General features: G+C 68.1%; 59 protein-coding genes and 4 pseudogenes (1 of these 63 cut by a window edge). 40 read left to right on the forward strand and 23 right to left on the reverse strand.

Annotation, left to right across the window (positions count from 1 at the left end; translation table 11 throughout):
• Positions 1 to 89: 89 nt before the first annotated feature.
• The 7 genes from ATM97_RS17365 to ATM97_RS17390 all read left to right on the forward strand — a co-directional run bounded on the left by ATM97_RS17365 (position 90) and on the right by ATM97_RS17390 (position 4,323).
• Positions 90 to 356 carry a hypothetical protein gene (locus tag ATM97_RS17365; RefSeq protein ID WP_218719077.1) on the forward strand — a complete coding sequence of 89 codons (267 nt, stop codon included), beginning with the start codon at positions 90 to 92 and terminating at the stop codon, positions 354 to 356.
• A gap of 40 nt (positions 357 to 396) precedes the next feature.
• The gene (locus tag ATM97_RS34440) at positions 397 to 690 is read left to right on the forward strand and encodes a hypothetical protein (RefSeq protein WP_255587947.1); all 294 of its coding nucleotides are present in this window, start codon (positions 397 to 399) and stop codon (positions 688 to 690) included.
• Positions 656 to 1,057: a cold shock domain-containing protein gene (locus tag ATM97_RS34790; protein WP_308248525.1), complete on the forward strand. Its 402-nt coding sequence runs from the start codon at positions 656 to 658 to the stop codon at positions 1,055 to 1,057. Before ATM97_RS34440 ends, ATM97_RS34790 begins: the two co-directional genes overlap by 35 nt.
• A gap of 513 nt (positions 1,058 to 1,570) precedes the next feature.
• Positions 1,571 to 1,939 carry a hypothetical protein gene (locus ATM97_RS17375; protein ID WP_218719079.1) on the forward strand — a complete coding sequence of 123 codons (369 nt, stop codon included), beginning with the start codon at positions 1,571 to 1,573 and terminating at the stop codon, positions 1,937 to 1,939.
• The gene (locus ATM97_RS17380) at positions 1,885 to 2,364 is read left to right on the forward strand and encodes a hypothetical protein (RefSeq protein WP_218719080.1); all 480 of its coding nucleotides are present in this window, start codon (positions 1,885 to 1,887) and stop codon (positions 2,362 to 2,364) included. Before ATM97_RS17375 ends, ATM97_RS17380 begins: the two co-directional genes overlap by 55 nt.
• A 264-nt stretch (positions 2,365 to 2,628) precedes the next feature.
• Positions 2,629 to 3,384 (forward strand): helix-turn-helix transcriptional regulator, encoded by a 756-nt coding sequence (locus ATM97_RS17385; protein ID WP_218719081.1) that lies wholly within the window; start codon positions 2,629 to 2,631, stop codon positions 3,382 to 3,384.
• Between the two features lie 66 nt (positions 3,385 to 3,450).
• Positions 3,451 to 4,323 carry an alpha/beta hydrolase gene (locus ATM97_RS17390; protein ID WP_218719082.1) on the forward strand — a complete coding sequence of 291 codons (873 nt, stop codon included), beginning with the start codon at positions 3,451 to 3,453 and terminating at the stop codon, positions 4,321 to 4,323.
• Positions 4,324 to 4,335: 12 nt separating this feature from the next.
• On the opposite strand, the gene ATM97_RS17395 is transcribed toward ATM97_RS17390, so the two are convergent.
• Positions 4,336 to 4,815, reverse strand: a complete 480-nt coding sequence (locus tag ATM97_RS17395; protein WP_218719083.1) for a DUF6326 family protein — start codon at positions 4,813 to 4,815, stop codon at positions 4,336 to 4,338.
• A gap of 159 nt (positions 4,816 to 4,974) precedes the next feature.
• Between ATM97_RS17395 and ATM97_RS17400 the strand changes: the two genes are divergently transcribed.
• The 3 genes and pseudogenes from ATM97_RS17400 to ATM97_RS35025 form a co-directional block, all read left to right on the forward strand.
• On the forward strand, positions 4,975 to 6,114 hold the full coding sequence (locus ATM97_RS17400; RefSeq protein ID WP_218719084.1) for a sensor histidine kinase: 1,140 nt from the start codon (positions 4,975 to 4,977) through the stop codon (positions 6,112 to 6,114).
• On the forward strand, positions 6,111 to 6,767 hold the full coding sequence (locus tag ATM97_RS17405; protein ID WP_218719085.1) for a response regulator transcription factor: 657 nt from the start codon (positions 6,111 to 6,113) through the stop codon (positions 6,765 to 6,767). Before ATM97_RS17400 ends, ATM97_RS17405 begins: the two co-directional genes overlap by 4 nt.
• 312 nt (positions 6,768 to 7,079) lie before the next feature.
• Positions 7,080 to 7,586 (forward strand): annotated as a pseudogene (locus ATM97_RS35025) (type II CAAX prenyl endopeptidase Rce1 family protein); the annotation flags it as partial.
• 109 nt (positions 7,587 to 7,695) lie between these two features.
• On the opposite strand, the pseudogene ATM97_RS17415 reads toward ATM97_RS35025, so the two are convergent.
• Positions 7,696 to 8,805, reverse strand: a pseudogene (locus tag ATM97_RS17415) (epoxide hydrolase family protein); the annotation flags it as partial.
• Between ATM97_RS17415 and ATM97_RS17420 the strand changes: the two are divergent.
• Positions 8,796 to 8,948: pseudogene (locus ATM97_RS17420) on the forward strand (CGNR zinc finger domain-containing protein); the annotation flags it as partial. The pseudogenes ATM97_RS17415 and ATM97_RS17420 overlap by 10 nt on opposite strands.
• 52 nt (positions 8,949 to 9,000) lie before the next feature.
• Here the strand turns inward: ATM97_RS17420 and ATM97_RS17425 are convergent.
• The 5 genes and pseudogenes from ATM97_RS17425 to ATM97_RS17440 all read right to left on the reverse strand — a co-directional run bounded on the left by ATM97_RS17425 (position 9,001) and on the right by ATM97_RS17440 (position 14,425).
• Positions 9,001 to 9,822, reverse strand: coding sequence for a YceI family protein (locus ATM97_RS17425; protein WP_218719086.1), 822 nt, complete (start codon positions 9,820 to 9,822; stop codon positions 9,001 to 9,003).
• Complete coding sequence (locus ATM97_RS34450) at positions 9,819 to 10,724, reverse strand: carboxypeptidase-like regulatory domain-containing protein (RefSeq protein ID WP_308248534.1); 906 nt, start codon at positions 10,722 to 10,724, stop codon at positions 9,819 to 9,821. Before ATM97_RS34450 ends, ATM97_RS17425 begins: the two co-directional genes overlap by 4 nt.
• A gap of 131 nt (positions 10,725 to 10,855) precedes the next feature.
• A pseudogene (locus ATM97_RS34455) lies at positions 10,856 to 12,350 on the reverse strand (MDR family MFS transporter); the annotation flags it as partial.
• A gap of 37 nt (positions 12,351 to 12,387) precedes the next feature.
• Complete coding sequence (locus ATM97_RS17435) at positions 12,388 to 12,885, reverse strand: MarR family winged helix-turn-helix transcriptional regulator (protein WP_218719088.1); 498 nt, start codon at positions 12,883 to 12,885, stop codon at positions 12,388 to 12,390.
• 67 nt (positions 12,886 to 12,952) lie between these two features.
• Positions 12,953 to 14,425, reverse strand: coding sequence for an FAD/NAD(P)-binding protein (locus tag ATM97_RS17440; protein WP_218719089.1), 1,473 nt, complete (start codon positions 14,423 to 14,425; stop codon positions 12,953 to 12,955).
• 167 nt (positions 14,426 to 14,592) lie between these two features.
• Between ATM97_RS17440 and ATM97_RS34795 the strand changes: the two genes are divergently transcribed.
• The gene (locus tag ATM97_RS34795) at positions 14,593 to 15,711 is read left to right on the forward strand and encodes a helix-turn-helix transcriptional regulator (protein WP_218719090.1); all 1,119 of its coding nucleotides are present in this window, start codon (positions 14,593 to 14,595) and stop codon (positions 15,709 to 15,711) included.
• Between the two features lie 55 nt (positions 15,712 to 15,766).
• On the opposite strand, the gene ATM97_RS17450 is transcribed toward ATM97_RS34795, so the two are convergent.
• Together ATM97_RS17450 and ATM97_RS17455 are read right to left on the reverse strand one after the other, a co-directional pair.
• A complete protein-coding gene (locus tag ATM97_RS17450; protein ID WP_218719091.1) occupies positions 15,767 to 16,282 on the reverse strand; it encodes an OsmC family protein in 516 nt (171 codons plus the stop codon).
• A gap of 175 nt (positions 16,283 to 16,457) precedes the next feature.
• A complete protein-coding gene (locus tag ATM97_RS17455; RefSeq protein ID WP_218719092.1) occupies positions 16,458 to 16,706 on the reverse strand; it encodes a phage tail protein in 249 nt (82 codons plus the stop codon).
• Positions 16,707 to 16,905: 199 nt separating this feature from the next.
• Here ATM97_RS17455 and ATM97_RS17460 point away from each other — a divergent pair, with 199 nt between their 5' ends.
• From ATM97_RS17460 to ATM97_RS17485, 6 genes are all read left to right on the forward strand, one after another.
• A complete protein-coding gene (locus tag ATM97_RS17460; RefSeq protein ID WP_218719093.1) occupies positions 16,906 to 17,589 on the forward strand; it encodes a TetR/AcrR family transcriptional regulator in 684 nt (227 codons plus the stop codon).
• The gene (locus tag ATM97_RS17465; protein WP_218719094.1) at positions 17,586 to 17,942 is read left to right on the forward strand and encodes a DoxX family protein; all 357 of its coding nucleotides are present in this window, start codon (positions 17,586 to 17,588) and stop codon (positions 17,940 to 17,942) included. Before ATM97_RS17460 ends, ATM97_RS17465 begins: the two co-directional genes overlap by 4 nt.
• 245 nt (positions 17,943 to 18,187) lie before the next feature.
• Positions 18,188 to 18,445 (forward strand): helix-turn-helix domain-containing protein, encoded by a 258-nt coding sequence (locus ATM97_RS35030; RefSeq protein WP_218719174.1) that lies wholly within the window; start codon positions 18,188 to 18,190, stop codon positions 18,443 to 18,445.
• A 324-nt stretch (positions 18,446 to 18,769) separates the two neighbouring features.
• Entirely contained in the window at positions 18,770 to 20,932 is a 2,163-nt protein-coding gene (locus ATM97_RS17475) for an elongation factor G-like protein EF-G2 (protein WP_218719095.1), read from the forward strand.
• A gap of 137 nt (positions 20,933 to 21,069) precedes the next feature.
• The gene (locus tag ATM97_RS17480) at positions 21,070 to 22,308 is read left to right on the forward strand and encodes a CdaR family transcriptional regulator (protein ID WP_218719096.1); all 1,239 of its coding nucleotides are present in this window, start codon (positions 21,070 to 21,072) and stop codon (positions 22,306 to 22,308) included.
• A 477-nt stretch (positions 22,309 to 22,785) separates the two neighbouring features.
• Positions 22,786 to 25,152: an arylsulfatase gene (locus ATM97_RS17485; RefSeq protein ID WP_308248526.1), complete on the forward strand. Its 2,367-nt coding sequence runs from the start codon at positions 22,786 to 22,788 to the stop codon at positions 25,150 to 25,152.
• Positions 25,153 to 25,248: 96 nt separating this feature from the next.
• On the opposite strand, the gene ATM97_RS17490 is transcribed toward ATM97_RS17485, so the two are convergent.
• The 4 genes from ATM97_RS17490 to ATM97_RS17505 all read right to left on the reverse strand — a co-directional run bounded on the left by ATM97_RS17490 (position 25,249) and on the right by ATM97_RS17505 (position 27,403).
• A complete protein-coding gene (locus ATM97_RS17490) occupies positions 25,249 to 25,965 on the reverse strand; it encodes a histidine phosphatase family protein (protein ID WP_218719097.1) in 717 nt (238 codons plus the stop codon).
• Positions 25,966 to 26,186: 221 nt separating this feature from the next.
• Positions 26,187 to 26,429: a hypothetical protein gene (locus tag ATM97_RS17495; RefSeq protein ID WP_218719098.1), complete on the reverse strand. Its 243-nt coding sequence runs from the start codon at positions 26,427 to 26,429 to the stop codon at positions 26,187 to 26,189.
• 101 nt (positions 26,430 to 26,530) lie between these two features.
• Positions 26,531 to 26,881 (reverse strand): hypothetical protein, encoded by a 351-nt coding sequence (locus tag ATM97_RS17500; RefSeq protein ID WP_218719099.1) that lies wholly within the window; start codon positions 26,879 to 26,881, stop codon positions 26,531 to 26,533.
• A 144-nt stretch (positions 26,882 to 27,025) separates the two neighbouring features.
• Positions 27,026 to 27,403, reverse strand: coding sequence for a helix-turn-helix domain-containing protein (locus ATM97_RS17505; protein ID WP_218719100.1), 378 nt, complete (start codon positions 27,401 to 27,403; stop codon positions 27,026 to 27,028).
• Between the two features lie 78 nt (positions 27,404 to 27,481).
• On the opposite strand from ATM97_RS17505, the gene ATM97_RS17510 reads away from it, so the two are divergent.
• Both ATM97_RS17510 and ATM97_RS17515 read left to right on the forward strand, forming a co-directional pair.
• Positions 27,482 to 27,892: a RidA family protein gene (locus ATM97_RS17510; RefSeq protein ID WP_218719101.1), complete on the forward strand. Its 411-nt coding sequence runs from the start codon at positions 27,482 to 27,484 to the stop codon at positions 27,890 to 27,892.
• A 303-nt stretch (positions 27,893 to 28,195) separates the two neighbouring features.
• Positions 28,196 to 28,798, forward strand: coding sequence for a chloramphenicol phosphotransferase CPT family protein (locus ATM97_RS17515; protein ID WP_218719102.1), 603 nt, complete (start codon positions 28,196 to 28,198; stop codon positions 28,796 to 28,798).
• Between the two features lie 88 nt (positions 28,799 to 28,886).
• Here the strand turns inward: ATM97_RS17515 and ATM97_RS17520 are convergent, their stop codons facing one another.
• On the reverse strand, positions 28,887 to 29,348 hold the full coding sequence (locus ATM97_RS17520; RefSeq protein ID WP_218719103.1) for a DUF4383 domain-containing protein: 462 nt from the start codon (positions 29,346 to 29,348) through the stop codon (positions 28,887 to 28,889).
• 434 nt (positions 29,349 to 29,782) lie between these two features.
• On the opposite strand from ATM97_RS17520, the gene ATM97_RS17525 reads away from it, so the two are divergent.
• The 3 genes from ATM97_RS17525 (at position 29,783) to ATM97_RS17535 (ending at position 32,439) form a co-directional block, all read left to right on the forward strand.
• Complete coding sequence (locus tag ATM97_RS17525) at positions 29,783 to 31,024, forward strand: oxygenase MpaB family protein (protein ID WP_218719104.1); 1,242 nt, start codon at positions 29,783 to 29,785, stop codon at positions 31,022 to 31,024.
• Between the two features lie 48 nt (positions 31,025 to 31,072).
• On the forward strand, positions 31,073 to 31,369 hold the full coding sequence (locus tag ATM97_RS17530; RefSeq protein ID WP_218719105.1) for a hypothetical protein: 297 nt from the start codon (positions 31,073 to 31,075) through the stop codon (positions 31,367 to 31,369).
• Between the two features lie 194 nt (positions 31,370 to 31,563).
• Positions 31,564 to 32,439: a hypothetical protein gene (locus ATM97_RS17535; RefSeq protein ID WP_218719106.1), complete on the forward strand. Its 876-nt coding sequence runs from the start codon at positions 31,564 to 31,566 to the stop codon at positions 32,437 to 32,439.
• Here the strand turns inward: ATM97_RS17535 and ATM97_RS17540 are convergent.
• On the reverse strand, positions 32,424 to 32,933 hold the full coding sequence (locus tag ATM97_RS17540; RefSeq protein ID WP_255587949.1) for a MarR family winged helix-turn-helix transcriptional regulator: 510 nt from the start codon (positions 32,931 to 32,933) through the stop codon (positions 32,424 to 32,426). The genes ATM97_RS17535 and ATM97_RS17540 overlap by 16 nt on opposite strands.
• A gap of 407 nt (positions 32,934 to 33,340) precedes the next feature.
• Positions 33,341 to 33,517 carry a hypothetical protein gene (locus ATM97_RS17545; RefSeq protein ID WP_255587950.1) on the reverse strand — a complete coding sequence of 59 codons (177 nt, stop codon included), beginning with the start codon at positions 33,515 to 33,517 and terminating at the stop codon, positions 33,341 to 33,343.
• Between ATM97_RS17545 and ATM97_RS17550 the strand changes: the two genes are divergently transcribed.
• Complete coding sequence (locus tag ATM97_RS17550) at positions 33,510 to 34,115, forward strand: hypothetical protein (RefSeq protein WP_218719190.1); 606 nt, start codon at positions 33,510 to 33,512, stop codon at positions 34,113 to 34,115. The genes ATM97_RS17545 and ATM97_RS17550 overlap by 8 nt on opposite strands.
• Positions 34,116 to 34,183: 68 nt before the next feature.
• Here ATM97_RS17550 and ATM97_RS17555 read toward each other — a convergent pair whose 3' ends face one another.
• Positions 34,184 to 34,621 (reverse strand): hypothetical protein, encoded by a 438-nt coding sequence (locus ATM97_RS17555; RefSeq protein ID WP_218719107.1) that lies wholly within the window; start codon positions 34,619 to 34,621, stop codon positions 34,184 to 34,186.
• A gap of 90 nt (positions 34,622 to 34,711) precedes the next feature.
• Between ATM97_RS17555 and ATM97_RS17560 the strand changes: the two genes are divergently transcribed.
• Entirely contained in the window at positions 34,712 to 35,335 is a 624-nt protein-coding gene (locus ATM97_RS17560) for a hypothetical protein (RefSeq protein WP_218719108.1), read from the forward strand.
• Between the two features lie 33 nt (positions 35,336 to 35,368).
• On the opposite strand, the gene ATM97_RS17565 is transcribed toward ATM97_RS17560, so the two are convergent.
• Positions 35,369 to 35,926 carry a type 1 glutamine amidotransferase domain-containing protein gene (locus tag ATM97_RS17565; protein ID WP_374104874.1) on the reverse strand — a complete coding sequence of 186 codons (558 nt, stop codon included), beginning with the start codon at positions 35,924 to 35,926 and terminating at the stop codon, positions 35,369 to 35,371.
• 86 nt (positions 35,927 to 36,012) lie between these two features.
• Positions 36,013 to 36,393: a hypothetical protein gene (locus tag ATM97_RS17570; protein ID WP_255587951.1), complete on the reverse strand. Its 381-nt coding sequence runs from the start codon at positions 36,391 to 36,393 to the stop codon at positions 36,013 to 36,015.
• A 253-nt stretch (positions 36,394 to 36,646) separates the two neighbouring features.
• Between ATM97_RS17570 and ATM97_RS17575 the strand changes: the two genes are divergently transcribed.
• The 3 genes from ATM97_RS17575 to ATM97_RS17585 all read left to right on the forward strand — a co-directional run bounded on the left by ATM97_RS17575 (position 36,647) and on the right by ATM97_RS17585 (position 39,140).
• The gene (locus ATM97_RS17575) at positions 36,647 to 37,228 is read left to right on the forward strand and encodes a hypothetical protein (protein WP_218719110.1); all 582 of its coding nucleotides are present in this window, start codon (positions 36,647 to 36,649) and stop codon (positions 37,226 to 37,228) included.
• Positions 37,229 to 37,555: 327 nt separating this feature from the next.
• Complete coding sequence (locus tag ATM97_RS17580; RefSeq protein WP_218719111.1) at positions 37,556 to 38,098, forward strand: STAS domain-containing protein; 543 nt, start codon at positions 37,556 to 37,558, stop codon at positions 38,096 to 38,098.
• Positions 38,099 to 38,486: 388 nt separating this feature from the next.
• On the forward strand, positions 38,487 to 39,140 hold the full coding sequence (locus ATM97_RS17585) for an MBL fold metallo-hydrolase (protein ID WP_218719112.1): 654 nt from the start codon (positions 38,487 to 38,489) through the stop codon (positions 39,138 to 39,140).
• A 109-nt stretch (positions 39,141 to 39,249) separates the two neighbouring features.
• Here ATM97_RS17585 and ATM97_RS17590 read toward each other — a convergent pair whose 3' ends face one another.
• On the reverse strand, positions 39,250 to 39,477 hold the full coding sequence (locus ATM97_RS17590) for a DUF6480 family protein (protein ID WP_218719113.1): 228 nt from the start codon (positions 39,475 to 39,477) through the stop codon (positions 39,250 to 39,252).
• A gap of 422 nt (positions 39,478 to 39,899) precedes the next feature.
• Here ATM97_RS17590 and ATM97_RS17595 point away from each other — a divergent pair, with 422 nt between their 5' ends.
• Complete coding sequence (locus ATM97_RS17595; protein ID WP_308248527.1) at positions 39,900 to 40,814, forward strand: histidine kinase; 915 nt, start codon at positions 39,900 to 39,902, stop codon at positions 40,812 to 40,814.
• The gene (locus tag ATM97_RS17600; protein ID WP_218719114.1) at positions 40,811 to 41,464 is read left to right on the forward strand and encodes a response regulator transcription factor; all 654 of its coding nucleotides are present in this window, start codon (positions 40,811 to 40,813) and stop codon (positions 41,462 to 41,464) included. The genes ATM97_RS17595 and ATM97_RS17600 overlap by 4 nt, the downstream gene beginning before the upstream one ends.
• Positions 41,465 to 41,476: 12 nt before the next feature.
• On the opposite strand, the gene ATM97_RS17605 is transcribed toward ATM97_RS17600, so the two are convergent.
• A complete protein-coding gene (locus ATM97_RS17605) occupies positions 41,477 to 43,033 on the reverse strand; it encodes an alpha/beta hydrolase (RefSeq protein WP_218719115.1) in 1,557 nt (518 codons plus the stop codon).
• Positions 43,034 to 43,242: 209 nt separating this feature from the next.
• On the opposite strand from ATM97_RS17605, the gene ATM97_RS17610 reads away from it, so the two are divergent.
• The 6 genes from ATM97_RS17610 (at position 43,243) to ATM97_RS17635 (ending at position 49,642) form a co-directional block, all read left to right on the forward strand.
• Positions 43,243 to 43,659, forward strand: a complete 417-nt coding sequence (locus ATM97_RS17610; protein WP_218719116.1) for a hypothetical protein — start codon at positions 43,243 to 43,245, stop codon at positions 43,657 to 43,659.
• Between the two features lie 164 nt (positions 43,660 to 43,823).
• The gene (locus ATM97_RS17615) at positions 43,824 to 45,161 is read left to right on the forward strand and encodes an ammonium transporter (protein WP_374104876.1); all 1,338 of its coding nucleotides are present in this window, start codon (positions 43,824 to 43,826) and stop codon (positions 45,159 to 45,161) included.
• A gap of 1,118 nt (positions 45,162 to 46,279) precedes the next feature.
• The gene (locus tag ATM97_RS17620) at positions 46,280 to 47,458 is read left to right on the forward strand and encodes a ThiF family adenylyltransferase (protein ID WP_218719117.1); all 1,179 of its coding nucleotides are present in this window, start codon (positions 46,280 to 46,282) and stop codon (positions 47,456 to 47,458) included.
• Between the two features lie 2 nt (positions 47,459 to 47,460).
• Complete coding sequence (locus ATM97_RS17625; protein WP_308248535.1) at positions 47,461 to 48,087, forward strand: GNAT family protein; 627 nt, start codon at positions 47,461 to 47,463, stop codon at positions 48,085 to 48,087.
• A 173-nt stretch (positions 48,088 to 48,260) separates the two neighbouring features.
• Positions 48,261 to 49,235 carry a helix-turn-helix domain-containing protein gene (locus ATM97_RS17630; protein WP_218719119.1) on the forward strand — a complete coding sequence of 325 codons (975 nt, stop codon included), beginning with the start codon at positions 48,261 to 48,263 and terminating at the stop codon, positions 49,233 to 49,235.
• 194 nt (positions 49,236 to 49,429) lie between these two features.
• A complete protein-coding gene (locus tag ATM97_RS17635) occupies positions 49,430 to 49,642 on the forward strand; it encodes a helix-turn-helix domain-containing protein (RefSeq protein ID WP_218719120.1) in 213 nt (70 codons plus the stop codon).
• Positions 49,643 to 49,867: 225 nt separating this feature from the next.
• On the opposite strand, the gene ATM97_RS17640 is transcribed toward ATM97_RS17635, so the two are convergent.
• Positions 49,868 to 50,497: a TetR/AcrR family transcriptional regulator gene (locus ATM97_RS17640; protein ID WP_218719121.1), complete on the reverse strand. Its 630-nt coding sequence runs from the start codon at positions 50,495 to 50,497 to the stop codon at positions 49,868 to 49,870.
• Between the two features lie 49 nt (positions 50,498 to 50,546).
• Here ATM97_RS17640 and ATM97_RS17645 point away from each other — a divergent pair, with 49 nt between their 5' ends.
• A complete protein-coding gene (locus ATM97_RS17645) occupies positions 50,547 to 51,365 on the forward strand; it encodes an alpha/beta fold hydrolase (RefSeq protein WP_218719122.1) in 819 nt (272 codons plus the stop codon).
• Positions 51,366 to 51,555: 190 nt separating this feature from the next.
• Positions 51,556 to 51,882, forward strand: a complete 327-nt coding sequence (locus tag ATM97_RS17650; RefSeq protein WP_218719123.1) for a hypothetical protein — start codon at positions 51,556 to 51,558, stop codon at positions 51,880 to 51,882.
• Positions 51,883 to 51,888: 6 nt separating this feature from the next.
• On the opposite strand, the gene ATM97_RS17655 is transcribed toward ATM97_RS17650, so the two are convergent.
• Entirely contained in the window at positions 51,889 to 52,452 is a 564-nt protein-coding gene (locus tag ATM97_RS17655) for a hemerythrin domain-containing protein (RefSeq protein WP_374104877.1), read from the reverse strand.
• A gap of 217 nt (positions 52,453 to 52,669) precedes the next feature.
• Here ATM97_RS17655 and ATM97_RS17660 point away from each other — a divergent pair, with 217 nt between their 5' ends.
• Both ATM97_RS17660 and ATM97_RS17665 read left to right on the forward strand, forming a co-directional pair.
• Positions 52,670 to 53,368, forward strand: a complete 699-nt coding sequence (locus tag ATM97_RS17660; RefSeq protein ID WP_218719125.1) for a glycosyltransferase family 2 protein — start codon at positions 52,670 to 52,672, stop codon at positions 53,366 to 53,368.
• Positions 53,365 to 54,253, forward strand: partial view of an acyl-CoA dehydrogenase gene (locus tag ATM97_RS17665; RefSeq protein ID WP_255587954.1) — the 5' portion only. The gene runs 152 nt beyond the window's last position; 889 of the gene's 1,041 nt are visible here — the first part of the coding sequence; its start codon is at positions 53,365 to 53,367; its stop codon lies beyond the right edge, outside the window. The genes ATM97_RS17660 and ATM97_RS17665 overlap by 4 nt, the downstream gene beginning before the upstream one ends.

The raw sequence follows: 54,253 nt of genomic DNA on the forward strand, positions 1-54,253 counted from the left end.
GCGGAGAAGGCCAAGCCCCGCAAGATCGAGATCTCTCGCGAGAGCGAACTCCAGGCCATCGACGCCTGAGCCGGGGGTGGAGGTCGACGATGTCAGCCTCGATCATCACCAGCGGCAACGACACCGGCCGCGGGCGGGCGTGGTGGTACGACACCGAGCTGGTGGCCCTCGATCCCGACTACGCGGCCCTGGTCGCCGAGATCGACGCCATCGGCGCCCGAGTGCGAGGGTGTCCGCCCTGCGTGGGTGACTCGCCCGGGTTCCGCCCGAGGTCCCCGGCGCCGAGGCTGCGATCAAGCCGGTGGCCGACGACACGGGTGGCGCCCACCCAGCGCAGTCCTCCGCCGTTGGAGTAGCCGCTGGTTTCGAGCCGACCCTGTTCTCGACGAGGAGGTGATGGGTATCGACCGATTCCCGAAGAACTCTTCCAATGAGCTCGATCCGACTCCCCTCGAGTCCGGTGGCCGAACCCTGGCGGGGGTTCGGCCACCGGCTCCGGTCCCGTCCGATGTCTTACCGAAGGCATTCCGGGCCGACCTCGCCGACGGCCGCGAGTTGGGCCCGGATGTCACCGCGGTGTACGCAGGCGAATCCGCCAGCGTTATCGACGCCGCTGATCTGTTCGACCGTATCGACCAAGCATGGAGCGTTCCCTGTGCCGACGACGACCTCTCTTGCCTCGCCTACTGATCCGCATACCCCTCCGGACCCGCACCGGCACCCCGGTACCGACGCCATCGCCTGGCAGCCCGGCCGAGTCGACTGGTTCGATGCCGAGAAGGGGTTCGGGTTCCTGACTCCCGACCACGGCGGACCGGCGGTGTTCTGCGACTACACCGCCATCGACACCCCCGGCTACAAGACACTGCACGCCGGGCAGCGCGTGATCTTCACCGCGACCGACACCGGTCGCGGCCCCGAGGCCGTCCGGATCCTGACCTACGACGAGCCTGCCACCGACATCGACGCCATCGCGTCGACTCCGCTGCCGCGGACCGGCGCGCGGCAGCTGTCGTGGTCACGCCGGACCCGCTGCCGACGAGCACTGGCCGCCTGACCCCTATCCGATTGCGGTGCGACATGCCACCGCCCACCCGGTCACGATGACTGCAAGGTCGCAGTGTCGAAACCTGTCGGCGGCGCTCGGTCGAGCTCAGGTATCGGCCCGGGACGTCACCCCGCGTAGCGACCCCCGGCAGTGGAGTAAATCTGCTGTGATGAGTGTAGACATTATCGAGGCGGGGATATATAGTCGCTGACGTTCCAGTGGAGAAATCAGATGGCCGGGCAGGCGAACTGCCCGGGATGACAGTTCGACCGTCCCCTCCGGCGGAGAAGAGAATCCGGTGCACTCGGCCGGACCGCCGGAGGGGGTGAAGACCGTAAGACACCGCAGGTAGAACCGACGAAATTGGAGGTGGTGGCCACTGCACAGTCATTTGCCAGTCCCGCATCCCGGGAGTTGTCGGATGCGGTGTCTCAGATCGGCCCTTACGGCCGTCGAACTCATGTGAAACCAATCCCTCAGTCGTACATCAAGGCCCCGGCGCCAGCGCGCCGGGGCCTTCCGGTGTCGAACCCGAGACGCTTCGTGCGGCACCCGAACACCGACCCCATCAACCGACCCGGCACCGCGGACAAACTCGACGACGACACCTACCCGACATTGCTGACCGAGGACGGCCAGCAACTGCTGCGCGGTTTCCAGTCCCGTTGCGTCATCACCCTCGCCCCGTCAGGAGCCCTGTTCGCGGGCAACGCCGCTCACGCCTGGACGCCGCTGACTCGTCCGCCGACCTCGGCGGTCGGACTGATGTTCGGCGCCGTGGCGCACAGGCACGGGTGGCCTGCGTGGTCGGTGGAACGGGACGGCTGGCCGACGGCATGGCCGGTGTGCTGCGCGCACTGGGCGGTCGCATCGAAACCCGTTGTGCCATAGGGGAAGTACACCAACTGACCGGTTTCGATTACGTGATGTTCGATACCGGTCCACAGTTGCCGCTGCGGCTCCTCGGCCATCGCCCGCCGGGGCGTGTACGGCGCGCTACGCCGACATCGCTACGGCGCGGCGGCCTTCAAGGTCGACATAGCTTACGTATCGCCGCCATCCACGTCAGCACTCCGCGGGAGCTGCAGCGCTCGAACCCGACCTATGTCGGCGGGGACATCAACTGCGGAGCCCTCGATCTGGTGAATCTCATCGCTCGCCCGAGGCTTTCGCTGGATCCGTACTGGCTCGGTGTCGACGGCCATCGCCTGTGCTCCTCCTCGACACCGTCCGGTACCGGGGTGCACGGCATGTGTGGACATCTCGCCGCGCTGTCGGCGCTTCGCCGCGACGGTCACGCCCCACGTCGGCGGTGACACCGTCACGGCGGGGCTCCGGTTGCTGGGGGCAGGCGTTCGGCTGCTGAATGGGTGTCGACACCGCCCTGGTCACCATGGTGCTGCCCAAGGCCGACGACGCTGCCCAGGAGGTGGGCGTGCTGACGCTCGCCAGCGCGGGGCGGCTCGCCGGGCAATCACGTCGGCACACCGAACGGTCGCGTAGCTGTCCACGGTGCCATGCACGGCCTGCCGGTTCGTGGCGGTGGTCGCCGTGCGCCCGTGCCGCGTATATTTCAGGCGATGCACGCGTCGGACGAGCGACAGCCATTGATCTCGCGGTGGTCCGGCATCGGGCGCTTGCGTCCCGGTGTGCTCGAGATCGAGGGTCCGTTGGGAAGTCTGCCCGCTCATTCGCACCACTCGGTGCAGGTGGCCGTCGCCCATCAGGGGACGTTCGTCGTCGAGGATCCCCAGGGCCGTCAGCGGCGGACCACCGCGGCGATCGTTCCCGCCGATCAGTCGCACGCGTTAAGCGCCGTCGACGCCTGGGGCGTCGTGGCGCACGTCGAGCCCGAGTCTTGTCTGGGCGCCGAGCTGATCGCGCTGGTCGACGACCCGTCCCACGCTCGCGCCTGGGAGCACGCGGGACAGACCCTGACCGCGGGGCACAGCGCGTATGTGGACGGGCGTCTGCGCTCTCCCGGAAACACCTCGCACTCGCTTCATCCGGGAGTCGCCGCCGCGCGCACCCGTCTTCAGACCGAACTGGACTCACGACCCCTGCGGCTTCGCGACCTCGCCGCGAGCGTTCATCTGTCGGAGAGCAGACTGGCCCACCTCTTCGCCCAGGAGCTCGGAATCACCTTCCGGGCTTACGTGCGATGGCTCCGGCTGCTCCGGGCGACCGCGGCGGTCGCGCAGGGCCGGACGCTCACCGACGCGGCTCACCTGGCCGGGTTCACCGACAGCTCCCACCTCACGAGGACGTGTCGCCGCACCTTCGGCGGCCCGCCCACCGCGTTCGGCACGATCCGTTGGGAGATCCTGCCGATCTAGCAGGTTGGTCCAATCCTGGAGCAAGGGGAAGCGGCGAGGCTCGAGCAGACCGGAAAGGAACTGCTCGTGAACAACGCACCCATCGTCGACTCCTTTACGCCGGACGGCGTCGGCCCCCGACTCACCTCGCACCGCTGGGCCCCGAGCGGGCCTGCGCGGGCCAGTGTCGTCCTCTTGCACGGTCTCGGCGAGCACGCCGCCCGCTACGACCGCACGGCTCGATCGTTCACCGCGGTCGGCTTCTCCGTGCTTGCCATGGACTACGAAGGATTCGGGCGATCCGAAGGACGCCGCGGCGACGTCCGATACCAGTCGACGGCGCGGGCCGTGGACCATCTGATCGCCCACGAGCGCAGGCGAACGGGCGGCGCGCCGGTCGTGCTGTACGGCCACAGCCTGGGCGGGCTCTACGCGTTCCTCTACGCGGCGGACCGGCCGGGGACGGACGTGGCCGCGGTCGTGGCGACCGGACCCGCTTTCGACTCGGAGCTGCGGAAGCAGCGTCTCAAGCTGGCTGTGGTCAGGAGCCTCGGACGCACCTTCGCCACCCTGACATTGCCGAACGGGCTGCGGTTCGAGCGTGTCAATCGCGACCCCGACGTCGTCGCCGAACGGCACGCCGACCCCTTGGTTCATGGGCGGGCGACGGCACGCTTCGCGATCGACGTCGTGGCACAGATGGATCGCGTGGCATCGGCTGCCACCCGAGTCGCCGTACCGCTCCTCGTGGTTCACGGCGACGCCGATCTGATCAATCCGCTCTCCGCCAGCCGCCGGGTGGTCGACCGCGTGCCATCGGCGACGCTGATGACCTGTCCGGGCGTCTACCACGGGGTGGAGGATGAACCAGAGGGGCCGGCCATCCTGGCCGACGTCATCGCATGGGTCGACCGGACGCTCGGCGGCGGGAAGTCCGACGCCGAGCGTCATCCCGGGTGACCCCGAGACAGTTCACGCTTGCTGCTGCGCGCGAACGGTTTCGGGGTCCGGGCTGGTCGTCGAAGGTACGGTGCGGGGCCAGCTCCAGGCGTACCGCAGGATGAGGCCGAGAAGGATCAGTTCCAAGACGATGCCGAGGCCGTAGAAGTACAGCCAGGACGCGCCCACCACGTTGAACACCGTGACGGGGACGTAGAGCGAAGCCACGACGAGGTTCGCGACGCGGTTCACCCCGGCGGGCAGCGTCATCGACAGCACGACCATGAAGATCGGGACGGCCAGGAGAGTCAGCGCCGAGGTCGAAAAGGTCTGGGAGAGAGCGAACTCGAAGACCCTGCCGTCGAGGATGTCCTGCACGACGCCGGGCGTGAAGAAGTTGAGGATGTCCACGTAGGCGTACAGGAACATGAAGCTCGTCCACGCGGCGGCGAGCTTGGCTCGCACCGGCATCGGCTGGGCGTCCAGGGTGGTGGTGGGTTGCGGTGTTCTCATCATGGGCTCCGTTGTGGGACGGGTAGGTAGGTCCACGATCGCTGAGCCCGGCGCCGGGCACACCGGCCCGGAGGCCGGAGTTCACCTGGCCGATGGCATGGTCTCCGTCTCGTTCTTTCGGCGGATACGCCGAGGCACTCCGATCCCTAGGCTGGAGCCGTGGTCACCGTCCGTCGCTCCCTCTGGCATGAGCCGCGGCCCGGAGACGCCCCGCCCATCGGTCGTCTCGACTGGCTGCTGGTGGGGGTGTTCGCGGCCGCCACCCTGGTCGAACTCGCCCTTGCGCCGGGCTCTGCTTGGCGACCCCTTGTCGCGGTGCTCGCCCTGGGGCTGATGCCCGCCCTGCTCTGGCGGCGAATCCGCCCCCTGTCGGCCGCCCTGGTCGGGTGGGGCATCGCGGGGCTGCTCTCGATCCTGCAGCTGACGGCCGATGCCGGGGACCTCGCCCGCTATTCCATGATGGCCGTCTTGATCCTCCTCTACTCGCTGGTGCGGTGGGGTTCGGGACGGGAGATCGTCGTGGGCACGGCGTTCGTGGCAGTCGTCGTCGCGCTGGGGATGTACGCCTCCTCCGCGGGCTTGGCCGATGTTTTCGGCGGAACCGTCCTCGTGCTGTTGTTCGTCGCCCTGGCGGCGGTGTTCCGCTACCGCGCGGACCTCTGGCATCGCCAACAGCGCGAGATCCGCAATCAGGAGCGGGTGGCGCTGGCGCGCGAGCTGCACGACACCGTTGCCCACCACGTCTCGGCCATCGCGGTGCAAGCACAGGCCGGTGGCGTGGTCGCCGCCGTGCAGCCGGAGAAGGCCGTCGAGATCCTGGCCGCGATAGAGTCCGAAGCGTCGCGAACTCTGGCAGAGATGAGGTCCATGGTGCGGGTGCTGCGTGCAGACGAAGCCGTCGCCTACGCACCGCAGCTGGGTGTCGCGGACCTGCCTGCGCTGGCGCGCGCCGACGCGACGCTCACCGTCGAGGTCTCGCTGGACGGTTCGTCGACCCGGCTGGCACGTCCCGTGGACGCCGCGCTCTACCGGCTCGCGCAGGAGTCGCTGACCAATGCCGCACGGCACGCCCGGAGCGCGACCCGCGTCGCGATCGACGTCCGCCGCGACGGCGACACCGTCAAGCTGCGGGTCAGCGACGATGGACAGACCGCGCCGGGGCCGGTCCCGGCACCTGGATTCGGTCTGCTGGGCATGGCCGAACGTGCCCAGCTCCTGGGCGGGTCGCTGTCCGCGGGGCCGGGGCGCGACGGTGGTTGGGTGGTCGAGGCGGTCCTGCCCGTGGACGCGCCGGCATGAGCATTCGTGTGGTCGTAGCCGACGACCAGGACTTGGTCCGGACCGGGCTGGTGATGATCCTCGGCGCGCAACCCGATCTCGAGGTCGTGGGGGAGGCGGCGGACGGGCTCGCAGCGCTCGACCTGGCGACTCGGCTGCGTCCCGATGTCCTGCTGGTCGACATCCGGATGCCCGGGCTCGACGGCGTCGAGGTGACGCGACGCCTCGCCGGGCCGGGCGTCCCGGACCCGATGGCGGTCGTCGTGATCACCACCTTCGACCTCGATGAGTACGTTCTCGGCGCCCTACGCGCCGGCGCCCGCGGCTTCCTGCTCAAAGACGCCGGGCCGGAGCTGCTCGTCCAGGCCATCCACGCGGCGGCCAACGGGGACGCCCTGATCGCCCCCAACGTCACCCGCCGGCTGCTGGCGACCTTCGCCGGCCAGGCGCCGGTGGTACCGGTCCAGCCCATCGACCCGCTCACCGAGCGCGAGGAGGAGGTGCTCGCGCTGGTGGCGCGCGGGCGGACCAACGCCGAGATCGCCATCGAGCTCTTCGTCGGCCTGAGCACGGTCAAGACCCACGTCGCCTCGTTGATGAGCAAGCTCGGCGCCCGCAACCGCGTCGAGATCGCGATGTGGGCATACGACACCAGACGCGGACGCGTCGATTAGCGGGTGCGGGGGACGCCGGGTAGGGGAGTCTTCAGGGTAGATTTCCGGGTCTTTCCAGGATTCGGTGAACGAAACCCGTTGCTACGGTCCGTGCATGAACCATGATGCGTGCTTTTCGACAACGAATTCTGTTCTGTACAGCCCGTTGTCGACGTCGACGCGAGGACTGGCAGGCAAGGATTCTGTCGCCGGCGGCAGCGGGCAGCCATGACAACAGTCCGTGCGCGCGGCAATTCGACCGGATCGACTTTCCCCGATGTCGCGTGGTTCTTCGGGATCGCGATCGTGCTGTGCTACACCCTGTCCGTCCCGATGGTCTTTCGGCTCGTCTCCACGGATCTCAACAACCTGATCGTTCCGATCCTGCAACTGACCCCGCTCCTCGCCGCGATCATCCTGTGGCTCGCCCGCCGACCCGGAACGTTCCGCGAGACGTTCGCCACCGGGTGGCGCGGCACACCCCGGTGGGCAGGCATCGGCATCGGCCTCATCGCCGCCATCGCCGCCATCCAGACGGGCATCGCGGTGGCATCGGGGATCTGGCCGCTCAACCCGCTCGACCAGATCTCGGCGGCGACGGTGTGGATCGTTCCGGTCTTCGTCCTGCAGTCGGTCTTCGCGATCGGAGAGGAGTTCGGCTGGCGCGGCTGGCTGGCGACTCGCGCCGCGTCCTGGGGATTCTGGCCGCTGGCCCTTGTCAGCGGTGCGGTCTGGATCGTCTGGCACCTGCCGGTGCTCGCCGTCGTCGGAGACCGCCCACCGTGGGATGTCGTCCTCTATTTCGCGGGCATGCTGCCCTGGGCGCCCCTGCTGCTCGCGCTTCGTTGGCGGTCGGGGAGTGTTTGGCCGGTAGTCATGACGCACGGAGCGATCAACAGCGTCCGGGTGTATCTGCTGCAATCGGTCCCCGATGCGACCGATCATCTGCTCATCGAAGCGATCGGCTGGGTGCTGACCCTCGCCGCCGCGGTGTGGCTGATGCGCACGAACCGGCGGCCAGTACTGCCGCCAGCCCTTCTCGCAGGTCCTCGACGAAGTACTCGGGAACCTCGAGCGAGGGGAAATGGCCCCCGGCCGCGGGCGTGGTCCATCGGACGATCTGCCGGTAGCGCTGCTGTGCCCAAGGGCGCGGGCACTTCTCGGTGTCGCGGGGGTACATGGTGAGAGCCGACGGGACCTCGACCCGGAGTTCGGGGTCCAGTGAGTCGTGGCTTTCGTAGTAGATGCGGGCAGCCGATGCGCCGGTTCGTGTCAGCCAATACAGGGTGACGTCGTCGAGGATGCGGTCGCGGGCAATGGTCTCGAACGGGCTGTCCTCGGTATCGCTCCACTCGGCGAATTTATCGAGGATCCAGGCGAGTAGTCCCACCGGTGAGTCGACGAGCGAGTAGCCGATGGTCTGCGGTCGGGTCGCCTGCTGTTTGGCGTAAGCCGCGCGGTGGCGCCAGAAGTCGCGGGTTTCCTCGGCCCACGCGCGCTCGGTCGCCGTCAGCCCCGCCGTGGTCATCCCGGGCGGTGCCTCCGCGAATGTCGTGTGGATGCCGAGAACCTGCGCCGGGAACCGGCCACCGAGAACAGTGGTGATATTGCCGCCCCAGTCGCCGCCGTGGGCCAGGAACTTGTCGTAGCCGAGTCTTCCCATCAGTTCCACCCATGCGGCCGCGATCTTCTCGGTGCCCCACCCAGTGGTGGCCGGCTTGTCGCTGTAACCGAAGCCCGGCAGCGAGGGAACCACGACGTGGAACGCTTCCGCGCCCGCGTCTTTCGGGTCCGTCAGCTCGTCTACGACATCGATGAACCGAGCGATGCTGTCCGGCCAGCCGTGCGTCAAGATCAGGGGAGTGGCGTCTGCCCGCGCGGAGCGGCGGTGCAGGAAATGGATACCCAGACCGTCGATGAGCGTGCGGAACTGGCCGATTCGGTTGAGGCGTTCTTCGAACGATCGCCAGTCGTACCCGGTGCGCCAGTAGTTCACTACCTCGACGAGGTCGGCCAGCGGCACACCCTGGTCCCATCGACGAGGGTCGGGTGCTGGGCGAGAGATTGGCCTTGTGCGCGGCGCCGACCTGCCGGGCTGCCTTCTTCGACACCAGCCGGAGCCGCACTCGAAAATGGTGCGATATGAACACCTGCGGGAATCGCGAGAAGAAGGCACGCTTCAACGCCAATCAGCGCAAATAGCCAGAGGTTGAACGCATTCGAGGGTGCGAACGGTAACGAGCCACCACCCGCCTCACATTGTGGGTAGTTGCTCGCCTCGGACGACCTCGATGTCGAGTTCGATCTTGACGGTGGTGCCGACGGCGGCCACTCCCGCGCGCACGACCGCGCTGTAGTCGATCGCGAAATCGTTGCGGTGCAACAGTGTTTCGGCGTGGAACGCCGCACGTACGCCGCCCCACGGATCTTCCCCGAAGCCGCCGTAGGTCACCGCGAGATCGATCGGGCGACGCTGTCCGTGCAGGGTCAGCTCGCCCGGCATCACCCAGGTGTCGGCACCGGTGCGGTGAAACCCGAGACCGGTGAACGTGATCGTCGGATAACTGTCGACATCGAGGAATTCCGGTGAGCGCAGGTGATCGTCACGCATCGAGACACCGGTGTCGATGCCCGCCGCTTTGATCTCGGCGTGCCCGGTGGACCGCTCGAACGGCTCGGCGATATCGAGCCGCCCGCTCACCTCCGCGAATCGGGCCTTGATGCTCGCGATACCGAGGTGGCGCGCGGTGGCGATCACCGTCGAATGCAGCGGATCGATCGTCCACGGTCCCGGCGGGGGCGAGGTCACCGTCCCCGCCGCGGGTGCCAGTACCACTTCACCGACCGCGCCTGTCCCGGTGGCGGAGATCTGCGCGATCCGCGCCACCGGTTCGAACCCGACCGCGGTGAGCACCGCGGTGTGCGTTCCCGCGGGCAAGGGGCCGGTGCACACCGCCCCGGTCTCGTCGGCCGCCGTGCGGGCGATCTGACGCCCCGACATGTCGGTTACCGTGAGCACCGCGTTCGGCACCGGCCAGCCCTCCGCTGTGCGGACGTGGCCGGTCAGCCCACTCATCGGCGGTCCTCGGGCTCGTAGCCGAGCCGCACGTCATGGGTGACCTCGGCACCGGACACGGTGACCTGATCCGTCACCGGCGGATACCCACGGGTGGTCACGGTGTACTGCCCTTCGAGCAGGTCGGGCACGACATAGCGGCCGTTTTCATCGGTGCGCACCGTTGCGGTCACCTCACCCGCGGCGTCGCGCACGCTGACCAGCGCGTCGGGCACGGCCCTGCCGTCGTCGGCCCGCGCGGATCCGGTGAGTACCGTCATCGCGGACAACTCGATGTCGTGGCGGAGCGCTCCGTCGGCGGGCACCGTCAAGGTGATCGCGCTGGGGCGCATGTGCTCGGCGGCCGCGACCAGGGTGTAGACACCCGCCACCACGCCGTGGCACGTGTAGGCTCCGTCGCCGCCCGTGACCGCGGCCCCGATCACCTCACCACGCAGGTCGGTCACGGTGATGGTGGCACCCGGCACGGCCGATCCGTGGTCGGCGGTACGGACGACTCCCGACAACTCACCGGAGCCCACCAGGCTCAGATCCAAGCGCTGGGGCCGCTCGCCGACCGACACCGTGACCGCGGTCGGCTGGTGTCCCATCGCCGACACGATCAACACGTAGCCGCCCGCCGTCGGCGCGCTGATCGCATAACCGCCATCGGTGGCGCTGCTCGCCCGCGCGACCTGACGGCCGCTCTGATCGATCAATGTCAGCACCGCCCCCGGCAGCGGCCGGCCGTCCTCGCGGCGGACGCGACCGTTCACCGTGCCGCTGTCCGTCCCGGACGCCGTGGCGGTGGGCAGAGCGGCCCGCGACGACACCTCGACCGCGGCGGCCCGATGACCGTTCTGTACGGCTGTCGCATGCCGCCCGGCCGCGGTGGTCGCCACCGGGTCCGCCTCGGACAGCACCCGCTCGGCGCCCTCCCAGACCCGCTCCCCGGGCTGGCTCGACTCGGCGAGTGCGGCCAGTTCGGCATCCAGAGCATCAGCCGCGTCATCTTGCGACGCAGGCGCTGTCGCTGTCGGATCGAGGGCCGGATCGATGTCGATCGTGTTGCGCAACGGGCGGTTCGGCAGCACGGCGGTCGCCAGGAGCGCGACGACCGCCGCCCCCGCGGCGATGAGGAAGATCCGGCCGGTCGCATCGCCGTAGGCGGCGCGCACGACCGTGACGATCGGTGCGGGCAGGGCGTGCAGATTCAGATTGCTGCCCCCCGAGGAACCGGTCGTCACGCCGAGCTCGGCGAAACCCTTCGCCGATAGCTCGCCCACCCGGGTGGCCAACACCGAACCCAATACCGAGACGCCGATCGCGCCGCCGAACGTGCGGAAGAACGCGACACTGCTGGACGCGGCGCCGATATTGTGCACGCTCACCGTGTTCTGCACGGCGAGCACCAGGTTCTGCATCATCATGCCGACGCCGAGCCCGACAACGGCGATGTAGGCACCCACCAGCCACAGATCGGTGGCGTGATCGATCGTCGAGAGCAGGCCGAACCCGACCACCAGCAACGCGGCGCCGGTGACGACGAACGACTTCCATTTCCCGAACCGGGTGATCAGCTGTCCCGAACCGGTCGACGCGACGAGCATGCCCAGCACCAGGGGGATGGTCAGCACGCCGGCCATGGTCGGCGAGTAGCCGCGCGCGGTCTGAAAGTACTGGCCCAGGAAGGTGGTCGACCCGAACATGCCGACACCGACCGCGATCGAGGCGATGATCGCCAGACCGGTGGTGCGCTCGGTGACGATCGACAGCGGGATGATCGGTGACTCGACGCGCGATTCGACCACGACGGTCGCGAGCAGCAGCAGCACTCCGGCACCGACATACAGGGCGGATTCGCGGGAGAACCAGTCGTAGTAGTCCGGCTTGCCGGCGAACGACACCCAGATGAGCAACACCGACACCCCCGCGGTCAGCAGGGCGGCGCCGAACCAGTCGATCGACACCCCCTCCTTGCGTTCGGTGGGCAACCGCAGGGTCCGCTGCAGCAGCACCAGCGCGACGACAGCCAGCGGCACACAGACGAAGAAGCACCAGCGCCAGCCCAGCGGGCTGTCGACGATGACGCCGCCGAGGATGGGCCCGCCCGACATCGACACCGCCATCACGGCGCCCATGTAGCCGGAATAGCGTCCGCGCTCCCGCGGCGAGACGATGGAGCCGATGATCGCGACGACGAGCGCGGTCAATCCGCCCATGCCGATGCCCTGGACGACGCGTGCCGCCAACAGGATCGGCACAGTGCTCGCGAAGCCCGCGATCACCGAACCGAGGACGAAGACGACGATGGCCGACTGGACCAGCAGCTTCTTGTTGAACAGATCGGCGAACTTGCCCCAGATCGGGGTGGACGCGGCATTGGCCAGCAGCGCCGTGGTGATGACCCAGGCGTACGCGGTCTGCGACCCCTCGAGGTCCCCGATGATCGTCGGCAGCGCGGTCGACACGATCGTGGTGCTGAGCAGCGCGGTGAACAGCGCCGCCAGCAGCCCGGTCATCGCCTCCAAGACCTGACGGTGCGTCATCACGGTGGGGGCGCGCCGAGTCTCCGTCTCGACTGAACTAGACATCCACTTCCTGACTTTCTGTCGAATCGGGTCGATGCTCACCCACACCGGTGCGGTGCGGAGCGGCCGCCAGTGAATTCCTCAGCTTCCGCACCACCGCGGTGGCCTCTTCGGCGTCGGCTTCGGTCCAATCGGCCAGCGCGGCGCGCAATCCCCGCGCCCGCGACTCTCGGACGCGCCGCAGCAGATCGCTTCCCTGATCGGTGATCCGGATGAGGGTGGCTCGGCCGTCGAGGGGATCGGCATGGCGGGCGATATTTCCGGAGTTCACCAGCTCGGCGACATGTCTGCTCAGGGTCGATTGACTGATGCACAAGTCCGCGGCCAGATCCACCTGTCGACACGGCCCCCGAGCCTCGAGCGAACCCAGCACCCCCACGCCTCCAGGAAGAAGGTCCCCTTCCTCGGGGTGGGAGAGCGCAGCGCGGATCGCCCGGCCCATGAAAAAGAGCTCCCTGATCAGGCTCTGAGCCGTATCGGGGGACACTGCCATGCCTACTCCCAGCCCTAGATATTTGCTTGCGGTATACAACTATATCTAGCTTACTTGTACTAAGCAACTAACTGGCCGCGGAGTCGATGAGGTGGTGGGCGAGGGCGGCACCTTCCATGGCCAGGCCGGGTGGGTTCGTGGCGATGAACATGGAGTCGGCGGCCAGATTGCCCAGGGCGTGCCAGGTGGGATCGGGTCGATCCGCGACCAGCAGTCGGCGGGTACCGGGTTCGACGCGCAGGCCGCCGGTGGCCGACGGTTCGGCTGCGCCGCCGGCGAGTAGCGCGCTGACGAGGGGCTCGGTCTCCCTCGGCGTGGTGTACGCGGGCGGGTTGACGGCGTTGACAACGACATCGGCGTGCCATTCGGCGTCGTCGTGGACGGTGAAACCGCCGCCGGGTCGAGCTTCGATCTCGCCGAGGCCGGAACGGAGCCGGAGTCGGCCCGAATCCAGCAGCCGCAGTAGGAGTTTCGCGTTGTGCGGCACCATCGGTGAACTCAGGCTGCTGATCGTACGGAAGTGCTCGGAGCGCAGCATGCTCCGGTCCGGCTCGGCCAGCAGCGGCCAGACGATCGGACCGAGCACACGGATCGCCATGGTGAGCAGGCGGCGTCCCTGATGCGGGTTGTCCAGCTCGGTCAGCTGACGGCGCAGCCGGGTCACGGGTTCCTCCACGGCGCGGATCTCGGTGGCGAACGACTCGAAATCCTGTCCCAGCTCGGCGAGTTCGGCGCGCATGAGCTCGACCAACTGGTGCAGGTGCACCACGCCGGCGGCGGCCAGCCGCAGCCCATTGGCCGGAGTGAGGTGTTTCGGTGCGAGCGGGAGTGGGCGCTGTTGCGCGAACGGGAGCACGCCGCTGCGAGAGAGAAGACTGATCGGTCCGGTGTGGTGGCCGGTCGTCAGCGCCGCGGCGATGTCGACCGCCGTCAGACCGCTACCGACCACCGCCACGTGCGCGTCGGCCGGTATCCCGGCGATCGTGGCGGCCAGGGGGTACGGCTCGTTGATGTAGCCGGGCGCACCGGTGAGCCCGTACTGGTCACGGGGACGCCCGCTCCCGACGCTGAGCACCGCGCGATCGACCGGATGACGGCCGCCGTTCGCGGTGTGCAAGACCGCTCGGCCGTCGCTCGCGCCGGGACGGGAGAAGCCGACGACCAGCGAATTCACCATGCTGACCTGCCAGCCGTTCCGGCGCAGTCGACCGATCGCGGCGTAGGCGGTCTGCTCCAGGTATTCGCCGTACACGCTACGGGGAACCAGCGGCTGACCTAGGCCCTCGTCGAGATACCGGGCCACTTCGCCCCGGTCCCGCAGCCACCGTTGGTAATGCGCGCGGTCGGTGGCGCGCACCGACATCAGCGCGGGCGGCGCGTTGACCCGGACCGCCTCGAGGTCCGGCTGGTACGGCCGGCCCCGCCACACCGCCGATGAGCCGTCGAACACGGTGATGGCGCCGGGCGCGCCCTCGATGGCCGCGAGTGCGTCGAGCAGCCCGACGGTCGCCGCGCCCGCACCGATAATGCCGAGATCCATTGTGTTCCTTCCGATCACTGAGACCGGACCAGCGTCGCCCGCCCGCCGCACGTGGAACATCCCTCGCTCGAGGGGTAGCGCCGTCGTGGGAATTTCACACGCGGTCGGTCGATTACCCCTCAGATGAGGGATGGCGGGCGCTTGTCCGGGACGGCAAGGTGGCGGGCATGGGTGTGACTGCGCTCGGGATGCGCCGACTGCTGGCTGGTATCGAGCAGGCGGCGGACGCGCACGCGCTGTTCGCCGAGACCTCGACGCGGTTACGCCGCATGATGCCGTTCGACGCCGCGGTCTGGGTGGCGACCGATCCGATCAACGGTCTTACCACCGCGCCCGTCCGGGTGGAGAACCTCCACGAAGGCGGCTGTGGCACCTATTGGGAATCAGAGCTCTTCTCCGAACATGTGAACCTTTTCCGGGATCTGGCGCGGGCGCCGGTTCCGGTCGCTGGTCTGCGCGCGGCGACCGGCGATGACCCGGGGCTGAGCTCGCTGTATCGAAATTTCATGTGTCCGCGCGGTTTCGACGACGAACTGCGCGCTGTGTTCCGCGTCGACGGGCAGTCATGGGGTCAGCTGAGCCTGTTCCGGGAACGCGGGCGAAAGCCGTTCCAGGACAGCGATATCGCGCTGTTGAGCGGGTTGTCCACGCCGATGGCCCGCCGGCTGCGCAGCTATGCCCAGCCACTCGGCCCCGGTGCGGCGGGGGGCGCGGCAGCTCCCGGCATGTTGCTGTTCGACCCGAAGGGGGGCCTGGTCTCGATCAACGACGAGGCCAGACACCTGCTCGCCCAGATGCCGGCCGGCCCTGCCACCACGACCGCGCAAGGTATCGAATTGCCGCTGCCCGTCTGGATTCTCAGCACCGCGGGCCGGGCCCGGATCACCGGCGAGAATTCCCGGATCCGCATCCGCGGCACGACCGGCCGTTGGCTGGTCTGCCACGCCTCCTGCCTACGCGACCTCGCCGGGGCGCCGGGAATGACAGCGCTGGTAATCGAGCCCGCCACGCCGTCGGAGGTGGCCTCGCTGGTGGTGGCCGCCTATGAACTCACCCGGCGCGAGCTCGACGTCACCGAACTGATCGCGCGTGGCCGGTCCACCGGCGAGATCGCGGCCACCTTGTTCCTGTCCGCCCACACCGTGCGCGACCACGTCAAAGCGATCTTCGACAAGGTCGGCGTCACCAGCCGGGGCGAGCTCGTCGCCACACTGTTCACCGACCACTACGCGCCACTCGCCGCTACCCGAACCGCGCGCGTGTTCGACGGGGAAAAGGGCGCCTAGCGGCGGATCAGCCGGATTCGCGTCGATCGAAGGGTAGCCAGCCTTCGCCGTTCGCTCACCCGGCACGCACTACCCGGATCGCCGGCGGATGTCGCAGGCTCTGGCCGACCACGCAATACCGTTCGGTGAGGTCGGCGAGTTTCGTCAGCGCGGCCGGGTCCACGTCGGACGAGGTCGTGACCGTGATCGTCACGGTGATCGGCGATATCCCGACGTCCGCGGTCCGGTCGATGCCGAGCGTGCCGGTGGCGTCGAAGGTGCCGGTGGCCTCGACCTCGGCGCCGGTGATGGGCAGCGCCATGGCGGTGGCGACGCTGCGGCAGGTCACTCCCGCGCAGGCGGCCAGCGCTTCGAGGAGCATGTCGCCCGAGCAGGCATCGGAACCGTCACCGCCGGTGGCCGGGTGCAGGCCGGCGCGCACCGGACCGGCGAAGGTCCGCACCGTGCAGGTGATACCGGGGTCGGCGAACGAACCGCCGCCGCGCAGGGGAGTGACCGCGGCCGCCGGGTCGTCTCGGTAGCGCTGTTTCACGCCAGCTTGCCGGGCTTTCAACTCCGCCGCCGTGGTCATCTGTCAAGCGTAGGCCGCCGCGACGGGCAGAGGCGCGCGCGCCGCGCTGAACCGTGGCCCTGGTACCGCGCGCGGTACCAGGTGCGTCAGGCCGGCTGCGACATCATGGGCATGCGCTGAAAGCGCGACACCCGACCCCTGAGCGACGGGGCCGGGTGCTCGACGCCCGCGCGGACTAGGTGCGTTGAGGGTAGATGCCCTCGGTGGCGATCGCGTAGTGCAGAGTGCCGCCCAACCCCTCGGCGGCGACCTTCAGGTTCGGCAGGGCGAAGGTTTCCCGACCGTCACCGCCGTAGGTGTTGCCGAGCAGGCTGAACAGGGCCTGGTAGTCGTTGATCTTCACGATCTGGCCCTCGCACGGAGCCCAACCCATCGGCGTCCAGGGATAGGGAAAGAGCGCGATCTGACCGAGAATCGGATCCATGTGCTGAAAAGTCCTCTCATGCAACTGATTTGACGAGATCGGACGACGGCCGACGACGCGGCCGCATCAGTTCTACAGCAGACCTCGTTTCGGGGGCAAACCTGCGCGCCTGTCGATCGGGTGTGGTGCACGCGAGCGTTGATCCTCGCCCGGTGGATCGGTCCCAGCGTCGGGTGATCACGAGGCGGTGGATCGCCCGATGCTCGGCAGTGCGGCGGCCATCGACCGGCCGAGGACCCGCGTTTGCGTTCACGACCAACCATGGCCTAGCATTCTGAACATGTTCAGTGAACATGTTCAGTCGCGGTCGGAGCAACAAGCGGCGACGCGACAGAAGGTCTTGGCGGCAGCCGAACGGCTCTTCCGTGCCCAGGGCTTCAAAGCGACCACCATTCGGCAGATCGCCGCCGAAGCGAAGGTGAGCACCGGGACTGTCATGGCGGCCGGCGAAAAGGACGCGTTGCTCGTCTCGATCTACGACAACTGGATCACCTCGGTGCACAACGGCAGGCACACCGAACTCGTGCCCTCGGCGACGACCGCGACCGCCGAGGACGTGCTGAACCTCTTCGCTCCCTTCGTCGGACATTTCGCGCTCGACTCCGAGCTCTCACGCGAGTACCTGGCGATCCTCGTCCGCGGAAACCATGAGTCGGTGATCTTTCGAGACCTCGCACTCGCCCTGCTGGGCGAACTCGAAACCGTGCTCGCCCGAACAGCGCTGCCCCACAGTCAGGTCGGCCGTGGCGCTCGGACCATCTATCTCGCCTACCTCGGTTTGCTGATGACCGCGGCCAGCGGCGCCATCGCGATGCCCGACGCGGCCGAACAACTGCGACAGACCATCGAATTCGTCATCACGCCTCCGGAAGGAAACCCATGATCCACGCTCCCCAACCCTGGTGGCTACCAGCGCTACTCGCGCTCTCGCTGTTCGCGGACGCGCTCATGTCCGTGCGCCCGCCGATGTTCATCCAGCGATGCCTCGACGGCGTCCGGTTTCCACGCGACTGGTGGTGGACGCTCATCACCATCAAACTGGCGGCCACCGCGGGTCTCCTTGTCGGACTGAAGTATCCGGGTGTCGGATTCGCCACCGCGGTCGGTGTGATCGGCTATTTCGTGTGCGCCGCCTACGCCCACTACCGGGCCCGCTTCCTCGGATACGAGTTCTGGATCAACTGCCTCGGCATGCTGGCCCTGGCGGTGGTAGCGACGATCACGTACGTGGTGTGAGCGGCAGCGCTGCCCGGAATCCGACTCGGCGCCACCTGATCGTGGCCTGCGACGACTCCGGGCAGCCTCCGCCCAAGCCTGCGGACGAACAGGATCCGGCCGAGTGCGTGGGCCGGTCGACTCCGAGGGGTAGCACTCGACCTGACTGCGGCTTCATGTGGATTACCTGAACACGACCGGCGGCGGCCTGATCGAGACCACACCGCAGCCGGGCTGACCTTGGCTGCCGCCACACCGGTGCTGCGCTGGTACGACGCTCAGCGGCTGGTAATGAGCCCGCGCACCTGCAACGGCGCCTCGCCGAACACGAGACGACCTGGCGCAGCGAGGCCGAACAAGTTCGCCGGCAGCGCGCGCTGGAGCTGTTGCGCAATCCGGACCTATCGATGCGGTCGATCGCGCGTCGCGTCGGCTACAGCGATGAGCGAGCACTACGCAGGGCCGTCCGCCGCTGGCATGGATTGCCGCACTTGGCAGTTCGCGGCGAGATCGCCGCGGGGTGAGCCGACGGGCAGCCCACCGGACGGGACGGCCACTGCGCTGCGTTGATTCCCGACACGCCTTCGGGTCGGCCCGGGTTCGATACCGGCACCGCTCGGGACAGGATCCGAGTGCCCGCACCACTCGGGACCGTGGCCGAGTGCCCGCACCTCGCCGATCCGGTGGCGCGAACTCCCACGAGGGTGCCGGAACGGGAGTCCGTGGGCATCACTGCCCCGGCGATCGGCACCGGGTGCCGAGGCAATCGGCCGGAAACCATGGACGTGCCCCCACCTGCGGTGGGAAGCTCGAAGGAGCCGGGTCCCTAATCCGAGGGAGCGTGCGACATGGTGGACCGGACGAACGGGGCGCAGCGACCGGAGAGCATCCGGAACGTGGCGTTGGTCGGCAGCAGCGGTGCGGGCAAGACGACGCTGGTGGAGGCGCTGGCGTTGGCGACCGGCACGGTGAATCGGGCCGGCCGGGTGGAGGACGGGACATCGCTGTCGGACTACGACGAGGTCGAACGGCGACAGCACCGATCCGTGCAGGTGTCGGTGGTCCCGGTGCTGTGGGGCGGGGTGAAGATCAATCTGATCGATACGCCGGGATGCCCGGATTTCGTCGGCGAACTGCGCGCCGGGTTGCGCGCGGCGGACGCGGCTCTTTTCCTGGTGTCGGCAGCCGACGGAGTGGAGGGCGTGGCGGGGGCGACGCGGGAACTGTGGGCGGAGTGCGCGCGGGTGGGGATGCCGCGGGCGATCGTGATGACACATCTGGACACGGCGCGGGCGGAGTACGCGGAACTGGTCGAGACCTGTCAGGCACTGCTGACCGACGGAGCGAGCGATACCGTGCTCCCATTGCACTTGCCGGTCTACGGGCAGAAGAGTCCCGACGGGCACCGGCCCGCGATCGGACTGCTGGAACTGCTCGAGCGACAGGTCGCCGACTATCGCAGCGGCAAACGCGAGCGCACCGAACCTTCCGCCGACCAGCTCGGGGTGATCGACCCGGCTCGCGATCGATTGATCGAGGCGATCATCGCCGAGAGCGAAGACGAAACGCTGATGGAGCGCTACCTCGACGGCGAACCCGTCGAACTCGACACCCTGGTCGCGGACCTGGAACGAGCCGTGGCGCGCGGAAGCTTCCATCCGGTGCTGTTCGCGGCACCGGCCGCCGAGGACGCGGAACAGGGCCTGGGCACGCTCGAATTGCTGGAACTGGTCACGGCCGGGTTCCCGACGCCGATCGAACACCCGCTGTCGGCCGTGGCGCGCGGCGACGGCGCCGCGCCCGCCGCGCTGCGCTGCGATCCGGCGGGAGAACTCGCCGCGGAGGTCATCCGGACCTCGTCCGACCCGTATGTGGGACGGGTGTCGCTGGTGCGGGTGTTCTCCGGCACGCTGCACGGCGAGGACACCGTCCGCGTCTGCGGACCCGGGCACGATGCCGACGACCGGGTCGGCGGGGTCACCGCACCGTTGGGGAAACAACAGCGGGCACTGACCGAGGCCGTCGCCGGCGATATCGCGTTCGTGAGCAAACTCGGCCACGCGGAAACCGGCGACACCCTGTCCGGCACCGAGAATCCCCTCCTGATCGCGCCGTGGCAGCTGCCGGAACCTTTACTGCCCGTGGCTATTCGAGCGCAAGGGAAGGCCGATGAGGACAAGCTCTCGCAGAGCCTGACCCGGCTCGTCGCCGAGGATCCGACCTTGCGGCTGGAAAACAACGAACACACCCATCAGCTGGTGCTGTGGTGCCTGGGGGAGGCCCACCGGGATGTCGCGCTGGAACGATTGCGCGGGCGGTTCGGGGTGCGAGTGGACGTGGAGCCGTACCGGGTGGCGCTGCGGGAGACGCTCGCCGCCGCGGCCGAAGGGCGCGGCAGGCTGGTGAAGCAGTCCGGCGGGCACGGGCAGTACGCAGTGTGCCGGATCGAGGCGGAACCGCTGCCGGTGGGAACAGGATTCGAGTTCGTCGACCGGGTGGTCGGTGGGGTGGTGCCGCGACAGTTCATCGGATCGGTGGAGAAGGGGGCGAGGGCGCAGGCCGCGCGCGGGGTCACTCCCGGATATCCGCTGGTGGATGTGCGGGTGACACTGGTGGACGGGAAGGCGCACTCGGTGGACTCCTCCGACGCCGCCTTCCAGACCGCGGGTGCCCTCGCCCTTCGCGACGCGGCGGATGCGTCCGGAACCCTGCTGCTCGAACCGGTCGCCGCGGTGCGGGTCACGGTCCCCGACGACCAGCTGGGCGGCGTCCTCGGCGACCTGTCCACCCGCCGCGGCCGCATCCTCGGCACCGAACCGGCCGAGCCCGGCCGGACCCACATCCGGGCCGAGGTACCCGAACTCGAACTGAGCAGGTATGTCATCGACCTGCGATCGCTCACCCACGGCGCGGGAGCGTTCGCCCGCGGGTACCTGCGGCACGAGCCGATGCCGGCCGCCGTGGCCGCGCGGGCACGCAAGGAAAGCCCCGAGGTGTCGGGGGCCGTATGATTGTCGCGGCCGTGGCCCGGGCGTGAGCTGCACTCGTGAACCGAGAATGCGTTCTCGGAATTGTCATAGCAACCAAGTTTTTCACCGTGTTCACCAGAGCATCCCCCGTCTCGCTGTGTGGAGACACAATCGGAGCCATGCTCGTGCAACACCCGGTTTCTGCCTCGTCCCCGCTGACGGCTCGATTGCTCGGTCGTTGGCCGCAGATCGCGGAGCGCATGCTGACCGAGGGCCTGGACGCCACCGCGCCCGCCGAACTGCCCGACGGTCACTTCACCGCCGAGGTCTTGCCGACGATCTATGCCTGTGGGCGGGCGGTACTCGAAGCGATCGGCGCCGACCGCGAGTTCACCCGTGCGGAGGTCACCGCATTCGTGGCCCCGGTCGCCGAGCGCCATGCCGAGGACAGACTCCCGCTGTCGATGCTGATCAGCGCGATCCACCGGTCGGCGCAGGCGGTACTCGCGGAAGCCGCGGCGGTCGCCGACCCCACGCGGATGGATGAGTTCATCCAGGTCTTCAACCGGCTGCTCGAATTGCTGCGGCGTATCAACATGACCGTGGTCGAGACCTATACCGAGGTCGAACAGTCGATCTACCACGCCGAGCGGGAGGCCAGGCGCGAATTGTGTTCGGCGTTGGTGCGCGGGCTGCCCGCCGAAGAACTCGCCGTGCGGGCGGACACCATCCTCGCCGACTGGTACACGGTGCTGGCAATCCACGTGAGCGAACCGGCGCGCACCGGTAGCGCGGTCAACCTGGTGACCCGGCGCCGGATCCGATTGCTGCAGAGCGCGCTCTACGAGCTCACCGGCGCCATCACTCCCGCGACGTTCGACGGCACCAGCGGGATCGCGTTGTTGAGCAACAGTTCCGAGTCCGACGTCGTCGACGCCGCGCGACTCGACGAGCTGGCCGCTCGGCTGACGCAGCAGTTCGGGGTCACGGTGTACCTGGGGGAATTCTCCACCGTGCGCCGCGAGGGTATTCCGGCGGCAGCCGTGGACGCGGGCGAACTGGCCGAGCTGGCCCGGCTGTGCGGTCGACCGGGAGGCAGCTACCGGCTCGACGACCTGCTGCTGGAGTACCAGCTCACCCGGCCGGGTCCGGCGCGAGAACGATTGGCGCAGCGCGTGATTCCGCTGCTCGCGAGCCCGCATCTGCTCGAGGCGCTGGAGGCTCATCTTCGGCACGGCGCGGACCGCAAGACCGCTTCGCGTCGCATCCATGTCCATCCGAACACCTTCACCTACCGGCTGCGCCGCATCGCCGAACTGACCGGCCTCGACCCGGCCGAGCCCACGGATTCGCGCATGCTGGCGGCGGCGCTCACCGTGCACCGGCTCGTCTCGTCCCAGTCTCATGGCCAGGCCTAGGAATTCGGCACCGCGGTGACGAAATCGGCTGCGGCGTCGACATGGCGGGGGTAGCGCGTATGAACGTGCCAGTCGATTTCGTACTCCACAGCACAAGACGCTGGTTCGGGTAGCTTGCAACCTGCCGCACCACCGGGTCGACCAGGTCTCGATTGCCCTGCTGGACCGAAGCAGGCTGATCGAGGCTCACCGGGCAGCCGACCCGGTAGGCGTCGGCGGTGCCCGACAGCGCGTCCTTGATCGCAGTGGAGACGGGTAACCGACGACCGTCCCGGGGTGGAATGTGCTCCACCTGCCGCCGGGCTCGTTGGTGCCGCGAACAGAACGCGCAGAAGGCGTCACGGCGCGAGCCGTCCGTGCTGCGCCGCATCCGTCGGGTTCACCCGCTTCGGGTGATCCGCGCCGGTCGACCAGGTCCTACGTTCGATCGAGAGCGTCGCAGGCGTTCCACCGACATCGCAGAACAAGGAGTCCACCGTGGCGGACAAGTCGAGTTCGGGACGTGAGAATCTTCCGATTCCCGATCGCCAATACTTGGGTTTGGTGACCTATGACGCCAAGGATCCCGAGACGACGTTTCCGCCCATCGAGCCGCTGCTGCCGCCGGAAGGCGCACCGAATGTCTTGGTGATCCTGCTCGACGACGTCGGTTATGGTGCGGCCAGCGCCTTCGGCGGACCCGCGGCGACACCGACCGCCGAACGACTGCAGAACAATGGCCTGACCTACAACCGTTTCCACACCACAGCGTTGTGCGCCCCGACCAGGGCCGCTCTGCTCAGCGGCCGTAATCATCATTCGGTCGGGATGGGCATGATCACCGAGACGGCGACGGCGGCGCCCGGTTCGTCGGGGGTGCGCCCCAACACCAAGGCCGCGCTGCCGATGACCTTGAAACTCAATGGCTACTCGACCGCGCAGTTCGGCAAATGCCACGAGGTGCCGCCGTGGCAGACGTCGCCGATCGGGCCCTTCGACGCGTGGCCGACCGGCGGTGGTGGCTTCGAATACTTCTACGGATTCATCGGCGGTGAAAGCAACCAGTACTACCCGGCCCTGTATGAAGGAACGACCCCGGTCGAACCCGAGAAAACTCCGGAGCAGGGATATCACCTCACCGAGGACCTCGCCGATCGCGCCATCGACTGGGTGCGCACCCAGAAGGCGCTGGCGCCCGACAAGCCCTTCTTCGTCTACTTCGCGCCGGGTGCCACGCACGCGCCCCACCATGTGCCCGCCGAATGGGCGGACCGGTACGCGGGCAAGTTCGCCGGTGGCTGGGATGCCCAGCGCGAGGCGACCATTGCCCGGCAGAAGGAACTGGGGGTGGTGCCCGCCGAGGCCGAGCTGACCCCGCGTCCGGTCGTGATCCCGGCGTGGGACGAGATGAGCGATGCGCTGAAACCGGTGCTGGAACGGCAGATGGAGGTCTATGCCGGGTTCCTGGAGCACACGGATTTCCAGGTGGGCCGACTCATCGACGCGGTGGAATCCATCGGCGCGCTGGACAACACGCTGATCTATTACATCATCGGCGACAACGGCGCCTCCGCGGAGGGAACCGTCAACGGCGCCTTCAACGAGATGGCCAACTTCAACGGTCTCGCCGCGATCGAGACGCCGGAGTTCATGGCCGAGGTCAAGGACAAACTCGGCGGCACCGACGCCTACAACCACTATTCGGTGGGGTGGGCGTGGGCTATGTGCACGCCGTTCCAGTGGACCAAACAGGTCGCCTCGCACTGGGGTGGCACTCGAAACGGCGCCGTCGTGCACTGGCCCGACGGGATCAGCGCCCGAGGTGAGGTGCGCTCGCAGTTCACCCATGTGATCGATGTGGCACCCACCATTCTCGCCGCGGCCGGAATTCCCGAGCCGACCTTCGTGATGGGCGTTCAGCAATCGCCTATCGAGGGCACTGCCATGAACTACACCTTCGAATCCGACGACGTCGCCGAACGCCACAACCTGCAATACTTCGAAATGGCGGGCAACCGGGGCATCTATTTCCAGGGTTGGAGCGCGGTCACCCGGCACAGCACGCCATGGCTGCCCAACGAAGAACTCCCCGCCCTCGACGACGATGTGTGGGAACTCTACGACGGTCACACCGATTGGACGCAGGCGCGGGACCTGGTCGCCGACCATCCGGACAAACTCGCCGCGCTCCAGCGACTGTGGTTGATCGAGGCGGTCAAGTACAACGTCTTGCCGATCGACGACCGCCGGTTCGAGCGGATCAACCCGACCATCGCCGGGCGCCCGCAACTGATCAAGGGGACAACGCAAGTGTTGTTCCCCGGGATGAAGCGACTCAGCGAGCACAGCGTCATCGATATCAAGAATCGCTCCTTCAGCGTGACCGCCTCGGTCGAGATCGCGACCGAGGGCCCCACCGAGGGCGTGGTCATCGCCCAGGGCGGCCGGTTCGGTGGCTGGGCCCTGTACTTCAAGGACGGGTACGCGGCGTTCGTCTACAACCTACTCGGAATGACCGAGTTCATCACGACCGCGAGCGAGGTCCTCTCACCAGGCAGCCATCAGGTCCGCGCCGAATTCGCCTATGACGGAGGCGGATTGGCCAAGGGGGGCGACGTGACGCTGTTCTATGACGGCACTCCGGTCGGAAAGGGCCGGGTCGAGCAGACTCAGCCGATGGTGTTCTCGGCCGAGGAGACCACCGATATCGGCGAGGACTACGGGCTCCCGGTCAGTCAGGACTACGCGGGCGCGAGCAAGTTCACCGGCCGCATCAGCGTGGTCCAGATCGACGTCGGCACGGACGACCACTCACACCTCATCGACCCCGCCGAGGTCGCCAGGGTCGCGATTTCGAGGCAGTAGACCTGACCGATACCTTGCCCGAACGCGCAAGTGCGACAAGCGAAAGGAGCCCGGCTCTGCGGGCTCCTGACGCTTGCGCGGGACGCGGGCCGAAGTTCAGCCTGCCGAGTGGCCGTCCCAGGAAACGAGTTTCCAACCCTTCGCCGGGCTGCCCTTCACGACAACGCGGCCGGTGTTGTGCAACGGATCGGATTGCAGCTTGCTCGGATCAGGATCGGACACCGACATCAGTGTCCAGACCATGATGGCACCGCCGTGGGAAAAGACGGCCGCGCGCTTGCTGCCGCGGTCCTGGATGTCCTGGATGGAATCATTCATCCGCTTCTTGAATTCGTGGCCGTTGATGGACCCGGGGATTCGCGCGTCCAGGTTGCCCTGAATCCACTGCAGCGGTGCGGCGAAATAGTCGCGGCCGGCATCGCGCTCGGGCGTGCCCTCGTAGATGCCGGCCTCGATCTCGTGGATGCCGTCTTCGATCACGGTGGGAAGACCACACAGCTGCGAGGTCGGTGCCGCTGTTTGCTGGGTGCGGATCATCGTCGAGGCATACACGCCGTCGAACTTGCAGTCGGCGAGGAGTTCGGCGACCGCGGCGGACTGCTCCCAGCCCTTGGCGGTGAGTTCGGGTCCCGGGACGGTGGTGTCGATCAGGCCGGAAGCATTGCCCGTCGATTCGCCGTGACGGACAAGAGTCAGGGTCATTTCACCGGTCGCCGGCGCAGCGAGCGCGCTTCCACCGCCCGCCGTGACGAGTGTCAGTACCGCGACTATCGAGGTGACTGTCGCGGACAGGCGAGATTTCAGCGGACTCATAAGGACTCCTTCGTCGTCGAGAACCGGGCCGATCGGGACGGAACGCTGTGGCCCGATTCGGGACACTAAAGTCGGCTCGACAGCACCTCGGGAGGGTCTCCCGGTGACCGGGATCATCTCGGCGGCCTTCTCGCTGAATGGCCGTGTTCACCGATTTCGGTGCCTATCCCGCCTCTTGCGTGTATGGGGTGTACTGCTTCGGGATATCGACTGCCGGTCGTTCAGATGAGGAACGGCATCACGAGGTCGAGCAGTTCGTGCGGCCTGTCGAGCGGGATGAGGTGGCCGCAGTCCGGGATGACCTGACCGACGAGGTCATCGGTGATGGGTCGGAGCTGTCGCTCCAATGCGTCGCCGACGGGGTGGGCGCCGATCGCCAGGATGGGCATGGTGAGCCGGTGGGCCGCCGCGGCCTGATCGAGCTGGTCGGCGCTGATCGGCAGGCTATGGCCGAGATCGACCACGCCAACACCGAATAGTTCCTCCCCCCCGTCATATCGGGTGGGTCTTGGGTCGGAATGCGGGCGCCTCCGACTCCATCAGTGGTGTTCGGCTACCCACACGATCAGAACCGGGACAGGGCGTCGAGCCCGCGCAGCATCAGCACGACATAGGCGATGGCGCCGACGCCGCACAGCGCGACGAAGCTCAGCGAAAGACGCAGCGCCACAGCGGACAGCCACGGTCGAAGACCCGCTCTGCGACTGACCACCACACCAGCCAGCGACACCGCGATGGCGATGGCGGCGGGCGCTGCGAAGCTGCCGATCGTGACGACGACAGTCGGCAGCTCGACACCGGGCCGGTTCATCATCCAGACCAGGTCCGCCACCGCGACGACCAGGAAGCCCAGTGCCGCGCCGCCCCACCAATCGTCGGGTCTCGTTCGCTCTCGAAGCCCCAAGAGTCCACGCACACCCACAGTGAACCAGGGCCGGCACGCCGAGGCGAGTTGGAGGGAATCGACTCCGGCCTCGGGGAATCGCGAGAGGAGCCGCGCTTTCGAGCGCCGGTTCGTGGAGGCGTGCGCCCGCTACCCGTGCGCCGGTCGAGTGTGGGGTCAAGCCAGTTCTGCGGTGTCCTCGCGTGCGTCGTAGGCCGCGCGAGCGCGGTGAATCGAAGGCATGTGCTCAGCCGCCCATGCCAGCAGTACGTCGACGGGTTGGCGCAGTGTCTTGCCGAGTGGGGTGATCCGGTACTCGATCGCGATCGGACGGGTGTCGATGACGATCCGTTCGATCACGCCGTTGCGCTCCAGTCGGCGCAGGGTCGCGGTGAGCGACTTCTGTGTGACCGCGGGGATCGCGCGGCGTAGTTCGTTGAATCGGGACGGGCGTTCGCAGAGTTCGTTCAGGACGCTGAGCGACCATTTGTCGAGCACTTGATCGAGCAACTCGCGGTGCGCGGTGTCGATGCGGATCTCCCCGGCGGTATCCATGTTGAAACCTGGTTTCGTTGCAGTGTCTTCTTTCCACTAGGTAGCTTAGCGATACTTAGTCAAACGGAAGGCGAGACCATGACCGTTCAGCACTTCACGCCCGAGGGCATGCTGCAGCCGACCCCGTATCACCACGTGGCGGTGGGTACCGGATCGCGGCACGTGCACGTCAGCGGGCAGGTTTCCCGGCTGGCCGACGGGACTCCTGTCGCACCCGGTGACCTCGCCGGACAGATCGCTCAATCGCTGCGCAACACAGCCCTCGGCTTGGCAGGGGCGGGCGCCTCGTTCTCGGATGTGGTGCGCCTGACGTTCTACGTCACCGGGTGGAGTCCCGATCAGATGGGCGAATTCATGGCGGGCGTGGAGTCGGTCGCCGCGGACATCGGACTGCCGATTCCGATGCCTCCGGCCTCGCTCATCGGTGTCGACTACCTTTTCGAGGCCGACGTGCGTGTGGAAGTCGAGGCGACCGCCGTCCTCGACTGACCCTCCCACTCCGAGGTCGTGCCGGAAGTCGCCGAAGTGGTTGTCGCTCATGGTGCTCACTGCCCGGCCTGCGGCGGACGGGCCTGCGCGGGCACTGTCAGCGGGATGAGGTGGGGCGCCAGCGTCAGTCCTGGATGGCCGCTGCGGCGACGATGCTGACCCCGGTCCGGGCGAGCACGGGCGCCCAGGTGACATGGCCACGGCGCATTCTCACACGTCCGTATCGGCTCGCCTCGACGCCGTACCCTTCATCCGAAAGATGATGGGAGAGTGCACATTTCGGTGAGCGGCTAGCGTGGGGGAATGCGAAGCGCAGGTCGTCCGCCGCCGGTCGTCTTCCTCAACGGTGTCTCGAGCGCGGGAAAGACCACCTTGGCCCGGGCCATCCAGGACGAAAGCGACGTCCCGTTCGTGTACTGGGGGATCGACACCTTGTTCGGCCTGGTGCCGCCGAAGTGGGGTGGCGGACGCGACGGTCCGCTCAGTCGCGACGGATTCTGGTATGACCGGAGTGAGCAGGATGCGGGCGGTCACCCCCTCCTGGTGATCCGCTACGGGCACGTCGGCTACCGGATGTTGCGGTCGGCGTGTTCTGCGGCTGCCGAGTTCGCCCGTGGCGGTGATCATCTGGTCATCGACGAGATGCTGCTGTCTCCGGACTTGCTGCCGATCTGGATGGAGGCACTGGCGGGACTGGACGTGCAGCTGGTGGGTGTCACCTGCCCGCTGGCAGTGGCTGAGCAGCGGGAACTGCTGCGTGGCAAGACAATCGGGCTGGCGCGAGGCCACTTCGGTACAGTGCACGACCACGGCTACCCCTACGACACGGTCGTCGACACGAGTACCGCGACACCCGCCGAATTGGCCAGGGTCGTGCTGGGGCGAGGGAGCCGCCCGCTCGAGTGACGGGCGTCGAGGCCGACCGGTGCGGTCGGGTCTCAGCTCGGCAGAATGCGCCGGGACCGCCCCGGTGCGTTTTGAGCGTGGTGCTCGATCACGGACGGTGCGTCGTGGTGGTCGTCGTCCGGCGGGGGAGAGCGAAGCCCAGGGCGACCATGCCGAGACCGAGGCCGAGGTGCAGCCAGTTGTCGGCGTCGTTGAGCGGCACGAAGTTCGCTTCGCTGTGCTCGTCGACGAGGAGCCCGTACAGCCACAGCGCCAGATAGACGACGCCGCCGCCGACCAGGTAGGCGCGGGCCGCCGTGGCGGTGGCGGCCGCGACCAGGCCGACCACGCCGAAGACGATGTGCACGATGTTGTGCAGTCCCGACACGGCGAAGACGCCGAGCAGTTTCGCGCCGGACTCGTGACCGGCCCACTGCAGGTCCTCGTAGTCGGTGGTGATACCCGGTACGAAGCCGAGGATGCCCACCACCAGGAAGACGGCTCCGACGACGAGCGCCGCCAGTTGGACCAGCGAACGTGCGGTTCCGCTACGTCCTACGGATGTGGACACAGCTGTCTCCTTTCGCTGTGACAGGCCGACCCGCGGGCCGACCCGCCTGCGGTTGTTCGGACGACTGTCGCTTGCCCGTGTCGTGGCTGGTCAAACAGCGAATCCCGTGGTCACAGGACGGCGGCCGCTCTACCGGCGCGGCGAAGACAGCCAGTGTCCCGACGCGCTCACGGGCGATAAGTTACTTTGCGTTCCGATAGTTGAGGGCAGGTCGCGGAGCGGCGAGTGAACGGGGGAAGTGACGTTTTGCCCGAAAATGTCCGGTCATTCTCTGCGCAAATGGCAATAGTTCGACTGTTGGAGAGCGTGAATCGGAACGTGCTCCCGACGGCGACCGCGATGCTAAGTTAATATTCATTCCGTCAGACTCGGTGCGTGAGTACGCATCGTGCGACGACGGTCGGATTGCTTGATACTCAACGAGGAGTGGCGTCATGGACGCACTGAGCAGGCGTAATGCCATGAAATTCGGTGGGATGCTGGGAGTGGCGGGCGCCTTCGCCGTCGCCGCGCCCGCACGCTCGCAACCGTGGAGCTGGTCACCGGAGGGATCCATCGCGGGCTCGGGCTCGGGCGCGGACCCGATGACGGTGTGGGATCCCGAAGCCGATGCCCTGATTCCCGGGCTGATCGACCGGGGCGACGTCCCCCGGGTCAACGAACTGCTCCGGACCTGGAAGACCAACGGACAACCACTCCCGGCCGGACTGCCCGCCGATCTCCGGGACTTCATGGAGAACGCGCGCAAGCTGCCGCCGTGGACCGACCCCGGCAAGCTCGACGCGGCGATCCAGTTCAACAAGAAGCGAGGCCTCTATCTCGGGGTGCTCTACGGATTCGCCAGCGGCATGATGAGCACCGTCATTCCCAAGGAGGCCAAGGCGGTCTACTACTCCAAGGGCGGCCACGATCTCAAGGACCGCATCACCAAGACCGCCAAGCTCGGCTACGACATCGGCACCGCGAATTCCTATGCCCCCGACGGGGAAATGATCGTCACGTGCGTGAAGACCCGCCTGGTTCACGCCGCGGTGCGGCACCTGCTGCCGCAGTCGCCGCACTGGGTGCACTCCGCCGAGGAGGACACGCCGATCAGCCAGAACGACATCATGGTCACCTGGCACAGCCTGGCCACCACGGTGATGAAATACCTGCTCTCCTGGAACGTGCCGATGCCGGCGAACGAGTCCGAGGGCTTCCTGCATTCCTGGCAGGTGGCCGCGTCTCTCCTCGGGGTCCGCGACGAGTACATCCCGAACTCCTGGCCGGAGGCCAACGGTCAGGCCGCGCAGGTTCTCGACCCGATCCTGGCGGTGACACCAGAAGGGGTCAAGCTCGCCGACCGGCTGCTGGGATTGGGCGCCAATATCGACTTCGCCATCCTGAGCAAGCCGGTCCTCGGCGCGTTCACCCGCTTTCTGCTGGGCGACAAGATCGCCGACGGGCTGGCCATTCCCCGCGAACCGGTCTGGGATCCGCTGCTGCGTTTCAGCTGGGGCCCGTTCATCGCGGTCCGCGAAGGTCTGCTCACCGCGGTGCCCCCGATCGGCGATCCGTACTGGCTGTTCGACGAGTTCTTGCGCAAGGCGGCCCTGATCTACCTGGCCGAATTGCAGATGCCGATCAGTATCGAGATCCCGACCATGAACCGCGACATGAGTCGGCCGCACCGCTGATCCGTTCCCTGTCTTGCCGTTCCGATTCCTGAAGTAAGGAGACGCACGATGCGTCCAACGCTTTTTCTCGCCGCTGCCGCACTCACGTCGGCGGCCGTTCTAGGCCCCGCCCCGAGTGCGGCGGCCCAGCCGACCGCTCCCGTCGCCGATGCCGGCACCGGTTCGTCGGTCGTCGACTCCGCCTCCAGGGCTGCGCAATCCGCGGTCGAACTCGCTCAGCGGGGTGATCTCATCGGATTCCTCGTGCTGATGGCGATCACCCCGATCCAGATGGTTACCGGCGGGGTGTGCGACCTGGCTGTCGGCGCCGGATCGTCCAATCCCTGCAGCCCCACCCGGTACTGAATCGACGTCACCGGCAGGCCTGCGCCGCCGACGCGATCGTCTATCCCGTCGGCGGCGCCTTGGGTGGCCGGGCCGGTGGGCGCGCGATGGACGGAGTCGGGCGCGATGTCGTCGGGGGTGGAGGTTTCGGCGACAGCCGGAGCTCGGTCGTCGTCGGGGGTCGTGTCGGGGTGGTCGTCGGCGCCGGTGGTGGGGTGGACAATGTCGGTGACGTCGTGGTCGAACCGGTCGGGCCCGTGGTCGGCGTGCTCGAAGCTGCTGGGCCCGTGGTCGAACTGGCCGGACCCGTGGTCGTCGTTTTTCCGGCCGGACCCGTGGTCGTCGTAGGCGAACCGGTCGAGCCCGTGATCGTGGTGGTGGTCGGCGCCGTGCTCGGAGTGGTGGTGCCCGCGTCAGTCGTCGTCTGGGGGACCGCCGACGTGGATGTCGAGGTCGTGGGGGACGGCGCGCTGGACGTGCTCTCGAGCGAAACACTGGCTGTGGCAGAGAAACTCGCGCTCACCGAGATCGTCGGCGAGTCGTCCGAGGCGGTCTCGGACGGCGGGGTCGTCGGTGTCTCCGTCTCGTCGACTGTGCTCGCAGGCACAGGCGCAGGCGCCGGCTCCGGCTCCGGGTCCGGCTCTGACTCGGGGTCGAGCGAGAGATCAGTGGTCGAGGTGTCTGCGTCGGCGATGTCGCCTGGGGTGAAGACCTCGCTCGGTGTGTCGGAGACTGTGTTCGGGAGCAGTGCGCCCGGCTCGCCGGCGGCCACGCCGGAATCGGGCGGGACTACGGCAGGTTCGCACGAGAGATTCTTCGCCTCGTTCGCCCGCGCCGGCGGGTCCGGGTCCGCCCGGACGGCGAGGGTCGTCCCGATGACCGTGGCCGCCAACGCCGCCGCCACGCCTGCGCGCGTCAGTCGTCGTCGAAGCCGCTCGGCCGATGACACCGGGTCGGGCCGGTCGGATCGCCCAGGTTCTTCGGTGTTGTCGACGGTGTGCATCCAGCTCCTGCTTTCTCCCCGGTGCCGAGCGTGGTTATCGACGACGGCACAGCGCGGTCGGCGTGGGTGTTGTCAGGGATTCGAGTAGGGATCGACCTCGCGCAACCGTTGCCGGTGTATTCGCTGCAACTCGCCGGCCCGGGTGAGAAAGTCGGCGATTGTTTCCAGTTCGGCGGTGTCGTAATAGTTCAGCAGCATCTTGTAGCTCTCGACGATCATCGGTACGACGAGTTCTTGTACCCGATGGGCCGCGAGTTCGGTGGCCATCACGATCACGCGCCGACGATCGGTCGGGTGCAGGGAGCGCGCGATATAGCCTTGCTTCTCCAGGCGATTGAGCATGATCGTGACACCGGCGGAGGTGAGTCCGAGCCGTTCGGCCAGCCTGCCGGGTGTCGTGGATTTCTCGTCTTCGAGCAGGACGATCTCCAGTGCGCGCCGATCGGTCTCGTTCACGCCGAGCACTCTGATCAGCTCGCGGATCAGATCCTCGACGGATCCGTGATAGAACTCCAGCGCCCTTTTGAGCTCGGCCGGGATCCTGGCGGGTTGGCTTGTCGTCGGGCACACAGGCTTTCCCATCGATCACTTGAAACATGGAACCGCTCACCAGAACTCACCGATCAGGGCGGGCTCGATCGCCGGGCGCCCGATTCCGGCCGGGGGAGTCGGGGTGTGAGATCGGGCATGGTGGCTCCTGTCAATCGATCGACCGGCAGCTCGGACCACGGCTGACGAACATCACGAAAGCGGCACCCGCTCCGGCCGTCGGAGCATTCGTGGCGGTGCCGGACATGCACTGTACGACATAGCCGGGGATGCGACACCGCGCATCGAAATATTCGGTCGAAGTGGCTGCTGTGCGCCAAACGCTAAGTGGGGCAAGCAGTATCGGAGGCGATAGTCGTCGGGCCGGGTTGCTCGCGCAACCCGGCCCGGAGGTGTCGCCGCGCACGTGGACATGCTCACGCCCGCGACCGCGCGCGGGGTCAGGTCACATTGGTGGTGGTGAGGGTCGGGGACGGGTTCGGGTAGCACGACGTCGCGACGTTGCCCACGAAGGAGACGTTGGTCGTCATCGTCATGCCGGGACTGGCATAGCTGGTCCCCGCGTACTTGCTGGTGATCGGCGTTCCGGCGGCACCGGCGGTGACGTTGATGGTCACCGCCGGTGGCGTGAAGCTGGTGCCGCCCGCGATCGGACCCGGCACCGTCAGAACGACATTCCCGCCCGACGTGGCGACCGTGCCCGCCACGGTCCCGCCGGAAACGGTCGCCGAGACCAGGGTCGAATTCGCGGGCGTCGGAATGGTCATCTTCAGGTTGCTGATGTTGTTCACCGTGAAGCCGGACGCCGAGCTGGGCACCGACGAGGCGCCCGGCGTGATGGTGATGGCCACCGCGGAACCCGAGGCCACCGAGCTCGGCGCGGTGCCGGTGACCGAGGTGTTCATGCTCGAGGTTTGGCCGATACCGAGGACGGTGCCCCGGCAGCTCCAATTCACGCTGACCGGGGCGGCATTTACCGGTGCGGCCAAGCAGAATATGGTGGCGACGGCCACCGGTGCGAGAAATCCGGCGGAAAAGAGCGAAGAGGTCGATCTCATGGCGATCTCCAGAAATATCGAGCAGCGGTGTGACGGGTTGTCGAGCCGCAAATGGGGGTGTTCGAAAAATATAGCGCGCTCTTCTCTTTCCGGGGTCGAAATCGTGAATCCGGGCCTCTCGGAATTATCATTATTCGCGATTAGATATTTACTCTGAATAGTTAATTCCGGAAAGCTTTCGAATTGTTCGCGAGGGCGCGCGGACCTGCGACGTCCGAGCGCTGCTCACTCCGGGGTGGCTTCGTGACCGGGATGGCCGTGGGTGCGACGGGCTTCTTTCATCTCGGCCTCGTAGAGGTGAGTGCGCCCGTCGACGAGTTCGCCGCGGATCTCGCGTTCGATGCGCCGGAACTGCGCGTAGTAGCCCTCGTCGTATTCCTCGACGATCTGGAAAGTCCAGCGGCCGGGCAGGACGTTGCGGCCCACCAACTCGGTGGCCAGCTTCTCGGCGAGGTGGACGTGCCCGGCCTCGCGCAGCATGTCCACGGCCGCACCGAGCGCGAGATCGGCGCCGCCGGTGAGCTGGTGGAAGCTGTAGAGGTGTCCGCGGGCACGTTCGGTGGTCTCCAACGCCTCGGACAGTTTTCCGACGGCCGCCACGGTCGCGGTGTCGACGCCGGCGGGCCGCTGGTGACGCTGGGCAGGCTGAGTGTTGTCGGTCATGTTCCGAGGCTATCGCCGGTGGCGAGCTGCGTATCCCGTCCGGCAGGGGGTATTGGCGAGGTATCCCTGTTGTCGATGATCGGAGGCACCATGAATTACATCGACGAGAACGACTCGGGCGGCAGCCGCGTGCGGATTCCCCGCAGTCGTGGCGCTGTGGGCGGGCTGGCGGTTCTGCTGCTCGGTGTGTGGGGCGCGCTCATACCCTTCCTCGGACCGTACTTCGATTTCGCGTTCACCCCGGACGATCCCTGGGCGTGGACTTCGGCGCGGGGCTGGCTGGAGGTGCTGCCCGGTGTGGTCGCGATCGTCGGCGGGCTGCTCATGCTGATGAGCAGGAACCGGGTGGTGGCCAGTGCCGGTGGCTGGCTGGCCGTGGCAGCCGGTACGTGGTTCGTGATCGGGCCGTTCCTCGCCGATCTACTCCGGCTCGGCGATCTGGGCGAACCCGTGGCCACCGGCGATCTGAAACGCGCGCTGCTGCACCTGACGTACTTCTACGGGCTCGGCGCGCTGATCCTGTTCTTTGCCGCCACCTCGCTGGGCCGGCTGTCGGTGCGCAGCGCGCGTGACATCGCGTTCGCGCGCCGGGAAGCGGTCGTGGGGGCCGGTGGTGATCGTGTCGTCGTCGACGATCAGGTGGTCGTCCCCGACGACACGGCCACGCCCGAACCGCACCTGCGCAAGCCCGACGTACGCCATCGCCCGGTGTGACCATCGCGAGCACCGACCCCGCACCCGCGTGGGTCAGTGCTCGCCCTCGGCGAACTCCTCGACGATCTTGGCGCAGAAGGCGGGCAGGTCGTCGGGGTGGCGGCTGGAGACCAGGCCGTTGTCGGTGACCACCGCTTCGTCGACGACCGTGCCGCCCGCATTGCGGATGTCGGTGCGGACACTCGGGTAGGAGGTGAGCGTGCGGCCGCGCACGGCATCGGCTTCGACCAGCGTCCACGGTCCGTGGCAGATCACGCCGATCGGTTTGCCCGTGGCGACGAACTCCTTGACGAAACCGACCGCGGCGGCGTCCTGGCGCAGCTTGTCCGGGTTGGTGGTCCCGCCGGGCAACAGCAGGGCGTCGTAGTCGTCCGGGCTCGCCTCGGCGACTGTGCGGTCGACCGGGAAGGTGTCACCGGGTTCGACATCGTGGTTCATCGCCTGGACCGTGCCGGAGCGCAGGGACAGCAGTTCGGTGGTGGCGCCGGCGCCCTCGACCGCGGCGCGCGGCTGGACGAGCTCCACCTGCTCCACACCGTCGGTGGCGAGGATGGCGACGTGCTTTCCGGTCAGTGCGTGCTGGGACATCATGATCTCCTCGTTCGGGGTCTGCGGGGCGCTTACCCGATTCCGCCCGGCGAAACAGCGCGGTGGGCGGCGGCCCGGTCGGGACCGGATCAGCTGCTGGCGACCGCGCTCGCGCCGATACCCAGATAGACGATCATCAGAACGAACAGGAACCATCCGGCGCCCTGCCAGAAGGGCCAGCGTCGTCCCCGCCGCCATTCCACATAGGTCCGCACGAAGGCGCCCACCCCGCCCGCGAGCAGGATCACGGTGGGCCCGAGCAGCACCGCGGTCTCGGCCGCCGAATCGCACAGCGCGGTAGCGGCGTCGGCACAGGCCGCCCGGCCGCCGGCCCAGATCGCGGCGACCACGGCGGTCAGCGCCGCGAGCGCGATCACGACGATCGAGTAGAACAGCGCCTGCCTACCGACTCGGCTGTCGGTATCGACCATGACCATCACCTCACCCTTCGGGTTACCGAGGATGGGCATGCCAAACATGACGGGGCCCTGAGCGGTGCGTGCGCGCTCGGTCCATCGGCGCCTGGATGCTCTCGGGCGCAGCGGGAGTCGCCCGCTGGCGACCGGAGGGCGTTGGCGCAGCCGCGTCAGGTCGAACAGCGGACCGCTCGGGTACGATCAACGCGGTCGGCGGAGCTACCGGGTGGACCCGCAGACGACTCCAGGGCGCGAGTGCGGGTTCCCGTGGTGCCGCCGGCGATACCGACCGCGGAGGCCTTCCCCGATGACCGAGCATCCTGGCGCTTTCCCCGCCATGCCTCCGGTGACGAGTGCAGAAATCGTGATTCGACGCTCGCCTCTACGGTGGTTCTGGTCGGTCTCGGCACTGGTGGCGTGCGGGGCCCTGCTCTGGGGATGTGCCAACGTCCTGGTCATCTCGCAGCTGGACACGGATCTGTCCGCTGCGGAGTCGCAACGACTCATGGAACGGCGCCGGATACAGATTCCCGACTCGTTCGAATTCGTCGGCATGCGGCGCTTCGGCTGTCCGCCCCTGGCAGGGATGTGCGGCTATGTCGGCAGCTATGTCGCGCCGGCGGAACAACTCCCGGACTACCGGTCGATGTACACAGATCCCACGCATCGCCAACCGCTGCGCCCGGTGACCTGCGCCGAGTTGAAGAAGCAATTGGGTTTCGACCCGGCGACGAGGACAGGCGACAACGACTGGAAGTTCGACTGTACGAACGCGATCGATCTGTTCGCCAGCCTCCCCTATGGCGACGAGGTGCACGGCTACCCCACGCTCACCATCGCTCGTGACGCACAATTCGCCACGATCTACTACTACACGCGGCCGAGCTGACCGTCTCGTGGGGCGAACGCGCCCCGCTGCTGGGTTGTTGAACGGGGCGCGTTCTCGATCGGCGATCCGCCCGGGCGGTCGCGACGACCTACGGCCGCGATACCCCCACCCGGCCGCACCACACGTCGAGAACCGATAAAGTTCGTCAAGGCAATCAACGGCGGCAAACGGCCACCTGTACCTGCGCGAACAGCCACAAGTGAGTCACGATCGATTGCCTGCTCCAAGCCGATGTGCTGAAATGGGGATTACCGGCCGGCCTTGACATCGCACCAGGGCCGGACGGGCGGTAGCAGGTCTGCCGGTGCCGAAGAATTCGAGAAATCGATGAACACGTCCCGCCATTCACGCCACTGGTTGAAGTCGACGCCCGCCGATCCGGTCGGCGCGGGCCGACGGTTGCACGCCGAGACCGAACCGTGCGGGCACACCACTGTGCTGGCGGTGCGCGGCAGCATCGACGCCTATACCCTGACCCGTTGGCAGCGGCTGCTGCATTCGACGATCAGCGCCACCTCCGCCGACGGCGGCAGATATCTCATCGTCGACCTCACCGATGTCGAGTTCCTGTCGTTGCGCGCGGTCCTGACGATGGCCGAGTGCACCGGGTACGCGCGCCGACGAGGTGTGGCGGTGAGCGTGGTCGACGCACACCCGTATGCGATGGCGGGCCGGGTCACCGAGATCGCCGGGCTGAGCCAGTGGCTGCCGGTCTATCCCGAATTCGTTGCCGCGTTGGCCGCGACCAAGACCGATGCGCCTCCGCTGGCGCAGAGCATCAGCGGTAGCCACCACCCTGGGCATTCGCAAGGACGGACGCGGCGACGACGACGGCCGTGGTTCACCTCCACCCCGACCGCCCGCTCTTGAAGCCGCTTCGCCCGCTCTTCCCGCAATCGAGAACCGTCATGTCCCGTGAGCTCGACCATCGACCAGCGCAGTTGGACCACCCGGCCCCCTTCGGCGATGCCTCGTTCGTGTCCTGGCCTGATCCCAGCCCACTGCAATCGTGGTGGGACCAGGTCATGGGCGACCACGTCATCCCGACCGCGGGCTCCACCCGCAGGCGCGGACACAAGGCGGCCCCTGCCGGAACGCCGCCCGCCGATACCGGTGTCGCGTCGCGCAGAGTTCGCCACTCGAGGTACAGCTAGCCTTGATCCTGTGAGCCGGCAGCGTCGGCACCGATGCTGCCGACCCGACGGCCCCCGCGGCCGCCGAGGGGCAGGTGCGTTTTCGTGACGACGGGAGAAGCACGATGAGCATGTCGGTAGCGTCGCTCGGGCATTCGACGGTGCGGCTGGCGGGGCCAGACGGTGTGGTCGTGATCGACCCGGGGGTCTTGGCGCCACCGGCGGCCTTCGAGGACGTGGCGGCCTACCTGATCACCCATGATCACGACGACCACGTCGACGGCGGACGCATCGCCTCGGCGCTGGCCGCACAGCCGAGCGCCCGGGTGCTGGCTCCGCAGGTGGTGATCGACAAGCTGCTCGCCGCCGGCGTCGAGGCCGGGCAGCTCGAAACAGCTACAGCGGACACCGTTTTCGAGGTCGCGGGCTTCGCGGTCCGGGCGGTGGTGGGTGAGCACGCCGCGATCTATCCGACCCTGCCGGATTCACCCAACGTCGCCTACCTGATCGACCGCCGGATTCTGCATCCCGGTGACGCCTTCCCCGCGCTGCCCGACGGTACCGCGCTCGATGTGCTGTTCCTGCCGGTGAGTGGGCCGTGGATGCGGTACGCCGATGCCGTGGACTATGTCGCCGAGACCCGGCCGGACCTGGTCGTCCCCATCCATGACGGCGACCTCAACGACATCGGCCGCACCCTGACCGACCAGCTGGCCGGCCTGCTGCCCGAGACGGTGCGCTACCAGCGCCTCGACGTCGGCGTGCCTGTCACGGTCTGAGGCGCTCCCACGGACCGAACCAGCGTCGGGAATCGGCGACGAGGCGATCTCCTGTCGGATTCCTCGTGAGGAGGTCCGTTCGCGGGTGGCATGAGAATGGTCCCTTTCCTCACCGAGCGAGTACCACTCCTACGGCGGCGACGACGAAGACCGCCACCAACAGCACCGCCACGATGACAGCCGCCACCCCGGTCGGTGGGAAATGGCGGCTGGTGCGCGGCTCCGGCGCAGAGAGCCCCGAGGTCTGGGCGGATTCCGGCGGCGTCGATCCCGGTGGCACGCCGCCTCCCGGTTCCAGATCGGGAGTGTTGGCTGGGTCGGGGTCTGTCGAGTTCATTCCCACCTCTCTTCTTCGGGTTCCCTCTCCCCGCTATAGACGCTGTCGTCGTTTTCAATCGCGGAGGTAACGCCCGACGACGGCATGTTCCGGAAGGTGGAGGTCAGGCGACCGGATGTCACACCACAGGGGGAGGCCGGGGTGTGCTGTCCGATCTAGGGTGATCGGGTGGTCGACGAGCGGGTCGTGGTCTGGATGCGGCAGCGGACGGCGCTGGCGGATGGGGTTTCGGCGCTGGTTCTGGGGGTGGTGTGCGCGCTGATCGGGGTGCTGGTGGGGGCCGGGGGTGCGCATTTCGGGTTCACGGTCGCGTTGCTCGTGCCGGTGGCGTTTCGCAGGCGATGGCCGGAATGGGCGGCGGTCGCCGTGGCGGTGGTGGGTTGGCGCAATGGGCGACGGTCCGGGCCACGATCGGAGCTCTGGTGGCGGACGTCGCGGTGCCGATCATGGTGTACACCCTCGCCGCGTACGGGCGGTGGTACTGGAGCCGGATCGGGCTGGCCGCGGGCCTGGGTGGGGCGATTCTCGGGGGTTGGAGCTGGCCGCAGCTGCCGATGCCCGCGCTGGCGCATCTGATCGTCGGCGCGTTTCTGGCGAGCACGGTGGTCGCGGCCTGGCTCGGGGGCGCCTGGCAGCGATCCCGGCGAAGGGAGTTCGCGGCGCTGGCCGAACGCGCGGCATTGCTCGAGACCAATATCGAACAGCGGACCCGGCTGGCGGTGCTGTCCGAACGGACACGGATCGCACGCGACATCCACGATATTCTCGCGCACTCACTGGGGGTGATCATCGCGCAGTCCGACGGCGGCCGATACGCCGCGCACGCGGAGCCGCAGCGGGCGATCGAGGCGTTGCAGGCCATCGGCGCTCAAGGTCGAGAGGCGCTGGTCGAGACCCGCCGAGCGATCGGAGTACTGCGTGAGGACGACGGCGGGGGACCGGATGCCATACCCGCACTGGGTATTTCGGACCTGCCCGCCCTGGTCGACGAGGTTCGTGGCGCCGGGCTGACGGTGGACCTGACGATCGAGATGGCCGGTGCGGAGCCCGACTCCGGCGTGCATCTGGTCGTGTACCGCATCGTGCAGGAGGGGCTGACCAATATCGTCAAGCATGGGGGACCTGATGCGCGAGCCGAGATTTCGGTGCGTTCGGGCCGGGGCAGGCTGTGCGTTCGCATCGCCGACGACGGGTCCGCCACCGTTCCCGGCCCCGCCGGTTACGGGCTGATCGGGATGCGCGAGCGGCTGGCGGCTTACGGCGGCGAACTCGAGTTCGGCCCGCGACCCGGGCGCGGCCACCTCTTGGAAGTCCGAATCCCGTGGGAGAGCCGATGATCACGGTGATGCTCGTCGAGGATCAGGTTCTCGTCCGCGCGGGCTTGCGCATGGTGGTGGACTCCCAACCCGACCTGCGTGTCGTCGGAGAGGCCGGGGACGGGTTGTCCGCACTCGCGGTAGCGGCGAGCGTCGCGCCGGATGTGGTCGTCATGGACGTCCAGCTGCCGCATCTGGACGGCATCGAGACGACCCGCCGCTTGCTGGCGACCGAACATCAGCCCAAGGTGCTGGTGCTGACGACCTACGACCTCGACGACTACGCCGTGGCCGCCGTGCGCGGCGGCGCCAGCGGGTTCCTGCTGAAAGACGCTCCGCCGGAAGACTTTCTGGCCGCGATCCGCACCGTGCACGCCGGTGATGCCGTGCTGGCCGCCTCCACCACCCGCCGCCTGCTCGACCGCCTCGCCCCGCCGGTCAACCTGGCCGCCCGCCGCCAGGTCGGCGTCCTCACCCAGCGTGAGACCGAGGTGCTGCGGGTCATGGCCCGTGGTCTGTCCAATGCCGAGATCGCGGCGACGCTGGCCGTCGGGGCGGGCACGGTGAAGACCCATGTCCGCCACATCCTCGGCAAGCTCGGTGTGCGCGACCGGGTCCAGGCAGTGATTCTCGCCCACGAGGCCGGACTCGGGTCCGGCTCCGTCGGCTGAATCAGCGCAGGGCTACCGATCCCGCGCGCAGTGGGAGTCGGTGGCAGGCAGGGTGCCGTCCAACAGGTACCCCTCGACAGCGTTGTCGATGCACGCCGAGCGATCGAACAGGTAGACCCCGTGGCGGAAGGCGTTGTCCAAGGTGAGCGCGCGGGCCGCCGGGAGTGCCTGGCGCATCGCGCGTTGTCCGGCGACGGGGGCGACCGGGTCGCCCTCGGCGCCGACGAGCAAGGCGGGCGATCGGTTTCCGATGGTGGTCGCGGGCTCGACGGGGCTCACCGGCCACAGCGGGCAGGGGGTGACGCGGCGGGCGAGGGCCCCGAACATCGGCTCCGCGGCGCGGTGGCTCTCGATATCGGCGTAGGTGTCCTCGATGTCGCGGGCGGCGCGGTCGGCGCATTGATTGGCGACCGTCGCGCTGAAACCGAATGCGGGCAGCACCGTCGAGTCGGCGTACAGCGCGAGTTTGGCCGCCAAGCCGGCGGGCGGGTCGACGGGGTGACCGAGGGTCGCGTCGGACAGCGCCCGCAGTTGGGCGCTGAAGTCGGTGTAGGACGTGTCGGAGTCGTCGACGGTGAGCAGCAGGCCCGCGACCATGTCCGCGGTGATGGTGACCTCGGCGATGCCGACCGGCACGGTCGAGATCGCGTCGAACATCGCGTCGATCGCCGCGAGCACCGCCTCCGGGGTTGTGCCCCAGGCGAGTTCGGCATCGCGGCCGGCAGCCCAGCGTGCCCAATCCGCGAGCGCCGCCGCGGCGGCCGGTGCGGTGGCGCGGGTCAGGTCCGGGCCCGGCGCACCGGGATCGAGGCTGCTGTCGAGGACGAACCGATCGGCGTGCTCCCCGAACATCTGGAGATAGACGGCGCCCAGGTACGTGCCCCACGACCAGCCGAGATACGAGATCTTCGGTACTTCCAGCAGCGTCCGGAGCAGGTCCATATCGCGTGCCATCGCCCGGGTCGAGGCGTGCGGCAGCAGCTCTCGCTGCGGTTCGCACAGGCGAGCGAGCTCGCGCGCCTGTGCGACGGTGCGGTCGAACCCCGGCCGGTCCGCCGGCGCGGTCTGCGCGAGACCGAGATAGGCGCTCGTGGACCAACCGCATTCCAGCGGTGATGCGGCGCCGAAGAACCGGGGATCCATGCCGATCAGGTCGTAGCGCTCCGCGAGGGCCGCCGTTGCCGGATGACCACCCTCGGGCCCGTCGACGAGCATCGATACCCCGTCCCGTGACGGTCCCGGTCCGCCGGTCTGCACCACCAGGGTGCCGAGCCGGTGCGCGGGGTCGGACGCGGGTCGGCGCGCTACCGCGATCGTGATCTTCCGACCCGTGGGATCGGCGTAGTCCAGCGGTGCCTGGAACTCTCCGCACAGTGCTCCCGCCGCGGCCAGTCGGGCACCGACCGTGTCCTGTGCGCTGGTGCGGCAATCGTGCCAGTCGATGATGTGATCGGGGCTTCCCGACGCGGCCGGCTGGGGATTGCAACCGGTCAGCATCACCGTGGAGACGAGCACCGAGACTGCCGATGCCATTGTTTTCCAGTAGCGGTCGATCCTGATTTCGTTCATGGCAGTCGACGTTAGGAAGCGGCGTGGCCGCCGGCATCTACCCGGCGAACGACTGTGGACTCCGTCGCTGGGGATACCTGGCCATCGGTGGTGCGATTCGCCCTGGACGCTCTGGCGTATGCGGTCTGTCGATTTTCCGGGCTCCCATTCGACCTAGGAAAAGACGGCCGGCGGCAGGGCCGGACAACCTACCCGAATGAGGATGCGAAATGACTGGCAACGATCTCGATATACTGCTCGGCGCGTGGGAACTGACCGGGCGTAGCCACGCCGCGGATCACGACGACATCACCGGGACTCTCACCGCGACCCGCCTCCTGGACGGCGGGCTCTTGCAACTCGACGGCCGCATGCTGGTCGGGAACACCGAGATCCACAGCCTGGAATTGATCTGGCCGGACGACACCGGCTCGGGTTTCGCCGCGCACGTGTATTCCGGTTCCGGCGCCCCGCTGAATTACCGGTGGAGCCGTCGGGGTGACACGATCGTGCATGCCGGACTCGGCATGACCTACACCGGCACCATCAGCACCGACGGTGCCACGATCACCGGTACCTGGCTGCCCGACCCGGACCGTCCGGACATGGCCGAGGCTGCCTATGACGCCACGATGCGCCGGATCTGAACCGGCCGTGCCCGATCTGGTTCGCTGAATTCATCGACTCGAAACACCGCGGGTTGTTCCGGGAAACAGCGCTTCTCGATGCTGTGCCGGAATCCCGTCGGATAAGAGGTACGAATGTGAATTCGGGAGATACCGCGTGGGTGCTGGCCTGCGCCGCGCTGGTGATGGTGATGACACCGGGACTGGCGTTCTTCTACGGCGGCATGGTGGGCAGCAAAAGTGTGCTCAACATGCTGATGATGAACTTCAGCTGTCTGGGTGTGGTGTCGACGCTCTGGCTGCTCTACGGCTACAGCGAGGCATTCGGCGACGATGCCGGGTACGGGCTCGTCGGCGACATGTCGCACGCGCTGCTGCGCACGACTCAGGGGACGTTGTCCGGGCCGGCCGGCCACCAGATTCCGACCATGGCGTTCGTGATGTTCCAGTTGATGTTCGCGGTCATCACGACGGCGCTGATCACCGGTGCGATCGCCGGTCGGACTCGTTTCTGGTCGTGGATCGTGTTCGCGGCGCTCTGGGTCAGCGTCGTGTATTTCCCGGTGGCGCATTGGGTTTTCCACGTCAGCGGTTTCACCGATACCGACTCCTCCGGTACCTCCTCGGAGGTCGGCGGGTGGATCGCGAACCGGCTGGGGGCCTTCGATTTCGCCGGCGGCACCGCGGTGCACATCAACGCCGGCGCGGCGGCGCTGGCGTTGGTGCTGGTGATCGGCAAACGTCACGGCTGGCCGCGCAGCATCGCTCGCCCACACAATGTGCCGTTCACCCTGCTCGGTGCGTCGCTGCTGTGGTTCGGCTGGTATGGCTTCAACGCCGGATCCGCGCTGGCCGCAGGCGATCTCGGTGCCCTCGCGTTCACCAACACCACCATCGCGGCAGGCGCGGCGTCGTTCGCCTGGATCGTCGTCGAACAACTCCGAGACGGGCGACCCACCACCATCGGCGCGTCCTCGGGCGCGGTCGCGGGCTTGGTCGCGATCACGCCGGCGTGCGGATTCGTCGGATCTGTCGGCGCCCTGTGCATCGGGGTGGCCGCGGGCATCTGCTGCGCACTGGCCGTCGGCCTGAAATACACCTTCGGCTACGACGATTCCCTCGACGTGGTCGGAGTCCATTTGGTCGGGGGAGTGGTCGGCACCCTGCTGGTCGGGCTGTTCGCCGACGTCTCGGTCAACCCCGCAGGAGGCAACGGCCTTTTCTACGGCGGCGGATTCGTCCAGTTGCAGCGCCAAGCCATCGCCTCGGTGGCCGTCATGGCCTACTCGTTCCTGGTGACCCTCCTGCTGGCGTGGCTGGTCGACAGGCTCGTCGGCCTGCGCGTCGACTCCGAATCCGAGGCCGAGGGCATCGACGAATCCGAACACGCCGAGTCCGCTTACAGCCCGACCACTCCGCCCGGTGCGTTGGCCCCCGCTCCGGTCCAGCCTCGGCCGGTGGCCCGGCCCCCACGTGTCCCGGTGCCCCGTCCCGCTCCGCGGCCCAACGACCACTTCTGGTGACCGCGGGCTGGCCGGAATGCGGACCGGGGCCTGCGCGGGGTGATCGGTGTTGGGTTCACGGTGAACGAAAGCCCTTGTCGGGGGCGGCGGTCGCGCGGGAGTTCTTCGCGCTGCCGATGGAACAGCGGCGCGAGATCGCCCTATCCACTCGCCACAATTCCGGGAATACACCAGTACCGGGCGCGAATTCACGGCGGGCGCGAGCAGATCGACATCGGGGCCGAGCGGGCCGTCCGGCCTGCCGGGGACGGCTCGGGACCGGATCATCGGGCCGAATCAGTGACCGGTCGCGGCGCCGCGACTGCGTGCGCTCACCCTGACGTGGCAAGCCGAGGCGTTGCTGGTCAGCCGGGAAGTGCTGCGCGCCTTGGCCGTCGCGCTCGGACGGGACGAGGGCTACATCGATCGGTGGTTCGACCAGGAGGTCTCGACTCACGGCAAGATCATCCACTATCCGGGCCGGGACACCTCCGGCGACGACCAGGGGTGGGCGCCCACAAGGACTACGGATACCTCGCGCTGCTGCAACAGGACGGGGCGAGATGCTCGAGATCGCCACCCGGGGCTATCTGACGGCCACCCGGCATCGCGTGGTCAGCCCACCCGCCGGAGTCGACCGGTACTCGGTGTCGTTCTTTCGCGGCCCCGCCTCGACGCGATCGTCGAACCGCTCGCGCTGCCCGCCGACCTCGCCGCCAGGGCCCGCGGCCGATGCGCTCGCCGAACGGGGACGCAGGTGAGGGAGCACTGGTCGGTCGGCCGCGAGGGAGTCGACGACCCGATCGCCGATCTGACGGCTGCTCTGCCCGGAGCCCGGTGGCGGCGCCCACCGATCCACGTGGTGGTCCGCCCCGTGGACCGGACGGCGCCGCACCGTCGACGCCGCGAAATCGATGCTTGCGGGACTTTAGCGAGACCGACGACGGGTGAGGCGTTGGATTGCCGGTCATGTCGACTCGGCGGGTCATCGTCGCAGTTTGGCCGGAGTGCGGGCGCGCCATGCCGGTGGACCGAAGGTCAGTTAGCTGAAAGTGTGCTGTGTGTAGTCTTTGCGCGTCCTGGTCGAAGGAGGCGCGCGGTGTCCGCTCGTCTCATGAGGGTCGGAGGTTTGTGCACACATGATTCGGCATCGCTCGGTTCCGCGTCCGCCGGTACTCGCGCCCGGCGTCGCGACATCGCATTTCCGTCCCGTGCTGCTCGACGCGTCGAGCCCGGAAGGACTGCGCGATCTGGAAGCGCTGGCGGGCTCGGATGCTGTCGGTGCGGTGCACGACACGATCGACGATCAGCTCGACGAACTGATCCGCTGCGAGGACCCCGCTGTCTCGCAGACAGCGGAGTCCCTGGCGGCGTCGCGACGTCGGATCTGCGGCGAAACCGCATTGTGGCGGTGGGGAACGTGGGTGTTCTATCCGTGGAACGGCCGGCTGGTGCATGTGCTGCCGCGCGAGGGTTTCCAGCGGGTGCGGACCGATCGGAACCGCAACAAGATCGACCGCGGGCAGCAGCGCGACCTGCGCGAGCGGCGGATCGGTGTGGTCGGGCTGTCGGTGGGCAACAGCGCGGCGGTGACGCTGGCGATGGAAGGGGTCGGCGGTTCGTTCCGCCTGGCCGACTTCGACACGATCGGGCTGTCGAACCTGAACCGGCTGCGGGCGGGGATCGGTGATCTCGGGGTTTCCAAGGCGGTGCTGGCGGCGCGGCAGATGTTCGAGATCGACCCCTATCTCGACATCGAGGTGTTCACGGCCGGGCTGACCGAGGAATCGATCGGGTCGTTCTTCGACGGCGTCGACGGCACCCGGCCGCTCGATCTGCTCGTGGAGGAATGCGACACGGTGTGGGCGAAAGTCGCCGCCCGCGAGTACGCGCGGAGCCGGGGGATCCCGGTGCTGATGGACGCCAATGATCGCGGCCTGCTCGATGTCGAGCGCTTCGATCTCGAACCACTGCGCCCGCTGTTCCACGGCCGCACCGGCACGGCGACCTCGTCCGATGTCGCGAGGATGAACCGGGACGAGCTGCTGTCGTTTCTGCTGGCGGTCGTCGACGAGCCGCAGCTGAGTGCGGCGATGCGCGACGCGATCGGGGAGATCGGCCGAACCCTGTCCAGCTGGCCACAACTCGCCTCGGGGGTGATGCTCGGCGGCGCGCTGGTGGCGGACACCGCACGCCGGATCCTGCTCGGCGAGCTGATCCCGTCGGGGCGGAGCTATATCGACCTCGACGAGCTCATACCCGCCGAAGGTCGGCGGATCGACGCGGAATTCGCGCAGGTGATGGAGGAAGTCCGTTGACGGTGGACCTGCGCGACGTGGAACTGGTCGGTACGCGACTGCGGTTGCGTGATCTGCGTGCCGGTGATCTGGGCACCTATCAGCGGATCTTCACCGATCCACAGCTGACCCGATTCATGGGCACCGACAGCATGGGTGTCCGGGCAGCGGCGGCGGCGTTCGACGCCGCCCTGCGCGCCCGCGGTGAGAGCCCGCGGCGCAAGTACACGCTGGCGATCACGGCACCCGATGAGGACACCATGGTCGGCACCATCGGCCTGCTGGTCGAGGATTTCGGCAGCAACGCGATGATCGGCGGTCTGGTCGTGATTCCGGAAGGGGCGCTGCGCGCGGGTGGCATCGAGGCGGGGCGGCTCATGGCGGCCTTCGCCTTCGGGCCGCTCGGGATCCACCGGGTCTGGGCGGGGCATCGGCACGATCATCCGGTGATGGACACGGTGATGGCGGGAGTGGGCTTGACACCGGAGGCGCGGCTGCGACAGCTGTACCGAACCCAGGGCCGGTGGCGCGACGTGTGCACCTATGCGGCGTTGCGGCCGGAATGGGCCGCGACGGCGACCGCGGCCGAACGCCGGATTCTGGCGTTGCGGCCCACCGCGGCAAGGGAACACGCCGTCGCGGGCCGGTGAGGTCGGTGCGCAACCCTGCCGAATCGGGCTCCGAGCGGGCGATGTCGCGATAGCATCGCCGACTACAGGCCCATGCAATCACCTTTGCCCCGAATTGCCACCACCCGAAACGCGCATCGGCCGGCGACGGGAGGCACTCCACCGCCGGCTTGGATCCGAAGTGGAGATCACCGATGGCAGTGCTGATCGACTCCGACTATTTCACGCCGGCGGACCGCCGCGAGGCGGTCACCGCCATCCTGCAGGAAGCCGATATCGGGGCGAACCTGCAGATGTGGGATTCACCGGCGGAAGTGGTCAGCCGGCACCAGGCCTGGATGCTGGGTCCGATCGCGCTCACCCGCTCGGAGGTCTCCGGCCACCAGGTCTGCCGCACCAGGCGGCACGAGCGGATCACGCCCAGCGACACCCTGACGGTGACCGTTCAGAACGGGCAGGTCCGCAGGCACGAACAGTTCGGTGCGCAAACGCTGATCGAGCCCGGCGCCTGCGAGGTGATCGACCTGGCCACCACGTTCGCCTCCGGCTGGCACGGTCTCGGCGGAACGCTCTGTCTGCAGCTGTCCAGGGAGCGCCTCGGGATCTCCGCGGAAACGGTCGTCGCGGCGCACGGGCGGCTGGCGGCATCGCCGCTGTACCCGATGGTCACGGCGCAGATCCAGCATCTCGTCGCGATCGCCGACCAGCTCGAAGCCGACCCGGCCGCCGCCTCGGTGGGCGAGTCGTGCCTGGAAATGGTTCGGGCGCTGCTGATCTCGGCGGCCGGCCGCGGTCCGGGTGATGGTGGCGCCATCCCGGAGCAACTGCTGATCGAACAGATCCTCGAGTACGTGCGGACACACCTGGCCGATTCGACCCTGAAGATTCCCGGCATCGCCGCCGCCAACAACATCTCCGTCCGGCACCTGTACAAGGTCTGCGCGCAGTCGGGTATCAGCCTCGAGCAGTGGATCATCGAACAACGCCTGGTCCGGGCCCGCGACATGCTGATCGACCGGGGTTACGCGCACCGTTCCGTCGCCGCCGTGGCCGGTGCCGTGGGCTTCCGCGATGCCGCCCACTTCACCCGGCGATTCCGGGAGGCGTTCGGCATGACGCCCCGGGACTGGCGCCGCAGCGCCTCCGACGCGGACACCCCGCCGACGTAGCGACGGAGTTCCCACGGCGCGGAAGTTTGTGCGTGCACAGTCAGTGGCCGTGCAGTCACAGCCTGCTTCGGCGGCGAATTCGCCCTTATCGTTCGAATGTGGCTGCGCGAGACCGCTTCAGGAGTGTGAGTGTTCGCCGATGGACACCCGCTCCGATGCGGTCCGCGCCGAGGCATCGAGAGAGAGGGGAGACCATGTCCACGATCGGCAAAGCCATCCGGGCGGCGAGGACGGCCTCCGGTTTCACGCAGGCGGAGTTGGCCGACTGGATCGGCATCAGGGACGGAAACCAGATCAGTCGTTGGGAACGGGATGTGGTGACACCCAGTGCCGACAGTGTCGGCGAGTTGAAGAGGGTCCTGGGGGTGCGTCTCGACAACACGTCCGGAGGTGCGATGTCGTGCTGACCTGAACGCCTTTCCCGCCGGAGGCTGCGGTCGAGCCCACGGCTGCGAGAGCTACGAAACGACCTGGGAGGTCGGGTAGTTCGGGGGGAGGGACGATCGTCGGTACGACCGCGCAGCATTCGAGCCGTGGCCCTTGCTCAGGGCCACGGCTCGAATGCTGTCGACGACTCGACACCAGGCTGATGTTTCCGTCGGAACACCGACGCATGCGCGGTGGCTGACCCGTCAGGCGCCGTCGTGGCGGAGCGCATGTTCCTCGTCGCGTTCGGCATGCGCGTCGGGGAAATGGGTTCCGTGCGCGACGATTCCGGCGACGGTGTCGATGTAGTCGGTGCCCAGGGGTAGCCCCCGCAGGACCGAGCGCGCCCACAGCGAGCCTGCCAACAGATCTATGACGGCGCCGACATCGACGTCGGCCGGGATCTCCCCGCGTGCGATCGCCCGGTCGAAGATGGCCTGCTCGCGTTCGAGTCGTTCGCTGAAGAACTGGTGGCCGACGGTGGCGAGAGCCGGTCGCGACGCCGATGCGGACAAGACCGCCGCCGCGATGGCCGCGGTGTCCTCCGCGGTCAGCAATCGGGCGATCTCGACTCCGAGCGCGGCGAGATCGCCGCGAAAGGTACCGGTGTCGGGGATGGAAATCCGCAGTGGCGCGGCAACAGTCAGTGCCGCGGCCAGCAACGCATCCTTGGACGGCCACCACCGATACAACGTCGTCTTGTTGACCCCGGATCTCTGGGCGACCGCCTCCATCGTCAAGCCGTCATATCCGGTCTCGGCGAGGAGTTCGAGGGCGGCGAGGTGGATGACCTCGGCTTTGCGCGGGCCTGCGGGAGGTGGGTCGGTTGCGGACATGTCGTAACGATACAACGCAACGTAGCGTTGTTTTTTGAGGAGGGCTGTGATGTCGGAATTTCTGCCGGTGGTTCTCGTCCACGGAATCAGGCTGAGCGGGGCGGCTTGGACGATGGTCGCCGATCGCATCGCCGACACTCATCCGGTGATCGCGGTCGATCTGCCCGGCCACGGACGTCGTCGCGGCGAGAAGTTCACGCTCGCCGCTGCTGCCGAAACAGTCACCGCCGCCATCGATTCCGTCGGTGGCCGCGCTGTGGTCGTCGGGCATTCTCTAGGGGGATACGTCAGCATCGCGGCCGCGGCCGCGGCTCCTGACGCAGTGGCCGGCCTCGTCGTCGCCGGCTCCACCTGCGTGCCGAGCCGATCGCTGATGCTGCCGTTCTCCGTCATGCATCGAGTGCTGTCGCGGCAATCCGATGGCGGCCAGCGGACGAGTGCGCGGCTGTTCGACGCGATGCTGCCCGAGCCGGTGGCGGTCGCCGTCAGCGGCGCAGGCATCGCCACCGAGGTGATCCCGGACGTGCTCGCCGAGCTCGGCCGATTCGACGTACTCGGAGCACTGGGCTCACACCCAGGCCCGGTGTGGCTGATCAACGGCCGCCATGATCACCTGCGGGTACATGAACGTCGCTTCGTTCGGGCCTGCCGCGCCGGACGGCTGAGTGTGGTCCCCCGCGCCGGGCATTACCTGCCCTTGGCCGATCCTGAACGTTTCGTCGACATCGTTCTCGAAGCGGCCACGGGCGCTGAACAGCTGCACCGGCGTTCGCGGAATCCGACGTCTGGCAACTGTTCATGCACTACATCGACTTTCGTGGCGCGCACGACGCCGGGTACGAAGTCGGCGGACTGCGTTACGCGGTAGACGCCCACGACTGGCGGCGGGTGAGGATCGCCGGGTGGCTCGACCTGACCAATGATCGCGTCGTCGGCGGGGACGCCATACGACCCGCGCCGCCGGTGCCGAACCGGTTCTGTCCCATCCCGAATTCGCCGACGCGGTGCGTTCGGCACGGCGCGAGGTCGGCCGAGGGGGCCGACTCGAACGAAACCCGTTGCTGCGCTCGAAGGTCGTGCACGGTCGGCCGGGTCCGGCCACCGGCGCCACGCTGCGTGAGCTGCTCACCACGATGAGCGAATCCCTGCGCGACGAAACCCGCGGCGAGAAGCTGCACCGGGCACTCGACCGCACCTACCTGCGACCCGCGCCCACCCAGGAACGCGCCGCCGAACTACTCGGACTGCCCTTTTCCACCTACCGCCGACATCTCACCCGTGCGGTCGAGCGGGTCATCGACAAGATGTGGGAGATCGAGCTGTACGGCGCCGAGTTCTCGACCGAGATGGCCGCCGAGGACCGGGCCGGGAACGGTGATTCGTAGCGACGATCAGCGGAGACTGCCGACACCGAGCGATCCGTTCGGCGGCGGCTCCTGATTCTCGGCGGCGCGGACGTAGGCGACGGGGTCCTTGTCGACCGGCCGCACGCCGGCGTAGTGGCGGGCCTCGTAGGCGGCGAAGGTGACTGCCAACGCGTGGCGCTGCGGCACGCCGGCCAGGCGGCGGAAATCGGTGAGGCCCTCGCGTTCTTCCTCCGCCATGTGGTCGCTGTTGGCGAGATTGGCTGCCGCGACGGCCGCGAACCAGTCGTCGGTGCCGACCTGATGATCCGCGACCGCGGCCACCGCGTCCCTGATGTCGTTGTGGTCGTGGATGGCGTCGAGCGTTTCGCTCTCGACCGCGCCTGTGCGCCTCGCCGCGATTCCGGCGTGCAACAAGGCCGGGTAGAAGATCTCCTCCTCGGCCAGCGCGTGCAGTTCCAGGAAGGCGGCGAGCCGGTCCCAGATCGCGGACAGCGCCTCGGTGTCGGTGCGGTTGATCTGTTCCAGGATCGCGAACAGACGCCGCTGTTCGTGGTGGTCGTCAAGGATCAGCTGGGTGATATCCACGATTCCTCCCTGAGACTGCTCGTCACAGCATGCAACGCCGGGGGCACCGGGCGTCGTCGTCGACATGCCGACGATAGCGCACCGTCTTCGACGACCGCGGGCCACGGGCCGGCCGCGCCGCGGCGAGCGACCCGGCTGACCTGGGCCTTCTGTTTGCCCTGCCGAAGGACGGGTAGCCGCCCTCTATGAGTCAGTCTTCGGCGGCTGTGAGAACACGCCCATGATCGGCGACGACATCGACGGGATCGTGGTGGTGGTCCCCGTCCGCAATGAAGAGCGACTGCTGCCTCGGTGTCTCGCGGCGCTGGAACGTGCCGTCCGCCGGGTCGACGTCCCGGTCCGCGTGCAGCTCGTGCTCGACGCCTGCACCGACGGTTCGGCGCGGGTCGCGGCGTCGGCCGAGGTGCTGACGGTGTGGGAGCGCAATGTGGGGGCAGCGCGGCGGCTGGGCTTCGAACACGCGGGCTCGGGGTGTGCGTCCGAGACCTGGTTCGCGACCACCGATGCCGATTCCGAGGTCGAGCCATCGTGGTTGTCGGCCCAGCTCGACTACGCGCGAGCGGGTTTCGAGGTGGTGGCGGGTGTCGTCGCGGTGCGGCAGTGGGACGCGCACTCGGCGCGGACCCGGCGGATCTACGAGCGGCAGTATCTCGAGCACGGGCCGGAGGGTCATGGTCATGTGCACGGCGCCGCGCTGGGCTTCCGCGCCGACGCCTACTGGGGAATCGGTGGGTTTCGGGCCTTGCCGACCGGCGAGGACGTGGATCTGGTCGCGCGGTTGCGCGCGTCCGGAGCCGCCATCGCCTGGGCCGGGGACGTCGCTGTCACCACCTCCGCGCGGCGGCACGGGCGCGCACCGCACGGGTTCGCCGAGCACCTGCGCCGTATCGGGCGGGACGCATCGCGGGAGGTGTCATGACCGGCGTCGACAGTCGGGTTTCCGGCCTGTGCGCCGCGGCATCGGAACCGGTGATCGCCGCGGAACTGCGGTCGCTGGCGAGATCCGGACGGCTGGATCTGCCGTTACCGGGCTCGGGGCAGACCCTCGAGCGATGGCGCGCGCTGGCCGAGATCGCCTATGCGGATACGGTTGTCGGGCGTCTGGCCGAAGCCCACACCGATGCTACGGCGATCCTGGCCGAGATCGATCACGGCGCCACCGGGCGGCCGTCGACCGAACTCGCGGTGGCGCCGGAGCAACTCTGGGGCGTGTGGGCCGCGGAGCCGCCTGCTCCGGTGCTGCGGGCGCGCGAGGTGTCCGAGGGCTGGGTGCTGGAGGGGCGCAAACTGTGGTGCTCGGGTGCGAGCATGTGCACACACGCACTGGTCACGGCCGAGATCGACGGTCAGCGCGCGTTGTTCGCGGTGGCGCTCGACCGGTCCGTCGTCCGGCCGGTGCCGCACACCTGGCCTGCGGTCGGTATGCGGGGGTCCGATTCCGGCGCCGTCGATTTCGACAGTGCGCCGGCGCGGATGATCGGCGACCCCGGCGCGTACCTGAGCCGTCCCGGTTTCTGGCACGGCGCCATCGGGGTGGCCGCCTGCTGGTACGGCAGCGCGTGCGCGGTCGCCGCGACACTGCACCGCAGCGCCGCCGCGGGCCGCGCCGACGACCACGCGCTCGCCCATCTGGGCGCGGTCACCGCGAGTCTGTCGGCCGCCCGTGACAGCCTGTCCGTCGCCGCGCAGGCGATCGATGCCGACCCCGCCGACCTCACCGGAGCGGGTCGACTCCGGGCCAGGACCGTGCGCGCGATCGTCGAGAACGCGGCGACCGACACCCTCGACCGTGTCGGGCGCGCCC

Origin of the sequence: Nocardia sp. MH4 (genome assembly GCF_019266065.1) — a bacterium.
GTDB classification, from domain to species: Bacteria; Actinomycetota; Actinomycetes; order Mycobacteriales; family Mycobacteriaceae; genus Nocardia; species Nocardia canadensis.

What these genes read in the sequence shown, in the direction of transcription:
- ATM97_RS17365 (WP_218719077.1), top strand. Translation starts at nt 90, where the DNA reads ATGTCAGCCTCGATCATCACCAGCGGCAACGACACCGGCCGCGGGCGG.
- ATM97_RS34440 (WP_255587947.1), top strand. Translation starts at nt 397, where the DNA reads ATGGGTATCGACCGATTCCCGAAGAACTCTTCCAATGAGCTCGATCCG.
- ATM97_RS17380 (WP_218719080.1), top strand. Translation starts at nt 1,885, where the DNA reads ATGGCCGGTGTGCTGCGCGCACTGGGCGGTCGCATCGAAACCCGTTGT.
- ATM97_RS17385 (WP_218719081.1), top strand. Translation starts at nt 2,629, where the DNA reads ATGCACGCGTCGGACGAGCGACAGCCATTGATCTCGCGGTGGTCCGGC.
- ATM97_RS17395 (WP_218719083.1), bottom strand. Translation starts at nt 4,815, where the DNA reads ATGAGAACACCGCAACCCACCACCACCCTGGACGCCCAGCCGATGCCG.
- ATM97_RS17405 (WP_218719085.1), top strand. Translation starts at nt 6,111, where the DNA reads ATGAGCATTCGTGTGGTCGTAGCCGACGACCAGGACTTGGTCCGGACC.
- ATM97_RS17425 (WP_218719086.1), bottom strand. Translation starts at nt 9,822, where the DNA reads ATGAGTGGGCTGACCGGCCACGTCCGCACAGCGGAGGGCTGGCCGGTG.
- ATM97_RS17435 (WP_218719088.1), bottom strand. Translation starts at nt 12,885, where the DNA reads ATGGCAGTGTCCCCCGATACGGCTCAGAGCCTGATCAGGGAGCTCTTT.
- ATM97_RS17440 (WP_218719089.1), bottom strand. Translation starts at nt 14,425, where the DNA reads ATGGATCTCGGCATTATCGGTGCGGGCGCGGCGACCGTCGGGCTGCTC.
- ATM97_RS34795 (WP_218719090.1), top strand. Translation starts at nt 14,593, where the DNA reads ATGGGTGTGACTGCGCTCGGGATGCGCCGACTGCTGGCTGGTATCGAG.
- ATM97_RS17450 (WP_218719091.1), bottom strand. Translation starts at nt 16,282, where the DNA reads ATGACCACGGCGGCGGAGTTGAAAGCCCGGCAAGCTGGCGTGAAACAG.
- ATM97_RS17455 (WP_218719092.1), bottom strand. Translation starts at nt 16,706, where the DNA reads ATGGATCCGATTCTCGGTCAGATCGCGCTCTTTCCCTATCCCTGGACG.
- ATM97_RS17460 (WP_218719093.1), top strand. Translation starts at nt 16,906, where the DNA reads ATGCTCGGCAGTGCGGCGGCCATCGACCGGCCGAGGACCCGCGTTTGC.
- ATM97_RS17465 (WP_218719094.1), top strand. Translation starts at nt 17,586, where the DNA reads ATGATCCACGCTCCCCAACCCTGGTGGCTACCAGCGCTACTCGCGCTC.
- ATM97_RS17475 (WP_218719095.1), top strand. Translation starts at nt 18,770, where the DNA reads ATGGTGGACCGGACGAACGGGGCGCAGCGACCGGAGAGCATCCGGAAC.
- ATM97_RS17480 (WP_218719096.1), top strand. Translation starts at nt 21,070, where the DNA reads ATGCTCGTGCAACACCCGGTTTCTGCCTCGTCCCCGCTGACGGCTCGA.
- ATM97_RS17490 (WP_218719097.1), bottom strand. Translation starts at nt 25,965, where the DNA reads ATGAGTCCGCTGAAATCTCGCCTGTCCGCGACAGTCACCTCGATAGTC.
- ATM97_RS17505 (WP_218719100.1), bottom strand. Translation starts at nt 27,403, where the DNA reads ATGGATACCGCCGGGGAGATCCGCATCGACACCGCGCACCGCGAGTTG.
- ATM97_RS17510 (WP_218719101.1), top strand. Translation starts at nt 27,482, where the DNA reads ATGACCGTTCAGCACTTCACGCCCGAGGGCATGCTGCAGCCGACCCCG.
- ATM97_RS17515 (WP_218719102.1), top strand. Translation starts at nt 28,196, where the DNA reads ATGCGAAGCGCAGGTCGTCCGCCGCCGGTCGTCTTCCTCAACGGTGTC.
- ATM97_RS17525 (WP_218719104.1), top strand. Translation starts at nt 29,783, where the DNA reads ATGGACGCACTGAGCAGGCGTAATGCCATGAAATTCGGTGGGATGCTG.
- ATM97_RS17530 (WP_218719105.1), top strand. Translation starts at nt 31,073, where the DNA reads ATGCGTCCAACGCTTTTTCTCGCCGCTGCCGCACTCACGTCGGCGGCC.
- ATM97_RS17540 (WP_255587949.1), bottom strand. Translation starts at nt 32,933, where the DNA reads ATGGGAAAGCCTGTGTGCCCGACGACAAGCCAACCCGCCAGGATCCCG.
- ATM97_RS17550 (WP_218719190.1), top strand. Translation starts at nt 33,510, where the DNA reads ATGGTCACCGCCGGTGGCGTGAAGCTGGTGCCGCCCGCGATCGGACCC.
- ATM97_RS17555 (WP_218719107.1), bottom strand. Translation starts at nt 34,621, where the DNA reads ATGACCGACAACACTCAGCCTGCCCAGCGTCACCAGCGGCCCGCCGGC.
- ATM97_RS17560 (WP_218719108.1), top strand. Translation starts at nt 34,712, where the DNA reads ATGAATTACATCGACGAGAACGACTCGGGCGGCAGCCGCGTGCGGATT.
- ATM97_RS17565 (WP_374104874.1), bottom strand. Translation starts at nt 35,926, where the DNA reads ATGATGTCCCAGCACGCACTGACCGGAAAGCACGTCGCCATCCTCGCC.
- ATM97_RS17570 (WP_255587951.1), bottom strand. Translation starts at nt 36,393, where the DNA reads ATGCCCATCCTCGGTAACCCGAAGGGTGAGGTGATGGTCATGGTCGAT.
- ATM97_RS17575 (WP_218719110.1), top strand. Translation starts at nt 36,647, where the DNA reads ATGACCGAGCATCCTGGCGCTTTCCCCGCCATGCCTCCGGTGACGAGT.
- ATM97_RS17580 (WP_218719111.1), top strand. Translation starts at nt 37,556, where the DNA reads ATGAACACGTCCCGCCATTCACGCCACTGGTTGAAGTCGACGCCCGCC.
- ATM97_RS17585 (WP_218719112.1), top strand. Translation starts at nt 38,487, where the DNA reads ATGAGCATGTCGGTAGCGTCGCTCGGGCATTCGACGGTGCGGCTGGCG.
- ATM97_RS17590 (WP_218719113.1), bottom strand. Translation starts at nt 39,477, where the DNA reads ATGAACTCGACAGACCCCGACCCAGCCAACACTCCCGATCTGGAACCG.
- ATM97_RS17600 (WP_218719114.1), top strand. Translation starts at nt 40,811, where the DNA reads ATGATCACGGTGATGCTCGTCGAGGATCAGGTTCTCGTCCGCGCGGGC.
- ATM97_RS17605 (WP_218719115.1), bottom strand. Translation starts at nt 43,033, where the DNA reads ATGAACGAAATCAGGATCGACCGCTACTGGAAAACAATGGCATCGGCA.
- ATM97_RS17610 (WP_218719116.1), top strand. Translation starts at nt 43,243, where the DNA reads ATGACTGGCAACGATCTCGATATACTGCTCGGCGCGTGGGAACTGACC.
- ATM97_RS17615 (WP_374104876.1), top strand. Translation starts at nt 43,824, where the DNA reads ATGGTGATGACACCGGGACTGGCGTTCTTCTACGGCGGCATGGTGGGC.
- ATM97_RS17620 (WP_218719117.1), top strand. Translation starts at nt 46,280, where the DNA reads ATGATTCGGCATCGCTCGGTTCCGCGTCCGCCGGTACTCGCGCCCGGC.
- ATM97_RS17630 (WP_218719119.1), top strand. Translation starts at nt 48,261, where the DNA reads ATGGCAGTGCTGATCGACTCCGACTATTTCACGCCGGCGGACCGCCGC.
- ATM97_RS17635 (WP_218719120.1), top strand. Translation starts at nt 49,430, where the DNA reads ATGTCCACGATCGGCAAAGCCATCCGGGCGGCGAGGACGGCCTCCGGT.
- ATM97_RS17640 (WP_218719121.1), bottom strand. Translation starts at nt 50,497, where the DNA reads ATGTCCGCAACCGACCCACCTCCCGCAGGCCCGCGCAAAGCCGAGGTC.
- ATM97_RS17645 (WP_218719122.1), top strand. Translation starts at nt 50,547, where the DNA reads ATGTCGGAATTTCTGCCGGTGGTTCTCGTCCACGGAATCAGGCTGAGC.
- ATM97_RS17660 (WP_218719125.1), top strand. Translation starts at nt 52,670, where the DNA reads ATGATCGGCGACGACATCGACGGGATCGTGGTGGTGGTCCCCGTCCGC.